Annotated in this window: 52 protein-coding genes and 2 pseudogenes (2 of these 54 running past the window's edge); 29 read left to right on the top strand and 25 right to left on the bottom strand. The window is 49.8% G+C overall.

Annotated elements, in window-relative coordinates; translation table 11 throughout:
* Together ACTJKB_RS14850 and ACTJKB_RS14845 are read left to right on the top strand one after the other, a co-directional pair.
* Positions 1-612, top strand: partial view of a serine hydrolase domain-containing protein gene (locus ACTJKB_RS14850; RefSeq protein ID WP_440834957.1) — the 3' portion only. Its footprint begins 1,566 nt before the window's first position; only the last 612 of its 2,178 coding nucleotides appear in the window; its start codon lies beyond the left edge, outside the window; the stop codon is at positions 610-612.
* Between the two features lie 299 nt (positions 613-911).
* Entirely contained in the window at positions 912-1,358 is a 447-nt protein-coding gene (locus ACTJKB_RS14845; RefSeq protein ID WP_440834955.1) for a GNAT family N-acetyltransferase, read from the top strand.
* A gap of 146 nt (positions 1,359-1,504) precedes the next feature.
* On the opposite strand, the pseudogene ACTJKB_RS14840 reads toward ACTJKB_RS14845, so the two are convergent.
* Both ACTJKB_RS14840 and ACTJKB_RS14835 read right to left on the bottom strand, forming a co-directional pair.
* Positions 1,505-1,831, bottom strand: a pseudogene (locus ACTJKB_RS14840) (transposase); the annotation flags it as partial.
* A gap of 1 nt (position 1,832) precedes the next feature.
* A pseudogene (locus ACTJKB_RS14835) lies at positions 1,833-2,179 on the bottom strand (transposase); the annotation flags it as partial.
* Positions 2,180-2,565: 386 nt separating this feature from the next.
* Here ACTJKB_RS14835 and ACTJKB_RS14830 point away from each other — a divergent pair.
* From ACTJKB_RS14830 to ACTJKB_RS14810, 5 genes are all read left to right on the top strand, one after another.
* Entirely contained in the window at positions 2,566-3,015 is a 450-nt protein-coding gene (locus ACTJKB_RS14830) for a DUF1569 domain-containing protein (protein ID WP_440834953.1), read from the top strand.
* 296 nt (positions 3,016-3,311) lie between these two features.
* A complete protein-coding gene (locus tag ACTJKB_RS14825; RefSeq protein ID WP_440834952.1) occupies positions 3,312-3,815 on the top strand; it encodes a sigma-70 family RNA polymerase sigma factor in 504 nt (167 codons plus the stop codon).
* Complete coding sequence (locus ACTJKB_RS14820; RefSeq protein WP_440834951.1) at positions 3,808-5,001, top strand: anti-sigma factor; 1,194 nt, start codon at positions 3,808-3,810, stop codon at positions 4,999-5,001. Before ACTJKB_RS14825 ends, ACTJKB_RS14820 begins: the two co-directional genes overlap by 8 nt.
* Before the next feature lie 126 nt (positions 5,002-5,127).
* Positions 5,128-5,634: a metallophosphoesterase family protein gene (locus ACTJKB_RS14815; protein ID WP_440834950.1), complete on the top strand. Its 507-nt coding sequence runs from the start codon at positions 5,128-5,130 to the stop codon at positions 5,632-5,634.
* A gap of 34 nt (positions 5,635-5,668) precedes the next feature.
* A complete protein-coding gene (locus ACTJKB_RS14810; protein WP_440834949.1) occupies positions 5,669-6,382 on the top strand; it encodes an HAD family hydrolase in 714 nt (237 codons plus the stop codon).
* A 199-nt stretch (positions 6,383-6,581) separates the two neighbouring features.
* Here ACTJKB_RS14810 and ACTJKB_RS14805 read toward each other — a convergent pair whose 3' ends face one another.
* Positions 6,582-7,694, bottom strand: coding sequence for an FAD:protein FMN transferase (locus tag ACTJKB_RS14805; protein ID WP_440834947.1), 1,113 nt, complete (start codon positions 7,692-7,694; stop codon positions 6,582-6,584).
* Between the two features lie 247 nt (positions 7,695-7,941).
* Here ACTJKB_RS14805 and ACTJKB_RS14800 point away from each other — a divergent pair, with 247 nt between their 5' ends.
* Positions 7,942-8,514, top strand: coding sequence for a TetR/AcrR family transcriptional regulator (locus ACTJKB_RS14800; protein ID WP_440834945.1), 573 nt, complete (start codon positions 7,942-7,944; stop codon positions 8,512-8,514).
* Between the two features lie 168 nt (positions 8,515-8,682).
* Here the strand turns inward: ACTJKB_RS14800 and ACTJKB_RS14795 are convergent, their stop codons facing one another.
* Positions 8,683-9,615, bottom strand: coding sequence for a glycosyltransferase family 2 protein (locus ACTJKB_RS14795; protein WP_440834944.1), 933 nt, complete (start codon positions 9,613-9,615; stop codon positions 8,683-8,685).
* Positions 9,616-9,965: 350 nt separating this feature from the next.
* On the opposite strand from ACTJKB_RS14795, the gene ACTJKB_RS14790 reads away from it, so the two are divergent.
* A complete protein-coding gene (locus ACTJKB_RS14790) occupies positions 9,966-11,252 on the top strand; it encodes a glycosyltransferase family 4 protein (RefSeq protein WP_440834943.1) in 1,287 nt (428 codons plus the stop codon).
* 310 nt (positions 11,253-11,562) lie between these two features.
* On the top strand, positions 11,563-12,285 hold the full coding sequence (locus tag ACTJKB_RS14785; protein WP_074085874.1) for a DsbA family oxidoreductase: 723 nt from the start codon (positions 11,563-11,565) through the stop codon (positions 12,283-12,285).
* Positions 12,286-12,439: 154 nt separating this feature from the next.
* Here the strand turns inward: ACTJKB_RS14785 and ACTJKB_RS14780 are convergent, their stop codons facing one another.
* From ACTJKB_RS14780 to ACTJKB_RS14740, 9 genes are all read right to left on the bottom strand, one after another.
* Positions 12,440-14,020 carry an oleate hydratase gene (locus ACTJKB_RS14780; protein ID WP_440834941.1) on the bottom strand — a complete coding sequence of 527 codons (1,581 nt, stop codon included), beginning with the start codon at positions 14,018-14,020 and terminating at the stop codon, positions 12,440-12,442.
* 150 nt (positions 14,021-14,170) lie between these two features.
* Positions 14,171-14,752, bottom strand: a complete 582-nt coding sequence (gene dhaS, locus ACTJKB_RS14775; protein WP_440834940.1) for a dihydroxyacetone kinase transcriptional activator DhaS — start codon at positions 14,750-14,752, stop codon at positions 14,171-14,173.
* A gap of 59 nt (positions 14,753-14,811) precedes the next feature.
* A complete protein-coding gene (locus tag ACTJKB_RS14770; RefSeq protein WP_440834939.1) occupies positions 14,812-15,207 on the bottom strand; it encodes a hypothetical protein in 396 nt (131 codons plus the stop codon).
* Between the two features lie 28 nt (positions 15,208-15,235).
* The gene (locus ACTJKB_RS14765; RefSeq protein WP_440834937.1) at positions 15,236-15,751 is read right to left on the bottom strand and encodes a hypothetical protein; all 516 of its coding nucleotides are present in this window, start codon (positions 15,749-15,751) and stop codon (positions 15,236-15,238) included.
* Positions 15,752-15,938: 187 nt separating this feature from the next.
* Positions 15,939-16,964 carry an RluA family pseudouridine synthase gene (locus tag ACTJKB_RS14760; RefSeq protein WP_440834936.1) on the bottom strand — a complete coding sequence of 342 codons (1,026 nt, stop codon included), beginning with the start codon at positions 16,962-16,964 and terminating at the stop codon, positions 15,939-15,941.
* Between the two features lie 106 nt (positions 16,965-17,070).
* The gene (locus ACTJKB_RS14755) at positions 17,071-17,256 is read right to left on the bottom strand and encodes a CLC_0170 family protein (protein WP_074108365.1); all 186 of its coding nucleotides are present in this window, start codon (positions 17,254-17,256) and stop codon (positions 17,071-17,073) included.
* Positions 17,257-17,273: 17 nt separating this feature from the next.
* On the bottom strand, positions 17,274-18,494 hold the full coding sequence (locus tag ACTJKB_RS14750; RefSeq protein WP_440834934.1) for a Ger(x)C family spore germination protein: 1,221 nt from the start codon (positions 18,492-18,494) through the stop codon (positions 17,274-17,276).
* Positions 18,491-19,588, bottom strand: coding sequence for a GerAB/ArcD/ProY family transporter (locus ACTJKB_RS14745; protein ID WP_440834932.1), 1,098 nt, complete (start codon positions 19,586-19,588; stop codon positions 18,491-18,493). The genes ACTJKB_RS14750 and ACTJKB_RS14745 overlap by 4 nt, the downstream gene beginning before the upstream one ends.
* Positions 19,536-21,191 (bottom strand): spore germination protein, encoded by a 1,656-nt coding sequence (locus ACTJKB_RS14740; protein ID WP_440834931.1) that lies wholly within the window; start codon positions 21,189-21,191, stop codon positions 19,536-19,538. The genes ACTJKB_RS14745 and ACTJKB_RS14740 overlap by 53 nt, the downstream gene beginning before the upstream one ends.
* Positions 21,192-21,301: 110 nt before the next feature.
* Here ACTJKB_RS14740 and recQ point away from each other — a divergent pair, with 110 nt between their 5' ends.
* The 3 genes from recQ to ACTJKB_RS14725 are packed head-to-tail and all read left to right on the top strand — an operon-like array spanning position 21,302 to position 26,250.
* Positions 21,302-23,137: a DNA helicase RecQ gene (gene recQ, locus ACTJKB_RS14735; RefSeq protein WP_440834929.1), complete on the top strand. Its 1,836-nt coding sequence runs from the start codon at positions 21,302-21,304 to the stop codon at positions 23,135-23,137.
* Between the two features lie 15 nt (positions 23,138-23,152).
* A complete protein-coding gene (locus ACTJKB_RS14730; protein ID WP_440834927.1) occupies positions 23,153-25,108 on the top strand; it encodes a B12-binding domain-containing radical SAM protein in 1,956 nt (651 codons plus the stop codon).
* A gap of 38 nt (positions 25,109-25,146) precedes the next feature.
* A complete protein-coding gene (locus ACTJKB_RS14725) occupies positions 25,147-26,250 on the top strand; it encodes a nucleotidyltransferase family protein (protein WP_440834925.1) in 1,104 nt (367 codons plus the stop codon).
* Positions 26,251-26,469: 219 nt separating this feature from the next.
* Here ACTJKB_RS14725 and ACTJKB_RS14720 read toward each other — a convergent pair whose 3' ends face one another.
* The 6 genes from ACTJKB_RS14720 to ACTJKB_RS14695 all read right to left on the bottom strand — a co-directional run bounded on the left by ACTJKB_RS14720 (position 26,470) and on the right by ACTJKB_RS14695 (position 30,844).
* A complete protein-coding gene (locus tag ACTJKB_RS14720) occupies positions 26,470-26,553 on the bottom strand; it encodes a putative holin-like toxin (RefSeq protein WP_256701671.1) in 84 nt (27 codons plus the stop codon).
* Positions 26,554-26,723: 170 nt separating this feature from the next.
* Positions 26,724-27,686: an alpha/beta fold hydrolase gene (locus tag ACTJKB_RS14715; RefSeq protein WP_440834923.1), complete on the bottom strand. Its 963-nt coding sequence runs from the start codon at positions 27,684-27,686 to the stop codon at positions 26,724-26,726.
* Positions 27,687-27,875: 189 nt separating this feature from the next.
* A complete protein-coding gene (locus tag ACTJKB_RS14710) occupies positions 27,876-28,844 on the bottom strand; it encodes a type I phosphomannose isomerase catalytic subunit (RefSeq protein WP_074108370.1) in 969 nt (322 codons plus the stop codon).
* A gap of 45 nt (positions 28,845-28,889) precedes the next feature.
* Positions 28,890-29,282: a VOC family protein gene (locus ACTJKB_RS14705; protein WP_440834921.1), complete on the bottom strand. Its 393-nt coding sequence runs from the start codon at positions 29,280-29,282 to the stop codon at positions 28,890-28,892.
* A complete protein-coding gene (locus tag ACTJKB_RS14700) occupies positions 29,283-29,888 on the bottom strand; it encodes a class I SAM-dependent methyltransferase (protein WP_440834919.1) in 606 nt (201 codons plus the stop codon).
* Entirely contained in the window at positions 29,888-30,844 is a 957-nt protein-coding gene (locus ACTJKB_RS14695) for a TIGR01212 family radical SAM protein (RefSeq protein WP_440834917.1), read from the bottom strand. Before ACTJKB_RS14695 ends, ACTJKB_RS14700 begins: the two co-directional genes overlap by 1 nt.
* 313 nt (positions 30,845-31,157) lie before the next feature.
* On the opposite strand from ACTJKB_RS14695, the gene ACTJKB_RS14690 reads away from it, so the two are divergent.
* The gene (locus tag ACTJKB_RS14690) at positions 31,158-31,340 is read left to right on the top strand and encodes a hypothetical protein (protein ID WP_440834915.1); all 183 of its coding nucleotides are present in this window, start codon (positions 31,158-31,160) and stop codon (positions 31,338-31,340) included.
* 246 nt (positions 31,341-31,586) lie between these two features.
* The gene (trmB, locus tag ACTJKB_RS14685) at positions 31,587-32,303 is read left to right on the top strand and encodes a tRNA (guanosine(46)-N7)-methyltransferase TrmB (RefSeq protein ID WP_074085858.1); all 717 of its coding nucleotides are present in this window, start codon (positions 31,587-31,589) and stop codon (positions 32,301-32,303) included.
* 138 nt (positions 32,304-32,441) lie between these two features.
* Here the strand turns inward: trmB and ACTJKB_RS14680 are convergent, their stop codons facing one another.
* Together ACTJKB_RS14680 and ACTJKB_RS14675 are read right to left on the bottom strand one after the other, a co-directional pair.
* Complete coding sequence (locus tag ACTJKB_RS14680) at positions 32,442-33,557, bottom strand: MGDG synthase family glycosyltransferase (protein ID WP_440834914.1); 1,116 nt, start codon at positions 33,555-33,557, stop codon at positions 32,442-32,444.
* A gap of 57 nt (positions 33,558-33,614) precedes the next feature.
* Complete coding sequence (locus tag ACTJKB_RS14675; RefSeq protein ID WP_440834913.1) at positions 33,615-34,142, bottom strand: phosphatase PAP2 family protein; 528 nt, start codon at positions 34,140-34,142, stop codon at positions 33,615-33,617.
* Between the two features lie 406 nt (positions 34,143-34,548).
* On the opposite strand from ACTJKB_RS14675, the gene ACTJKB_RS14670 reads away from it, so the two are divergent.
* The 4 genes from ACTJKB_RS14670 to rplT all read left to right on the top strand — a co-directional run bounded on the left by ACTJKB_RS14670 (position 34,549) and on the right by rplT (position 37,225).
* On the top strand, positions 34,549-35,790 hold the full coding sequence (locus ACTJKB_RS14670) for a glycosyltransferase family 2 protein (RefSeq protein WP_440834912.1): 1,242 nt from the start codon (positions 34,549-34,551) through the stop codon (positions 35,788-35,790).
* A 287-nt stretch (positions 35,791-36,077) separates the two neighbouring features.
* On the top strand, positions 36,078-36,575 hold the full coding sequence (infC, locus tag ACTJKB_RS14665; protein WP_020427376.1) for a translation initiation factor IF-3: 498 nt from the start codon (positions 36,078-36,080) through the stop codon (positions 36,573-36,575).
* A gap of 57 nt (positions 36,576-36,632) precedes the next feature.
* Positions 36,633-36,833, top strand: a complete 201-nt coding sequence (rpmI, locus tag ACTJKB_RS14660; protein ID WP_036696104.1) for a 50S ribosomal protein L35 — start codon at positions 36,633-36,635, stop codon at positions 36,831-36,833.
* A 32-nt stretch (positions 36,834-36,865) separates the two neighbouring features.
* The gene (gene rplT / locus ACTJKB_RS14655; protein WP_038587257.1) at positions 36,866-37,225 is read left to right on the top strand and encodes a 50S ribosomal protein L20; all 360 of its coding nucleotides are present in this window, start codon (positions 36,866-36,868) and stop codon (positions 37,223-37,225) included.
* A gap of 153 nt (positions 37,226-37,378) precedes the next feature.
* Here the strand turns inward: rplT and ACTJKB_RS14650 are convergent, their stop codons facing one another.
* Positions 37,379-37,921, bottom strand: coding sequence for an acyl-CoA thioesterase (locus ACTJKB_RS14650; protein ID WP_074112352.1), 543 nt, complete (start codon positions 37,919-37,921; stop codon positions 37,379-37,381).
* A 302-nt stretch (positions 37,922-38,223) separates the two neighbouring features.
* On the opposite strand from ACTJKB_RS14650, the gene ACTJKB_RS14645 reads away from it, so the two are divergent.
* From ACTJKB_RS14645 to ACTJKB_RS14625, 5 genes are all read left to right on the top strand, one after another.
* The gene (locus ACTJKB_RS14645; RefSeq protein WP_440834910.1) at positions 38,224-39,303 is read left to right on the top strand and encodes a BMP family lipoprotein; all 1,080 of its coding nucleotides are present in this window, start codon (positions 38,224-38,226) and stop codon (positions 39,301-39,303) included.
* A gap of 184 nt (positions 39,304-39,487) precedes the next feature.
* Positions 39,488-41,026, top strand: coding sequence for an ABC transporter ATP-binding protein (locus tag ACTJKB_RS14640; protein ID WP_440834909.1), 1,539 nt, complete (start codon positions 39,488-39,490; stop codon positions 41,024-41,026).
* The gene (locus tag ACTJKB_RS14635; RefSeq protein WP_440834908.1) at positions 41,019-42,095 is read left to right on the top strand and encodes an ABC transporter permease; all 1,077 of its coding nucleotides are present in this window, start codon (positions 41,019-41,021) and stop codon (positions 42,093-42,095) included. Before ACTJKB_RS14640 ends, ACTJKB_RS14635 begins: the two co-directional genes overlap by 8 nt.
* Complete coding sequence (locus ACTJKB_RS14630; protein WP_440834907.1) at positions 42,096-43,046, top strand: ABC transporter permease; 951 nt, start codon at positions 42,096-42,098, stop codon at positions 43,044-43,046. It abuts the gene before it with no gap.
* A gap of 275 nt (positions 43,047-43,321) precedes the next feature.
* Positions 43,322-43,666 carry a hypothetical protein gene (locus ACTJKB_RS14625; protein WP_440834905.1) on the top strand — a complete coding sequence of 115 codons (345 nt, stop codon included), beginning with the start codon at positions 43,322-43,324 and terminating at the stop codon, positions 43,664-43,666.
* Here the strand turns inward: ACTJKB_RS14625 and ACTJKB_RS14620 are convergent.
* Positions 43,663-44,124: a GNAT family N-acetyltransferase gene (locus ACTJKB_RS14620; RefSeq protein ID WP_440834903.1), complete on the bottom strand. Its 462-nt coding sequence runs from the start codon at positions 44,122-44,124 to the stop codon at positions 43,663-43,665. The genes ACTJKB_RS14625 and ACTJKB_RS14620 overlap by 4 nt on opposite strands.
* 586 nt (positions 44,125-44,710) lie before the next feature.
* Between ACTJKB_RS14620 and ilvB the strand changes: the two genes are divergently transcribed.
* The 5 genes from ilvB to ACTJKB_RS14595 all read left to right on the top strand — a co-directional run bounded on the left by ilvB (position 44,711) and on the right by ACTJKB_RS14595 (position 53,941).
* The gene (ilvB, locus tag ACTJKB_RS14615; RefSeq protein ID WP_440834901.1) at positions 44,711-46,459 is read left to right on the top strand and encodes a biosynthetic-type acetolactate synthase large subunit; all 1,749 of its coding nucleotides are present in this window, start codon (positions 44,711-44,713) and stop codon (positions 46,457-46,459) included.
* The gene (ilvN, locus tag ACTJKB_RS14610; RefSeq protein WP_074085845.1) at positions 46,456-46,944 is read left to right on the top strand and encodes an acetolactate synthase small subunit; all 489 of its coding nucleotides are present in this window, start codon (positions 46,456-46,458) and stop codon (positions 46,942-46,944) included. The genes ilvB and ilvN overlap by 4 nt, the downstream gene beginning before the upstream one ends.
* Positions 46,945-47,126: 182 nt before the next feature.
* Positions 47,127-48,119: a ketol-acid reductoisomerase gene (ilvC, locus tag ACTJKB_RS14605; protein ID WP_440834899.1), complete on the top strand. Its 993-nt coding sequence runs from the start codon at positions 47,127-47,129 to the stop codon at positions 48,117-48,119.
* Between the two features lie 114 nt (positions 48,120-48,233).
* Entirely contained in the window at positions 48,234-49,775 is a 1,542-nt protein-coding gene (locus ACTJKB_RS14600; protein WP_440834897.1) for a 2-isopropylmalate synthase, read from the top strand.
* Positions 49,776-50,128: 353 nt separating this feature from the next.
* On the top strand, positions 50,129-53,941 hold the full coding sequence (locus tag ACTJKB_RS14595; RefSeq protein WP_440834896.1) for a collagen binding domain-containing protein: 3,813 nt from the start codon (positions 50,129-50,131) through the stop codon (positions 53,939-53,941).
* Positions 53,942-54,062: 121 nt separating this feature from the next.
* On the opposite strand, the gene ACTJKB_RS14590 is transcribed toward ACTJKB_RS14595, so the two are convergent.
* Positions 54,063-55,193 (bottom strand): response regulator, encoded by a 1,131-nt coding sequence (locus ACTJKB_RS14590; protein WP_440834894.1) that lies wholly within the window; start codon positions 55,191-55,193, stop codon positions 54,063-54,065.
* 19 nt (positions 55,194-55,212) lie between these two features.
* A protein-coding gene (locus ACTJKB_RS14585) for a hybrid sensor histidine kinase/response regulator (RefSeq protein ID WP_440834892.1) crosses the window boundary here: on the bottom strand, positions 55,213-57,671 show its 3' portion. The gene runs 646 nt beyond the window's last position; 2,459 of the gene's 3,105 nt are visible here — the last part of the coding sequence; its start codon lies beyond the right edge, outside the window; its stop codon occupies positions 55,213-55,215.

The following is a 57,671-nucleotide window of genomic DNA, read 5'->3' as shown; positions in this document are numbered from 1 at the left end:
GGGCAGGTGGCTATATCCATGTACAACACCGAGAGGCTCCAGCCCCAAGATCTTCCGGCAGAGACCAAGGAAGCATGGATTCAGCGCGACGGAAAGAAGTATTATCTGCTGACTGAGAAGTATTCGTCGATTTCTTATTTGACAAAGGTAACCACCAACTTGAATCTGTCGAAACAATTGCCGGGGTACGTGTTGGATAAGCGAATAACCGGCCCGAATACGGCCGTCTCTGAATTGCAAATTTCTGGATCGAACGGGCGGGATCTCTCAGGTCTTACGTTCTTTACACAAGACGGGGTTGAGTACCTGAATATGCGTGGAACCCTCTTAGTGAACGAAGACGCCGTGAAGCCTTTTAACTTTGCTAAGAAGTCAATCGTTACGATTCCGCCCAGCGGATATGCCAGGTGGTACACGATAAGCGACAAAGACGGGGGCAAGGTCGTTAAGGTGAGCATGTCCCCGAACGCCTCCTTTGCTGTTTATGAGGCGAAGGGAACATGCATCTACTTCAGTGTCATCGGAGGCAAAGATAAGGTCGAACTGCCCGCAGGAGGATCCATAGTTTTCGCTGGAGATGCCGGGACGAAGTTCGAGATTTCCGCTCAGTAACTTCGCAATAAGCAGTAATAGCTGGCCAAGATATAGTCCTGCGTATAAGAAAGAAGATTCCTCAAGAAAAGTTGGATGAACTAAAAACATCTATAAAAGTGCCTTGATTCATTCTAATAGGTGAACATTCCTCGAATGGGAAACGATCGCGGAATTGAGCAGATTGCCTTGGCAGTCTGCTTTTTTCATTGAAGTAACGGGCAGTAGAGTTTGATTAAAGACGTTATTTATTGTCCGTGCTTAATTGTGTTCTGTTAGAATGCCATTAGTTACTAATGTGGCATAAAGGAGGAATAAAGTTGAGGATCGTTTTTGCAACTGACTCAGACTATGAATACATACGGAACCGTGACCCTCATATTTATGAGAGCTTAATACTGTCAAAAATAAAGGAAAATGAGATATACATTCTTCGTAATCAGGATGAAAGTAATATCGGATGGATGAGGTATGGATACTTTTGGGACAACACCCCTTTCATGAACATGATTTGGGTTGATGAACAATATCGAGACAAGGGGGCAGGAAAGCAAGTTGTCCTCTTCTGGGAAGAACAAATGATACAAAAAGGCTTCAATCTAGTTATGACGTCCACTCAGGCTGATGAAGGAGCCCAACATTTTTATAGAAAACTAGGCTACAAAGATGCAGGATGCTTAATACTTGATGCACAACCATTGGAAATACTCCTCACAAAAAACTTAAGCTCACTCGAAATGATTCAGTTTCCTCACTCAGACTCATGAATTCGCAGGATTTCATCCTGTAGGTAAAGTGAAGAAGAGGCTGATGAAGGAGCCGGTAGCTGGGAGATGGAGAATTGGGTTTGCGTAAATAAAGGGTGAATAAGGATTACCCATATTGTTCCATTATGGATGAGGATTGATTGGTTTTATGCTGCTTGCGGGAATACCTTGATCGGTTCGTAAAGGGTACTGCTCTTAGCCAATGCGACTCGCGATACTTTACCGATTAATTTCATAATGGATTTCATCTTCTTCAGTTTCTTTTCCTCTACATTATAACGATGTGCCGCTCGTATTTCTGGATTTATCATAACCATACTCATTGTCATGAGATAAAGAAAATGCCGTAAACGCGGCCGGCCTCGTTTGCTGAGCACCATCTTTCCCCGCCATTTTCCGGAGCTAGCTTCAGCTAGATTTAACCCAGCATGCCGCAGTAAAGCATTTCCATGCGTATATCCGCTTCGACTGCCTGGAACCACGTTTCGTGATTCGATTTCGAGTCGCTGTGACCTTGCCAGAAGCAAAGACACTCGGGTCAATGCCTGCGAAGGCGACAAGCTTTTTAGGATGATCAAATCGGTCGACTTCTCCAATTTCAGATAAAATTATTGCAGCTATTTTATGCCAATACCGGGAATCGACTGAATGTATTCATATTCTTCAAATTCTTCAGCGATTGCATCTATGTTCTGTTCCAATTTAGTAAGATGCTCTTGGTACTGAAGAATGAGGGTAATAAGGACTTTCAAATTGATTAGCTGGCTTGCATACTCTACTCCTTTGAACGACTCATGTTTACCGGCATCCCTAAGGTTCTTCTTGTCGCTTAATAGCGTCGCTTGACATACGGGATCTTACGTCCCAACGAGCCTCAATCATGGTCATGACAAGTAGGGGTGAACACTATAGCGCTTGGGATCAAGTCCCACAGGCAGGTACGTTCGACCAGGCTACCTTAATCCTTTATGCAAATAAAAAAAGGATCAACCAGTGAAAGCTGGCTGACCCATAATACGAACGGGCAGTTTAGCGAAATTTTCCAACACGTGGAAGCGTTTTGCAAAATATTGATATTAACCGAGGAGACGGACTGTAAAAAAAATCAGCAATCCCGAAGAAACCGAGTATGCGAATATTAGGTAAAATTAACTTGGTAACTGTCAAGCCATACAATCTTCAGCCATTAAATTAAAAGGAGTCTGTTATGAAGAACATCTTTAATCAAACGGACACAGTGGAGATCTTGAACCGAATAGACAAATTGAGTCCAAATTTACGCCCTCAATGGGGTACGATGGATGTCGCCCAAATGCTAGCTCATTGCTCATCGTTCCACGACATTGCAATGGGAAATGCCTCTCCCCCAAGAGGTTGGTTAGGCGTATTAATTGGAACGTTTGTGAAACCCATTTTTTTTAATGACAAGCCGCTTACCCGCAACATGTCCACTATTCCTACAATTTTGATTGTAGAAGAAAAAGAATTTGAAACAGAAAAAGAAAAACTAAAACAAAAAATTATAACATTCCAGAACAATGGCCCGGAAAAATGCACGTCTCATCCACATCCCTTTTTTGGGAAACTGACTTCTGAGCAATGGGGAAAAGGATTATTTAAGCACCTAGACCATCACTTAAATCAGTTTGGTGTTTAGTCACTAACTGAAGCATAAAGGTCTACCAAGAGAGCAACCCTTTGCTAAGCGAGACATGTTAATTCAATAAAACAGCGACAGTCCAGGGCTTTTTTCCAGTCCAAGACTGCCGCTGTTTTTTATTAGAAGCCAGTCTAATCCTATCCGTATTATCCGAGCCCGACAGTTTAGACATCTGCATAGGATCAACAACTTCGGTCATCACCTCGTTAGTCTTTAGGATGATTTTTCCTGAAATGGAGGCGAAGGTGTAACTTTCGGCGAATTTATACGTGGATGGGGTAAGGGGGGAGGGAATGGAGCCGAATTCGCTGGATGAGCTGTATCAGATCTATGTTCAGGATATATACATCTATTTGCGCTCCCTTTGCCATGATCATCACCTTGCCGAGGATCTGATGCAGGAGACCTTTTACCGTGCCTATCTGTACCTGGAGAACTGCCCGGAAGACAAGTTAAAGCCCTGGCTGTTCCGTGTTGCATACAATGCTTTTGTGGATGATACGCGTAAAGCGAAGAGGAGCATCATCACAGATGCGGATTATTTTAACAAGCTGGCTCACCCGGATACTACGGAGGAAACGCTGCTTCGTCAGGAACGTTTGGAGGAGGTAGCATTGTTTGTAGACCAGCTTCCGGAGAAGCAGCGTCATGCGCTTTTGCTGCATGAAGTGCATGGAATGTCTTATCTTGAAGCGGCAGAGATCATGGCGATCGGACTGTCCCAATACAAAATACTCGTATTCCGCGCCAGACAAAAGCTGCGTGAAGTGGAGTGGAGGAGGAACGGCGATGAGTGAGGAGTTCAAGGAGAAGCTGCGGAAATACAGTGAAGGCAAGCTGCCGGAAGCAGAACGTAAAGAAATGGAGCAGGAGCTGGGGAAGCTGGAGGCATACCAGGTCTATCTGGAGGAGCAGATGGAGCATGAGGATCAGCCACCCGGGTGGCGAAAAGAAACCCTTTCCCCTCAGTCAGCTCCGCCGCCAGGCAAGGCCAAAAAAATAATCCGCCGGGGCAAATGGAAGGCGCGGATTGTAAATACATTTACCGTGCTCGCGGCACTTCTGGCTTTTATGATCATTAGTACCATAATTACTGCACTATTCTATAGCACAGGTAACCGGACGGACATCTACCGTGATGTTGTGACCTCCGCCATAGCCGTCTCCCGGCCCAATACGATAGTAAATCTAAGTGCAAACGTCAAGACCCTTTTTAGAATGGAGTTAACTGGAAGACTGCAGAAGCAAATCGGCGGGGAGCAGGTGGATGCCGGGGAATATACACAGAATTATCTTTTCGGGTTGTCCGGTCCAGGTATGATGAATTGGACGGATATGAGGAACGCCGGGAACTATTATTTCTATTACCCGGATAATGCAGCGGGCTCCGGCGGGGGAGTGGATGACCGTGCAGAGTGGACGAAGCTGCAAAAGCTTCCCGAAGGTACAGTGGCCGAAGCCTACTTGTCATTCGATCAATTGTCCGCAACAGATACACTGCTGAAAAAGCTTGAACCGCTGAATCTGCTGCCTGTGTGGTTTGCCGCCGATATCGGACCAGTGTCGTCCGGAAGCACGGTTGCCACTGCTCCACTCGGGTTCCCTTACATGCCCATGTGGCATGAGTCTGATGCGAAGGTTCTGCAGGAATCCAAGGAAAAGACAGGCTGGTTCAGCAGCGTGAGCTCCAGAAGTATAGCGTATCCGTCCGTTGAATCCTACGGGGATGGCAAACTGCGGGACGAAAACTTCATCAAGACGCTGCAGCTTCTGCAGCAGCATAAAACACTAGCCCGTAATGCTGCCCCATTCCTCCAATTGGACGGAGCGCTCAGCTATTTGCAGAAGCACGGAGTTCAGCTCTATGGAGCTGTTGTCACCGGACCGGTAAAGGAACTGCTGAAGCTGAAAGAAGAACCCTGGGTCAGCCATATCCGGATTGGGGAAGTGCGGCTGTGGAACTGGCGGGACCGGGGGAAATGAACAGGTGATATAAGTCGGCTCAGCGCTTTGTGATGACCTCCCCTGTAACTGCTGCACTTGCTTCTCACCCCTGCAGATCGTACAATTATCTGAAAATTAGTTTTCGCAGATTAGGAGTTGAAGCAGATGAAGGTAGGAGTAGTATCGGATACGCATCTCTCAAGCAGAGCCAAAGGGCTGCCATCCGTGCTTATGGAGGAATTCAGTAAGGTGGATATCATTCTCCATCTGGGCGATTGGGTGTCGTTGGAGATTTATGATCTTCTGACAGAGCTGGCCCCGGTGGAGGGGATTGCCGGCAATAACGACGGAGGAGAGATTATCAAGCGGTTCGGGGAGCGCAAGATCGTTACGCTCGAAGGCAAGCGGATCGGAATGATTCATGGACATGCACCCTATTCGCGCAAGGGAACCGACGGCAATGCACTGCTTGCTTTTGAAGGCGAGCAGGTGGACTGCATTCTCTTCGGCCATTCGCACCAGCCGCTGCTGCGGCAGGAGGGCGATATTCTGCTGTTCAATCCCGGCTCTCCTACGGACAAGCGGCGGGAGAAACAATACTCTTTTGGTTTGATTGATATTGAAGAAGGCAAGATCAGCGCACGCCATATTTTCTACGATTCCAAGGAGTAAGTACATTTGTGAAAAGAAAGTTAGGAGCGTTAACGTGGATAACAGCAATGGAAAGCTAGCCATATTTTTTGATCTGGATGATACACTGTACGACCATCTGGTGCCTTTCCGGGAAGCGGTGCGCGAGGTGCTGCAGCCGGACGAGACCCGTTTGATCTATGCGGATCTCTTCTACAAGGTTAGGCATCACAGTGATTTGCTCTGGCCGAAGTATCTGCGGGGCGAGCTTGCATTAGAAGAAACACGGGTGCGGCGGCTGGAGCTGGCTTTTGCGGAATATGGCATAGAACTGGAACGCGAACAGGCGGTGAAAATACAGGCAGCATATATCGGCCGACAGTACAGCATTAAGATGATTGAGGGCGCGGCTGAGCAGCTTCAGCGGTTCATCTCCCTCGGCCACAAAGTAGGCATCATTACGAACGGCCCGCAGGACCATCAGATGAGCAAGCTGCGCGGACTCGGCGTAGACAAGCTGATCCCTGAGAATATGATCTTTATCTCGGATGCGGTTGGACTGGCCAAGCCGGACCCGGCAATCTTTGCCCATGTGAACCGGGTAACAGGGACAACGGCCGAGCAGTCACTCTACGTAGGAGATACGTGGGATAATGATGTGGTCGGTGCGCTTGCGGCAGGCTGGAAGGTGTGCTGGTACAATCCCCGCGGCCGTCAGCCGGGAACGGAGCATAAGCCAAGCCATATTTTCACCAGTTACCGGGAATTTAGCGAGCTTCCTTTGATTTGAATCCCTATCCCTGTCCTTATACTATACGCAGCAAAAAGAAAGCGGCGGAGCCCAGGCTCTGCCGCTTTTGATATTATCTGCTAATTCTAATAACAGGTGATATTTAAAAATATAAGGATTTATATGTTTCACGCTACAAATCATCCTTCTATTTCTCGCTGAAACGGTACCGTCCTTTTAAAGGACGGCGTAGCCGTTTCTACTTGTTGGCAAAAGTGTACGTAGGATCAGTCAGCTGCAATCGATCCCGCAGTCCCGAGGTCGCGTAAATCTTGTTGTCGTCCGTGATGAAGAAGGCATCAACCTTCTCCGGCAGCGATTCAAGATATTTCATGCCGTCCTCCAGACCCATGAGGAACACCCCGGTGGACAGGGCATCCGCATCCGTTGCATTGGGGCTCATAATCGTAATACTTTTCAGCCCGTTCTGGGATGGGAAGCCAGTTCGCGGATCTAGAATGTGATGATAACGCACACCATCCTGCATGAAGAAACGTTCGTATACACCAGAAGCGTCGATGACTTCGTCGGAAATTTTAATGGTTCCCAGCTGCGTACCCCGGCTCTGGTCAGGGTCCTGCAGGCCAATGTTCCATGGGGTGCCGTTAGGCTTGTTGCCCAGGGCAATAATGCTGCTGCCCCCAAGGTTGATCATCGCGCTGTCCAGACCCTGCTCCTTCAAATAATCTGCAATCCGGTCGGCTGCATACCCTTTGCCGATCCCGCCCATATCCAGCACCATGCCTTCTTTGGCCAGTTTGACCGTCTTCGCGGCATCGTCCACAATCACATCTTTATAGTTGGTCAAGGCTTTGGCTTTGTCGATATCCGCCTGAGGTGGAACCGATTCTCCACCGCTGCCGATATTCCAGAGATCTACAAGCGGACCGATGGTCGGATCGAACAGCCCGTTCATTTCCTCGGCATATTTCAGCGACTGCTTGACAATATCCAGCGTCTCATCGGAGACAACAACGGCTTCTTTGCCGGCAGCCTTATTCACGGCATATAATTCTCCGTCTTCTTTAGTCCGGCTGAACTCTTTATCCATGCGCTCCAGCATTTGCTGGATGTCATCCATATTTTTCTGTTTTGCCTTGTCGCCGAACACCTTGATATTCACGACGGTATCATAAATATAAAACGTCTGCTCCAGGGATTTCGTTCCCCCATCCGTAGTAACCTTTGCACCGCCGGAGGTTTCTTCGGGACTACTGTTCTTGTCCTTTTTGTTGCTGCAGGCTGAGACAGCAAGAGCCATGACAATGACGAGAGCGAGCAGGACAAGTGCCGATTTTTTGTTCTTAAACATATTCCACCATCCATAAAGTTAGTTTCTTGATTACATCTTTTTTATCATACCCCAGATATGGAGGCAAAGGATACTTATTTCATAACATTTTGGGCATAAGAAATAGATGAGATTCATACACCAGATGGAATTTAATTAAAATTGTTGTCATAAGGGCGCAGACATGTTAAATTGTTTTATGACCGACTGACCATAAGTTAAAATTAGTCAAAATCCAGCTGATTCGTTTAGAAAAGGAGCTTGAACCATGTCCATCGACCGCAAAGCATTAATCCTGCAGGCAGCGACAAAGTCCTTTGTGCAGTTTGGCTATAAAGCCACTACTATGGATCAAGTGTCCAAGATCGCGAATGTAGGCAAGGGTACGATTTATACATTTTACAAAACCAAGGAAGAGCTGTTCGAAGAAATTCTGGACAAGGCCTCCCAGGAGCTGACCTCGGTCATGAACCGTTTGGCTTCGGAAGATCACACGTTTACTGAGAAGCTGCTCAATCTGCTCGATTCCATTCTGGATTTTCGCTCCGACCATGAGCTGTTCGTCAAGCTGGCGCAGGAGGTACGCGATATCGGAACCGTCCAGGCACTCGAAGGGGTCAAACGGATGGAGGAATATGCGCTTGATTTTCTGCGGCAGCAGATAGAGCGGGCGATCGAGCGGGAAGAAGTGAAGCCTTGCGACCCAAGTGTGGCGGCGTTTATGATTCTGCGCTTATACCTGGCTCTGACCACCGAATGGAACAGAGGGCATGAGCCCCTGGATAAAAACCGGATTAAGGAGCATATGATTTTGTTTATTTCGAAGGGTATTCTCATGTAGGTGTACTTTTTCCCACTAGAGAACACTGGGTAGTCCGGGAACTCTAATTATTTGGCAAGGCAGCATAAAGTTAGTATACAGTACAAAAACTCCCGCACCCCTGAAGGGGCAAACGGGAGTTTTTGTATTTTAGAATAACAGGGATATATACGCCGTTAAAGCTCAAGATCAGTCCAGCATATATTCGCGGTACTTATCCTTACGGGGATTTAGTACAAAGAGGATGCCGCTGACATAGCCTGATACTGCATTGAAGTTGCGCTTCAGCGTAAACTTGCCGGTCAGGTAGGTCAATGTCCACAACAGGGCAGCGTAATTTTTCACCGGAGCTTTGCGCAGGTTCAGCAGATAATAGTGATTGACCGCTGTCGCCCGTGCCACACGTCCCGCCTTGTCGCGGGAGCTTGGAGACTCGTGGTGGGTGATTTTCATATCTGGGTTGATTACAAGCTTCCCGTATTTGCTGGCCAGATGGCACATATAAATATCGTCAGCCACAGCATAGCTGGTCATCCAAGGATATGGCTTCATGTCTTTAAGGGCCGAAGCACGGAATGACATATTGCAGCCATGGAAAAAATCCGTTTCAAAGGTGTCCTGGGTTTCTCCCCAGAGCAGCAGGGAGCCGGCAAGGGTGCTGGCAGATAATCTGCCTGGCGAAGCCGACATTTGGCAGGTCAGCATGCCGAGCAGTTTGCCGGATCTGCTGCTGGACATGCCTTTGGCTATGCCGCCGACGCCGACAATCGACTTGTCCGCCGCGTAGGTATCCAGCATCCGGCGGATGTACAGCGGATCATCCAGTTCGGCATCGTCGTCGAAGCTGAGCAGAATATCTCCGTTAATGAGTCCGAGTGCCTCATAACGGGACAGCCAGACGCCGGGTTTGTTTTTGCGGTAATAGCGCAGCTCTGTCTGAGGCATCCGGTTCAGTACTTTGCGGAAATACTCCAGGACAGACTCTTCAATATCACCATCGTCAACAATCAGCAGCTCTATCGAGACATCTTCGAGTTCGGTCTGCCTGCCGATGGACTCAATGCACAGCGTAAGATCTTTGATCCGGTTGCGCGTGGGAATTACTATAGAAACATCATGCATGCCGCTGACTCCTTCCGGGACGCCTTAAGCGTCCGCTTAACGAGAATATAATGCACCGAAAGTTCTTGTTGCTCTAAGTTTACCCCCCTTCAGGTAGGCCGTATATACCACTTTCGTTTACTTTTTTTTATAGCGTTTGCGATTATAATTATTAGGAAATTAGTTGCATTTGATTTTAAGTAATATGAACTATGCTTACAAAACTTTAAGCCTATGCTTCCGAAGTCAGTTTTTTTACGAAGCTGATACAGGAAGTGAACGCTAAAAAACTTAAGCCTATACTTCCGAAGTCAGTTTTGCGAAGCTGATTCAGAAGGCTTATGCTATCAAAACTTTAAGGAGGAGACGTTATGCATGTCGGAATCTTTATGCATACTAATTACTTTGAAGATTTCTTCGTAAAGGGCCTGGGTCTCAGTGAAGAGGAATATGTAAGCTCGTATCATAACGATTTTTCATTCGATTATGCGCGTCTCTTGCACACCAAAGGCATCCGTACCACTATTTATAACTTCACCCGTGTCGGTGATGAGGTCAGAACTTACCAGCACGGCATGGTGGATTGCACGGTTAAATTTATCCCTGTAGGGAGACTTTATAAATCGTACTGTCTGATCCCGCACTCGCACCGGACGCCCATTGGTAAATTTATCTCCCAATATATATCCACCATTCAAAAGGATCTGGCCGGGATTCTGCGAGGGGATGGGATCAATCTGATCTATGCCCAGGAATATGCTTCCGGACGTTTTGAACGGCTGGCTTCAACGGCCAAGCAGCTGAACATTCCAATCATAGCCGCGTACCATGGAGGAAGCATTCATAAATGGATATTGCCAATCAAAAAACATACGCTTCATAAGGCCTCCTTTCTGACCACACTTAATGAGGATGAGCAAAAAAGCATGGTTGGTCATTTCCCGCATATCGCGGACCGGATACGGCTGCTGCCGAACTTTGTGAATTCAGCGATCTTTTACAAGCGGGACAAGGAAGAGGCGCTGACGGCGCTGGGCCTGGACCCGGACAGCAGATATATTATCACCGTAGGGCGTTTGTTCGAGCATCAAAAAGGACATTCTCTGCTGGTTCAGGCCATGGAGCAGTTACAGTCCATTCCGGGCCTAAAGGTACTGATCGCCGGCGGCGGGCCGGATGAGCAGAGCCTGAAGGCGCTGATTGCTGAAAAAGGTCTTGAGGACCGCATGATTCTCCTCGGTACGATCCGCAACAAGGATGTCCTGGCCAGCTACTACAGTATTTCCGAGCTTTTCGTACTGCCTTCACGGTATGAAGGGCTGCCACTGGTCATTCTGGAAGCCGGTGCCTGCGGGCTGCCGACGGTTGCCTTTAATGTAATGGGGGTACGCGGGCTGGTGCAGCATGGGGTGAACGGCCTGCTTGCTGAAGGGCTGAGCCCGTCCGCACTCGCCGCCTCACTGGATACGTTGCTTGCAAATCCGGAGCTGCGTGCAGAAATGGGGGAAGCCGCCTTGCAGATCGTCCGCTCTGACTATTCTGAGGAGATCATCGGTGCCCGGCTGTACAATCTGCTGCAGGAAAGCCTGGGACTTGACCCTTCGGCGGCCCAATTTGGCGGTGACGGATTCGCACCGGAGCTGAGCACTCCCGTCTAAACAGCCCGAGTGTGTGGCAACGTGTATAGAACCAAACATAAACCGATTCTATAGCGCTCTATCGCTCCGCAAAAAAAGCCGGGGGTTCACTTCAACAGAGAGCCATCCGCGCGTACCTGTCAGATTCCGAATCCGCTTAGCAGGATAAGATGAGGCAGGCTGTTTGCGGAGTGAGGCGCTTTTTTGCGGATTCGGTGCATTTTTGGCGAAGATAAGGCTGAAGGGATGAAATATACTTGTAATTTTCGGTTTTTAACTATACAATTGTAAGTGACAAATATTTAGTTACTTAACTTTAGGAGGAATCCCTATGAGAATAGATGTATGGTCCGATAATGCCTGCCCGTTCTGTTATATCGGCAAAAGACGACTGGAGAACGCATTGAGCCAGTTCGAAGGCCAAGACAAGGTAGAGGTAGTCTTCCGCAGCTTTCAGCTCGATCCGAATGCTCCGGTTCAGGCAACCATGGATATTTATGATATGCTGGCTGCCAAATATGGCATGACCCGTGAGAAAGCGATAGCGACGAACGTTCAACTCGCAGAACAAGCCAAAGGGGTTGGTCTGGATTTCAACTTTGATATCGTGCAGAATACAAACACGTTTGACAGCCACCGTTTAGGCCACTATGCTGCCGCCAAAGGCAAAGGTCCCGAGATGTCCGAGCGGCTGCTGGCGGCTTATTTTACCAATGGGCATAATTTGGCAGACCGTCAGGAGCTGGCTTCCCTGGCTGCCGAGGTTGGACTGGATGCTGCAGATGTAGCGGCTATGCTGGAGACAGACGCTTATGCAGATGCGGTGAACACTGATATTGCGGAAGGACAACGGCTGAATATCACAGGCGTGCCTTTCTTTGTCTTCAATAATAAATATGCCGTTTCGGGCGCTCAGCCGGGGCCGGTATTCTCCGAAGTATTGGATACAGTCTGGGCTGAAGAGAAAAACACACCTGAGCTTCAGGTTGTCGGTAAGCCCCAGTCCAAAGCAGCAGATGCCGAGGGCTGTGACGACGGCTCCTGCAGTATCTGATTTTGAATACCCGACCGAAACCAGGGCATCCTGTCTTGGAGCGGATGAATGAATAGTGCTTACATGAAGCTGCACAAAAGCCCCCTCCCGTTAGAAATGGCTAACGGTGAGGGGGCTTTTGGATGAAGGGAAAAGCAACGGCTACGCTCAGCAGTTATCTGAACGAAGTCACAAAGCTCGTAAACAACGTCCGCACATCATAGTGATGCTGCTTGATCGGTTCCACAGGGCGGTTCACACCCATCAGCGTGTACACGGCAATTCTGGCGGCCCGGACGGAGTATTCCTCGGTGAATACCACGTCGTCCGGGATCTCGCAGTATTGGCCGACAAAGGCGAGGTTGGTTGACCCCGCTGGAACGACCTGCGGTCGGTCGCTGTTCAGCCGCGGCATGAACTGGGAGGTAATGTATGGCATCATGCAAGGGATACAGCTCACGGTAGCCATGATCTCTTCCTTGTGCGCTTCGAAATGAAGGTGGCCGATCAGCTCCTGCATAATTTCTTCCCCGGTACAGTCGCACATTCTCTTTTTTACGAAATCGCCGACCTTGTCCGGATACAGCCCGTAGCCCCAGAATACCTTGACATGCTCTGGTTGATTGCGGAAATGTGGCTGGAACGCCAGCACCACAGACATGAACCAGCTGGAATCCTTGAAGGTGACAAGAGCGCCTGTACCGGCCCGGTTGCGTGTGAACTTTTCCATCAGATCAAAGAATGCCGAGTCCTGGAATGTTACGGTGAACGATTCCCATTTCGAGCCGTCCACATGATCGTCGAAAGGGGAGGGATTGCCGAGACCCGGTTTCTTGGCGGCGATGTTCTCCCATAGCTTCCAGGAGCTTCCCTTGCCGTTCAGGCGCGGAGCGGTTGTCATCGAACCGAGGCTGGAGCCTTCGGTCATGGAGCCGTTCGTAATGATCACGCGATCCTCTTCGCCAATCTCGATGACATCCGGAACGCCTTGGCGCAGCACATGCATTTTCGTAACTGTAATGCCTTCGCCGTCTTTGAAGTCCAGATCGGTGACTGTGCATTTCAGGGTGAAATCCACGCCGAAAGGCTCAAGGTACTTGTGCAGCGGCAGAATAATGGAATCATATTGGTTATAGGGAGTGCGGGTGACTCCTTCAAGCGTTTGAATACGCGGGAATTCATGCATGAAGCGGATCATGTATCTTTTGAATTCAACCGCACTATGCCAGGGCTGGAAGGCGAACGTCGTTGCCCACATGTACCAGAAATTGGTATGAAAAAAATGAGGGCCGAACCAGTCGTTGATCCGTGCCTTGCCCATTTTGTCTTCGGGAGTGATAATCAGCTTGCCCATAGCCAGACGGTCCGCCATGTCGAAGCCCATCGATAGTACATCCTCAACTTCACCTTCCCGGTTAATCAGGCGGGCATTGGAGTGTGTAGGGTTGGCATCATCGAATGCTGTAATTTCCTCCCGCAGCGATTGCCCCGGATGGTCGATCGAAGGAATGGTGCTCAGGAGCTCCCAGAGATTCTCGTAGGTTTCATCGTTCAGCATCCGGCCGCCCCGGATGACATAGCCTTGTTCGCCGCTGCCCGAGCCGTCATTGCTGCCGCCGAGGATTTTCATCTCTTCAATAATGTGAATGTTCTGTCCGGGAAAGTCGCAGTCTCTGACGAGGTAGGCCGCACCTGCAAGGGATGCAATACCGCCGCCGACAAAATAAACCTGGCTGTTACCGTACTCTTTTTTCACTGTGAGTCGCCTCCATAGGGTTGCTGTTTGCTGTTGCTGTCCCTAATGTAAACCAAGGCTGACGCGGAGGGTATGGTCAAAAGTCTGCGAGTGTATGAATTTTGGTCACTTGAGACAAAGTGTAAGGTTTTCCGACGGAAATCGCCTCTCTTAGAGGTCGGTAAGACCGTCTCCACTTGCATATTGATGCAGCGCTTTGGCAAAATTGCCCTCAATGAGCACACTGAGCTTATCGATGATCACCTTCGGCTCTTCCTTCATGCCGCCGCGCATCCACTGGATCACTAGTCCCGTAAAAGCCAGCGTATAAAAATTGGCAATAAACCGCTTGTCCTCACCGCTAACCTCTAGTTCACCCGCGAGCTCTTGAATAACCCCCATAATCAGGTCATTCGTCACTTCATACAGATACGCATCGAGATGTGTTCGGCCCAGAGAGTCCAGCGTATTACAGCAAAAGGCTTTATTGGCCCCAATATAGCAAAAGATCCGGTAAAACCCGTCCGTCCACGTGCTGTAGCTGCGGTACTTGGCGATGCTCTCCACAGCTTCTGTCTGATAAATCCAGCCCAGCAGCTCAAAAATATCCTGGAAATGATAATAGAACGTCTGACGGTTCAGCCCGCAATCGTCTACCAGATGCTTAACGGAGATTTTGTTCAGCGGGACATGCTCCATCAGGGCTTTCAGTGAATGGGCGAGGGCTTTTTTGGTTAGAAGGGAATTGGACATGGGCTACCCCCTTATCGTGTGGTCCTGATGGTTAACAAAGCTTCGTTGTTCATAAGGAATTATGCGCTTCGCCTGCGTCTGACCAGCCAATAAATTCCCTCCGTGAGCAGGCCGGCCGCAAAGCCTCCAAGCGTGAACATGGCAAACGTGAGAAAGCCCGCCAGATCCTCCCATCCAGACATTTCCCGGTAGGTGTAGACGATCATGAGCCCCAGCCCGATCAGAATCCCTGCCGTGGTAATCAGCCACACCAGCCTTGCGCCGAGCCAGCCGGAGCCGTTCACGATGATGGACATGCCGAGCGCAAGCACGGCATAACGGCCGAGCAGGAGAACACTGAATTCCTTGTCCAGCAGGACAAAACGGTGCAGAATCAGCAGCAGCCACAGAAGAAGGGCATAGACGGGAAACCAGATGTACCAGCGGTTGCTTTTGGCGGTTGGCAGGAAACTCATGAACTCTCCACCTCGTTTATAGGAATATTTAGATGTCCGCCAGCTCCTCGGCGCTTTGCAAAAGGAACTTTAGAAGATTGGGGATATCCTCCATTTGATCTTCGGTAATTTGTCTCTTGAACTGCAATTCGATGCAGTTGTTGTACGTATCGCCATCCTGTCCGTAAAGGTAACTCAGGGATTGGGCAGGCTGGAAATCAGGTCCCCAGATCGCAGTGAGGACATTCTCAATCGCCGGACACTGGACGTTAACATCCTCAATTTCCATATAGAAGCGCAAAAGAAGGCCGCAGCCGGGATCGCTGCCCGGAGTTTCCAGAATTTCGTCGCTGAGCTCCTTCACAGATGAGAGCAGCACCACCTCGGAGGTCACATTTCTGCCTTCGGTCAGCTTGAAGGACAGGCTGAACTCCCGGGACATCAACGCGAGGTTCAGTAGATCGGTCCGGTCTGTTATCACTAGAATACCGTCCAGATTATCATAGTCGTAGAGCTGGTTTTCAAAAGCAATTTTAATATTGTCAAAGACAGTAGGATGGAACATGAATGGCACCTTCTTATGTTTCTCTATATTGTATCATGACGCTAATTGCTGCGAAAATGTTGCTGGACCGGAGGCACTCCCTATGCCGAATGAAAGGGGTGCTTATCCCACTGATCAGCCGGATAAGCACCCCTTTAAGGATGAATGGAAGCATTTAATCCTGTCCATTTGCGGTTCGTAATAAACTTTAGTTCGTTGGTGCAGGTGCAGAGTATTTCAGGAACGTCTTCGGGATGGCGCTCTCAAAAGTGAGTAATTCTCCCGTGGTCGGATGTACAAAGGAGAGCACGCGGGCATGCAGTCCAAGCCGGCCCACAGCTTTGGTCTCTGCACCGTATTTCTTGTCACCGGCAATCGGATGTCCGATATCGGACATGTGCACACGGATCTGATTCTTGCGTCCGGTCTCCAGGTGTACCTCCAGCAAAGAGAAGTGGCGGTTGGCCTGAATAAGCTTATAGTGGGTCACGGCGTGCAGGCCATCCCCTTCATGGGGGCTGGAATACATTTTGAGCGTCGAGGTTTCCTTCAGCCAGGAGCTGATGGTTCCTTCCGGTTTTTTGACAACACCTTCGACAAGAGCTACATAGGAGCGTTCCTTCACCGTGTCTTTCCACGTATTCTGCAGCATTTGCTGAAGCGGTTCACTCTTGGCAAACATCATTACCCCGGAAGTGTCGCGGTCCAGCCTGTGTACCACAAAGACCCGGTTTTGGGGGTTGCTTAGGCGAACATGCTCCATCAGTTGACGGTAGGCGGTCAGTTCATTGTCTTCGCCGGTGGCGATGGACAGCAGACCCGCATCCTTTTGAATGACAATCAGATCGTCATCCTCATGCACAATCGTCAGTCCGATCATTTCCTTCACCTGGACCGGCTTTTCCTGGTCAATGGTAATGGTCTGGCCGGGGTGCAGCTGGAAATTATGTTTGGTCACAGCCTTGCCGTTCACAGACACCTGCCCCCGGGAGAGCATGGATTTGATGGAATTTCTTCCACGGCCTGTGACGGTCTTCAGCAGAAAAGCCAACAGCTCGGCAGGTTCGGCCACTGTATACGATTTAACTGGCGCGGGTGTCTTGGCTGTGGCCCCCGGCTTGCCGCCCGTTTTGCTATTAGCGCTTCTTGTGCCGGACTTAGGCTGAACTTTTGCGTTCATTCCCGGCTTCGCACCGCGTTTGGAACTATCTTTGGGATTTCGTCTTGTATTCATGAAAGCATTCTCCGTCCTCTAATAATGTACTCCTCAATATACCATGAGCAGTTAAGAAATACTACGGAGCGCCGGGAGTGGGATTCATCAGGCTGCTGTAGGCCGGCTATATCATCATAATCCGCCAGGCGACAACGATTAAGGCAATACCGGCAAAGCACCATCCCAGTGCGGAGGCGTATTTTTTTTCCCTTACCCATCCGCTGGATTTGTAGATATTCCGGTCTACAGTCAGCAGCATCAGTGCGGAGAACATCGCAATGGCGGCGGAACTGGAAAATAGACTGACCATAAGCATCTCCCCGTTTCCTAAGTCTTTTTAAGTCCGACTCTCCGCAGGTGCAGCGTGAGGTTGAAGTCGACGGTAATGCTGCCGTAGAGCTCTTCCCAGTCACTTTTGTTATGAATGTGCTGTCTCCAATACGCAGGGTGGTGGGCGCGGATAATCTCTCCCATTCCAAAAATATCGGCATGATCCTTCTGGGTCTGCCGAATCAGCCTTCGGATTACACCCTTCGCATTCCTTTCGAATTCACCCTCAATCTCATGCAGTCTTGCAGAGGAATCGGCAGGCTTCTTGCCGTTATAGTGCTCATCCAGATCCCCTTCAAAGTTAATATCAAAGGATAGAACCGGCTTGCCGTCCCGGATGAAGCTGCGGGCCTTGGTGTTGCGCTCATTAATTTTGGTCATGACCATACCGAGCTCTTTCGTTTTGAAAAGGGTGGAGTAGCCGCCCGGGTCCATTCCCTCGACGGCCATGAAAGCGCCGATTTCAAGCGGCTGTGTAGTGTTGATCATTTTACCCTGGCTGAAATAAGCCAGACCGTTAATCAGAATATTCTCTTTGTTGCGGAGCGCCACATAAGGAAGATAGGCGCTTTGTCCCCATTTGGAATCTGCCGACCAGTAGGTGCCGATATAGTCCGGGGGGAATTTGCCTGAGGTTACCGCTTTCTCCATCATCGAGAGCACATAGAGCGTAGGCACGCGCTGCAGCGGAGGCTTGACATCCATGAACTGCGAGGCACGTCCTTCGGATACCAGCAGCCAGGTTCTGCGCCGGACTTCAGGATTGCGCCGGAGATAGTCATCCAGATCGTCCATTCTTCCCCGGGCGATATCTTGGCTGATGACGATCACACGCAAATGCACGAGATACCGGGGGTCTGCGATCTGCTGCTGCAGATTGTTCATGGCATCATCAAGCGAATGTCCAAGCACCGTAACCACCCACACCGGGCTTGTCTTTCCGTCTTGGCTTCCGCCGCTGCCCGGGCCCAGCGGGACTCGCCCTGGAACAGCAATCTGTGCTGTGATACTGATCATTTCCTTCGGCATTTCAGTATCCTTAAGATGGGTGACCTGTTCTTCCTCAGCTGCCTTTTCGGGCGGGGCGGTATCAATGGATAAGCCCAGCACCAATGCCCGGTCCTCAATTTCAACCTGATCCCAGCAGCCGGCAAGGAAGAGACTTATAACGGCAGCCGGCAATAATACCGAGCCTATTTTTCGCAGCAAATTATTCATGACAGGCCCCTCTTTCCGGAGCAGCGGAGCCAATAGACCGCCCATAGCAGCATGGAGTAGCCAAGCAAGAGGAGCATGGAGACATTCCCCAGCGCCAGTGACCAGGTATAGGTCTCAAAGACATTCTCCGGAAGCATGGCGATCACAAAAAGGAAAGGAAGCACGGCGCTTGAGGTCATCCGCTGATCTCTCAGACCCAGCAGATTCTGCAGGAGATAGGATGCCAAGTAATAGGTAGTGTAAATGGTGGTGTAGACTGAAATTACCCATATGACAATAAATAGGGCATCCAGCCGTTCCAAAAACCCTTCGCCTATTGCTGCTGATCTGGCGGTTTCCAGCGTGGGGTAAATCAGCAGCTTGGTTTCTTCTGCGCCGAACAAGCCTATGCATGCTAGGGCAATCAGCAAATAGACCGCCCCCGATACAAAAATACCAATGGCCCCTGCACGTACCGCCTGCTTCGGCACCTTCATCAAAGGGATCAGCAGCGTGATCACAAAGGAGCTTTGGAACAGGTAGCTGGCTTCACGAGCGCCTTTCCAAAATGAGGCTGTAGGAGCCGTCAGAACAGGCTGCAGGTTCAGCAGATCAACATTCCTCAAGGAAATCAGAATGGTTACCAGAACAGATCCGATAATCAGCGGCAGGTAGAAGAAATGAATGTAGGAAAACTTGATGATATTCCTTCTGGCTGACAGCTGACAGATTAGCAGCATCAAAAAAATGGTTGCTTCGATCGGTGTTTTATTGAATAAAACACTGGTAGCGACATCTCCAAACTGGCGGGCGGTAAGACCGGTAAGCGTCATGAATATGAGCCATATGACCAAAGTGAAGAACATGGCCAGCGGGCGGCCAATTAATCGGCGGCTGAATACAAACAACGATTCTGTGGGGAAACGGCGGCATAAGGAGGCGAGCAGCCAAAAGCTGAAGAAGGAAATCAGGATGCCGGTGAGCGCCACAAAAGGCCCGGCACTATTTCCGGCAACGGCCATGTAGCGGGGAAAGCTAAGTAACCCTACACCAATGATTGTGCTACTGATTACGGCTGCCGCGCGCAGGGTCGTGATCTGACGGGAATACTTCACCGGTCTCCCCTCCTTGCTGAAGAATCTGGTCTATATAGGTTCCAGGCACAGAGTCCGGAAGTTTGGTGCTGTCCTGGGTATACAAAAAACTGGGCCGCCGGCGCATCCACCACAAAGGCGCCCTCACCAGCGTATCCTTCCAATCCCGCCATTTGCCGGGGATGTACGGTGACATAAACGGGACACCGAAGGATTCGAGGAATAACAGATGATTGATGATCAGGATCGTACCGATCATTACACCATAGAGTCCGAACATTCCCGCGAGAAAGATCAGGGGAAACCTTAGCATTCGCAGAGCAATTGCGGCATTATAAGCCGGGGTGGCAAAAGAACCGATAGTGGTCAGCGCGACAATGACCACAGTGATCGGACTCGCCAGTCCGGCCGATACCGCAGCCTGGCCGATCACGAGCACGCCCACAATGGAGAGGGCCCCGCCAATCATCTGCGGGAGGCGGATCGTGGCCTCCCGCAGCACCTCCATGGATACCTCCATGATCAGCACCTCAAGCACTGCCGGGAAGGGAACGCCGGCCCGGCCGCCGGAGATGGCTACTGCGAAATCTGTAGGCATCAGCTCTGGATTAAAGGAGATTACGGACACGTACAGAGCCGGGAAAAACAGGGAGAAAGCAAGTGCGATCAGACGGATCATCCGGATAAGACTGCCCATAATAAAACGTTCCGTATAGTCATCAACCGTTTGGAAGAATTGGTTGAACAAAGCCGGAACAATGAGTGCAAAAGGGGAGCCGTCCACTAGGATAGCCACCCGGCCTTCGAGCAAAGAAGCTACTGTTTTGTCCGGCCTCTCCGTGCTCTGAACCTGCGGGAAGGGGGATAACGGCTGGTCTTCGATAAATTGTTCAATGTAGCCCGCATCGATAATACCATCGGTATGAATAATTGAAATTCTGCGCATCACCTCGGCTACGAGCTTCGGGTCAGCCAAGCTGTCCAGATAGCACAAGGCCACCCTGGATTGGGTTCGGGTCCCGAGCGGACTGATTTCAATCCGGAAGTCCGTACTCTGCAGCCGGTAGCGCAGGAGCGAGAGGTTATTCTCGAGCTTCTCCACATATCCTTCCCGCGGGCCCCGGATCACTTGTTCTGTCTGGGGCTGTTCTACACTTCGGATGTCGATCTGCCGCATATCCAGCATTAGAGCTTCGCTTGAACCTTCTATCAGCAGAATCAGCTGGCCCTTGACGATTGCGGGAGGCAATGCGGACAGGTCTTGTTCTGTGGTTCCTTGTGTGACTTGTACCGCTACATTCCAGATATAATGGGACATATCAGCAAGCTTGTCCGGCATTCCGGGATGACCGGCAGAACGGTCCATGAGCGGTTTAAGAATGTATTCCTGAATCTGCTCCTGATTGACCAGAGAGGAGAAGAAAATAAGCGCCGCCTCATATCTGCCGAACAGCAGAAAATCGCGCACGACAAGATCTCCGCTTTGGCCGAGCCGGGTAAGCAGATCTTCCTTATTGTCTTTCAGGCTGAGGCTTATCTTGTCATTGCCGGGAACAGGAGGTGCAGGGGAGGGCTGATTTTGCTTCTGCATATATGAAGCGTATTTCTCTTTCCAAGCTTGCATTCGGCCGCCTCCTTTGGGCTGACAGTTTGGAGGATCACTATAAAGTGTTGGTTAGTAGAGGGTTTTTTATGTAAACTAAAGATAGAATGTCTTAAGGAGTTATGATAGAGATGAAGATGCAAGCACCTACCATGGAACAGGCGCAGGCTGAACTGCAAAAATATTACGGCTATCCCGACTTCCGGGAAGGCCAGAAGAAAATTGTCATGAATTTGCTGGAAGGCCGCGATACGCTGGGAATTATGCCGACGGGCGGGGGGAAATCGATCTGCTATCAGGTTCCCGCACTGCTGCTGCCGGGTCTTACCCTGGTTATTTCCCCGTTAATCTCGCTCATGAAGGATCAGGTGGATGCGCTAACCACAGCAGGAATTCCAGCCGCATATATCAACAGCACACTCAGCGGCAAAGAAGTAAATGATCGCATTCGCGCTGCACGCCGGGGCGAGCTGAAGCTCCTCTATGTGGCTCCTGAGCGGCTGGAGCTGGACTGGTTCCGCCTGGAAATGGCCGGACTGTCCATCTCTTGTGTTGCAGTGGATGAAGCACACTGTGTCTCCCAGTGGGGACATGATTTCCGTACCAGTTATCTTGCGGTCTCCCCGTTCGTGGAGGAGTTGCCGGAGCGGCCGATTCTTGCGGCTTTTACCGCAACAGCTACACCTGAGGTGATGGAGGATATGGTCCGGCTGCTGCGGCTTCGCCAGCCCGGGGTCTTCATGACCGGGCTGGGCCGTGACAATCTGGCGATGTCTGTGCTGCGCGGGGAGAACAAACGCGAGTTCGTGATGGACTATACCGCGCGGCACTCTAATGAGCCGGGAATCGTGTATGCCGCTACGCGCAAAGAGGTCGATGATCTCTATCAGCGGCTGCAGGCGTCCGGTGTCGCCGCCGGGCGTTATCATGCGGGAATGAATGATCAGGAACGGGCAGAGAGCCAGGAAGGGTTCCTCTACGACGATATCCGCGTCATGGTCGCTACCAATGCCTTTGGGATGGGTATCGACAAGTCTAATGTGCGTTACGTCATCCATTACAATATGCCAAAGAATATGGAAGCCTATGTGCAGGAGGCGGGCCGTGCCGGACGGGACGGAGAGCCCAGCCAGTGCATTCTGCTCTTCAGCGCCCAGGACATTATGACGCAGAAATTCCTGATTGAGCAGAATCCGCAGGACACGGACCGCAAAGCCAATGAATACCGCAAGCTTCAGCAGATGATCGATTACTGCTATACCACCCGTTGTCTGCGCAGTGCCCAGCTGGATTATTTCGGCGAGGAGCACGGGGACAAGCCGTGCGGAATCTGCAGCTCTTGTACGGATGAACGGGAATTGGTAGATATGACAGTGGATGCCCAGAAGATTTTCTCCTGTATCCACCGCATGCGCGAGCGTTACGGCGTGGCCCTGGTATCCTCTGTACTGAAAGGCTCACGTAACCAAAAGGTGCTGCAGTACGGCTTCGAGAATCTGCCCACCCACGGGGCGATGTCCAGCCGTACGGAGAAGGAAATTACAGAGACCATCAATGTAATGATCTCAGAAGGTTATCTGGCATTGTCGGAGGGACAGTATCCTGTTGTACGGCTTCAGCCCCTGGCTGCTGAAGTGCTGCGCGGCCAGCGGCAGGTACTGCAGCGGGTGGCTCGTCCACTCCGTACCGGAGGTGCATCCGGTTCGCGGGACCGCAGCCGTGTCCGCGATCTGTCGCCGTCGGCTGTCAATGAGACGGTATTCGAGCAGCTGCGCTTGATCCGCCGCGAGCTGGCAGGGCGCGAGCATGTGCCGTCCTACATTATTTTCAATGATGCGACCCTTCGCGAGATGAGTGTGGTTTGCCCGCAGACCGAAGCCGAAATGCTGAGAGTCAAAGGGGTCGGCGAAGTGAAATACCGGAAGTACGGCAAGCCATTCCTGGAATTTTTTCAAAATGAAATGTAAAGAAGGTTATGAGGCATGAAAATCATCCTGGCCACATTAAATGCCAAATATATTCACACCTCGCTGGCGATCCGTCTCTTGAAGGCATACAGCGAGCATGAGTTTCAAGATATTCATTTGGCAGAATACACCATCAAAGATCCCGTGATGAATATCGTGTCGGACCTATTCCAGAAGAAACCGGATGTGATCGGTTTTTCCTGTTATATATGGAACATCGAGGAGACCGTCAAGCTGATCGGGATTCTTAAGCAAGTGATGCCGGAGGTCAAGATAGTGCTGGGCGGGCCGGAAGTATCGTATGAGCCGCTATACTGGATGCAGCGCGAGGCCGGGATTGATTTTGTAGTGAACGGAGACGGGGAAGAGACCTTCCATCATTTGCTGCAGGAATTGCGGGATGATCACAAGTTCCATTTTGTCTACGGGGCTGCCTACCGCAAGGGCGAAGAGCTGATCGTCAATCCGCCGCGTCCCAAAAGCGATCTGAACACCCTGCCGACGCCGCACCGGTTCCCGGATGATCTGCCGGATCTCGGCAAGCGGATCGTTTATTTTGAGACTAGCCGGGGCTGTCCGTTCAACTGCCAGTTCTGCTTGTCCAGCATCGAGGTGGGGGTGCGGTACTACGATATTGAACGGGTAAAATCCGATCTGCTCTATCTGATTGAGAATGGTGCAAAAGTCATCAAATTTCTCGACCGCACCTTTAACATCAACCGCAATTATGCCATGGAAATGTTCCAGTTCCTCATCGACAACCATCAAGGTTGTGTATTCCAGTTCGAGATTACAGCCGATATTATGCGTCCAGAGGTACTGGACTTCCTGGCGGAGAACGCGCCTCCGGGCATCTTCCGGTTCGAGATTGGCGTGCAGTCCACCAATGACGAGACGAATGAGCTGGTCAAACGCCGTCAGAACTTCACCAAGCTATCCCGCACTGTCATGAAAATCAAGGCCAGCGGCAACATCGATCAGCATCTCGATTTGATAGCCGGTCTGCCGCAGGAGAATTACTCCACCTTCCGCAAAACCTTCAACGATGTATTTGCCATGGAGCCGGAAGAGCTGCAGCTCGGATTCCTCAAAATGCTGCGCGGCACTGGCCTGCGTGCCCAGGCGGCCAAATACGATTATACGTATATGGAGCACGCCCCTTACGAAATACTCAGCAGCCACGTGATGCCTTTCTCTGACATCATCCGGCTCAAACGGCTGGAGGATGTGCTGGAGAAATATTGGAACAGCCACCGGCTGGATCATTCGGTCAAGTACCTGATCCGGCATGTGTTCTCATCTCCGTTCGATTTCTTCCAGGAGTTCGGCGATTATTGGGAGGAGCGGGGCTGGCAAAAGATCGGGCACCAGCTGGAGGATCTGTTCACCCGGCTGCATGCCTTTCTGACGGACCGCAGAACGGATTCCATGGAAATAATCACCGGGCTGATGAAGCTGGATTATTTCCTGGGCCACAAATATAAGCCACGTAAAATCTGGTGGGATATCACGCTGGACAAATCCGACTGGTCCCGTTATATGAAGGAAATCACCAGTCATCCGGAGCGCCTGTCCGCCAAGCTGGCAGAGGCGGGATTCAGCGAGCGGGAGCTGCAGAAGTTCACAGTGCTCGAAGTACTGCCATTCCGGCTGGATGCCGTGCTGGATTCGATTAGCGGACTGCGCTTTGATCCCGTTGCCGATGAAGCTGAAGGGGCCGAGAAAATAGATGATAGTACGCTGGGGAACCCCATTGTAACGGGTGGCGAACAGACAGGCACGGCAGCTGCTGCAGTTCAGACAAAGCCAGCGGATCTGGCAATGGATACTACGCCGCCGCTTGCTGCTGCAGACAAGAGTTCCGTTGCTCTGGCGGAACCCCTGGCGCATACCGCCGGAAGCACGCTGCTGATCGTCATGTACCAGCAGGACGAGAGTCAGCGGGCGCAGTACTATTCACTGCCTGTGTAGACAGTCTATCTCTTGATTGCCAGGGAAGGAGACACAGAATGAATACCAAAGGGCCGATCTCATTGTGTTTCTATGAAGAAAAGTACAAGGAGGACCTGCTTGCTTTTGAGCTTCCCCCGGAGCAGGCGGAGTTTACCGGATTGCCGGGAGAGACCTTGTCGGAAGCTTTAGCCAATCCCGGCAAGACTGCGGTTGTCATTGCAGAGGGGGGACGGGCTTTAGGGTTTTTCATCCTGCACCGCGGAGAGGGCATTGCGGACTTCTACCGGGATACCACCCGGGCAATACTCCTGCGCGCATTTCTGATCAACTATGCCAGTCAAGGCCAAGGGGTTGCCAAAGCCGCGCTGGCGCAGCTCCCCGGTTTCCTGAGGACTCATTTTCCTTCGGTCCGTGAAATTGTTCTTGCTGTTAATGAAAAGAATATCTCTGCCGGTAATCTTTACTCCGGGGCGGGGTTTCTTGATCAGGGTCTGCGCCGCAGCGGCCATAAGGGATCACAAAAAGTGCTGCATTATGCATTAGGCGAATCCTGGGCGGAGACTGGGGAGTTGGTGCAAAGCGAGGAAGCTTTGCAGGAACGGCTAATTGGGGTTTTTAAGCGCAGCCCGCTGCTGGTGGAGGTGTTCGAGCGTGCGCAGGGCCTGGAGCCTTATCCGTATTTCGTTGGTGCAGGCTGCCTGGTGCAGACGGTCTGGAATGAGCTTACGGGACGCTCGCCCGGGTATGGGATCAGTGATATAGACATCATTTATTATGATGCGGATGATTTGAGCTATGCCACAGAGGATGAGATGATTGCGAAGGTACGGGTGCTTTTTGAAGGGATCGCGATTCCGGTAGACCTGAAGAACCAGGCCCGGGTGCATCTCTGGTACCCCGAGAAGTTTGGTCTGCAGATTAAGCCTTACGAATCACTTGAGGCCGCAATCGACTGCTGGCCGACTACAGTGACTTCGCTTGGGGCCAGACTTGCAGCGGATGGTGAATGGCAGATTTACGCTCCTTTTGGCCTACGGGATTTATTTCATATGACCCTTAGGCCGAACAAGGCGCTGATTGGTGAGGAAGTCTATATGGCTAAGACTCAGAAGTGGAAGAACAAATGGCCTGAGCTTGCGGTTCTCCCATGGGGGTCATAATGTTCCATACCTCAGCGTCAGGGATGGGGAATGTTCGGAAAGGGATGTTAGCCGGAGAGATTGCTTTGCAGTCCTTTATGTAATAAAATGGATTGTGCTTTAATAAAGTAAAAAAGGAGCTGTGTCATCAGCACAGCCCTGGTGTACAACCACTGCTGTAGAGCAGCCGGTCGTCTCATCTTTTGTGGTTTGGAGTAGACCGTTACCTTCAAGGGCGGTCTATTTCTTTTTAATGTAGCCTAGCAAAGCCAATAGGAACATACCGAACATGAACATCAGGGTAATAGCATCTTTTACGTCCATTACCGTCACCTCCTCTATAGGAGAGCGCGCCTACTGCTCATGAACAATGTTGTACAAGAAAATCATATCACATTCCGTGTGTTAAAAAATGGATCATTAGTAGATTTATAGCGGAAAAATACAAAGACAGGCTTTCCGGAACTGACGGAAAGCCTGTCTTTTATAGTATGCTAATGAGCAGCGGGTTGAAGCAGGAGCGATTCTGCCGGAAGGTGGCGTACAAGCCAATCCAGCACATCGGCAGTCACCTCATCCCGGTTCACTTCGTTGAGCATTTCATGCCTGCCTTCGGGATACAGCCTGTACTCCACATCGGATATCCCATGCTCCCGGTAGATTTCAGCCAGGTGGAGCACGCCTTGGCCGTTCATACCTACAGGGTCTTTGGCTCCCGCAAATAAGTATACGGGCTTATCCTTGCAAAGGGTAAGGAGCGTTTCCCGGTTATGGATCTCCCGCAGCAGCCGGAAGAAATCGCGGAAGAAGCGGGTGGTGCAGACCGCTCCACAGAATGGATCGGCTATGAAGCGATCCACCTCTTGCGAATCACTGCTCAGCCAGTCAAAAGCTGTTCTAACCGGAGAGAAGGAACGGTTATAAGGGCCGAAAACAATCCCGTTCATTAGAACACTGCGGTGGCGCATCCCCTGCAGCCTGGACTGCAGTCCGGCAAGCGACTCTCCAAGCCGAAGCATGCTGCGTGGCCCGTTCGTACCACTCAGAATAAAGCCGGTATAGATGTCGTGGCCTTCCTCGCACATCAGCTTCTGCGCCAGAAAGGAGCCCATGCTGTGGGCCAGGAGGAAGATCGGCAGGCCCTCATGCCGGGAAGAGGCGATGCCGGCAAGCTGAAGCATATTGCGCCGCATCCAGTAAAAACCATCCTCACCGGTGTCGCCGAGCAAATCGATCCGGCCTGCGGTTTGCCCATGGCCCCGGTGGTCATTGGCATATACCGCATAACCTGCTCCGGTGAGCGCCGCTGCAAACCGTGCATAGCGGGCAGCCGTTTCACACATGCCGTGGGCAATCTGGACAACCCCCCTCACCGGAGCCTCCGGCTCCGGCAGCCATTCATAAACATGAATGGCTACCCCTAGCGGATCAGTCATCTTAAAGCTGTTCTCCCTCATACCGTTCCTCCTAAAAGTTTTGTGAGCAATACTTCTTGGAGATGCCACATACAAAACTCACTTCGTAAGCATAGGCCTAAGTTTTGTGAGCAATACTTCTTGGAGATGCCACATACAAAACTCACTTCGTAAGCATAGGCCTTAGTTTTGGGACCTTCTGCCTTAATTATATGCCGTTCCAGGCATGGCTTATGGCAGATACGAACGGAGCACAGTGGAGTGGCCTTCAATTCCGTAGGCACCCAGAGTGGACGGAAGGAGGTAGCATTCTCCCGCGGAATAAGGCTGGGAGCCGCCCTCCCAGGTCAGATGTCCGCTGCCTTCGCAGACCACGAGGATTGTGAAGCTGTCCGGAGTGGTAGAGAGGTTCCACTCTCCGTTAACGACACCTTTTTCTACAATAAAATAAGGGGAGGCGGCAATCTGCAGCCACTCTCCGGCTACAGCCCCATCGGTCTTCATGGAAGTGGCACCAGCGCCTTCATATGCGGTCACGTTAAGCGAATCCTCAATATGAAGCTCACGCGGCTTGCCGTCCAGACCCGGACGGTCGTAGTCGTAAATCCGGTATGTAGTGTCGGAGTTTTGTTGAATTTCCGCTACAACCACACCGGCGCACAATGCGTGAACGGTTCCTGCAGGGATGTAGAAAGCGTCCCCGGCCGAGACGGTGATTTCCTGCATGCTGTCCATCACTTTGCCGCTTTCCAGCGCCTCGCGCAGACTTTCGCGGGTTACCCCGTCTTTGAGGCCGTAGATGATTTTGGCGCCTGGTTTGGCATCCAGTACGTACCACATTTCTGTTTTACCCAATTCTCCCTTTGGCAATCCTTCATACTCATCCGTTGGATGCACCTGCACCGACAAATTGTCGTTACAGTCCAGGAGCTTGATCAGGAGCGGAAAACGTCCGCCTTCCTTCGGGCTGCCCTTGCTTCCGAACCATTCCTGACCGAATTGCTCGCGAATCTGATCCAGTCCTTGTCCGGCAAGCTCACCATTTAGCACAGATGAAGTGCCATTCGGATGGTCGGCAATCATCCAGCCTTCGCCAATGTGCCCTTCCGGCAGCTCGAGACCGAATTTCTCCAGCGCCCGGCCCCCCCACACACGTTCTTTGAACTCCGGTTGAAATTTTAAAGGATAAGGCTTAGTCATTTCTTCATCTTCCTTTCCAAGTTATAGAATAATGTCCTGCTTGGTTTACCTGGTTCGTGTGGATTCAAAAAACTCCAGCTTTTCTTCGTCTGGCCCGTCAAAAAAGAAATAGCGGCAGCCGTTCGCAAGTGTCGAAATGCCGGTCAGAGCGGGTATGCCGAGTCCGGTAATTCTACTGTGTTCTTGCTCAATATCATCCACCGTAAAGGCGACATGACTGACTCTGCCCTCCTGCGGGAGGCCTTCAAATGCCCGTTCAATCAATTCTATCTCCACACTGGACTGGCCAGGGAAGCTTAGAAAAGCAAGACGGACCTCGTCTCCCGGCTCTCCCAGAATGTTCTGAAGGGTTAAACCGATGACCTCCTGGTAAAATTGCAGTGAACGCTCCAGGTGATTCACTTTAATACCAATGTGCTCGACTTTGGTTACGGCCACTTACAGATCAGCTCCTTTTTTCTTCTCGACTGCCAGCGTGTAGGGGGCGGTTACCCGCTGCAGCTGGCGGTAGACAATTGCTTGTGCCTGCTGGGACGGAAGGGCCGCTGCCCAGGCTTCCACCGCGGCGGCTTCATGTTGGCCGCCTTCATGGCCTGGGTAGAGCACCGCTGTGATGATACCGCCCGGCCGCAGCAGCGCAAGGGCGGCATCCAGCGCGGCCAGCGTGCTCACAGGCTCGGTGATGATCGTCTTATCGGCATCGCCCGAGGGCAGATAGCCGAGATTGAACATCACCGCCGAGACCGTTCCGCGCCAGTCCGGCGGAACGGCTTCTACCATAGCTGCATGGCTGTGCAGCAGCAGCGTTACGGGAGACAGCGCCGCCTGCGCTTCCTCCCGGGCCAGCCGCAGGCGCTCTTCGGCAAGAGCCAGCGCCGCAGGCTGGATGTCGAAGCCGCACACCCCGCCACGCGGACCGGCCGTTTTGGCGAGGAACAGCGTGTCGGCACCCGTGCCGACGGTAGCATCAATGGCCCGGCCGCCTGGCTGCAGGCGTTCCTCGGTTAATTTATGAGCAAAGCTAAGGACCGACATAAAGCCCATTAGCTCTTCCTCCAGTATTTACCCTGCCAGGTATCGCGCGCACTCAATTCATCGTCAATCGCGTTCAACACTTCCCATTTCTTCAGGCTCCACATGGGTCCGACCAGCAGGTCGCGCGGAGCATCGCCGGTCAGCCGGTGCACAATCATCTCCGGCGGCAGGATTTCCAGAGAATCAGCGATTAGCTTCACATACTCGTCCTGCTCCAGAAAACGCAGCAGTCCGGCTTCATATTGCTTAACCATTGGCGTCTTGCGCATTAGATGCAGCAGATGGATCTTAATGCCCTGCACATCCATGTTCGCAACAGCTGACACCGTCTCCAGCATCATTTCATGGGTTTCCTGCGGAAGACCGTGAATAATGTGGGTACAGACGCGGATCCCATGACGGCGCAGCTTCTGGACAGCTTCGATATAACACTGGGTATCATGTGCCCTGTTAATTAACTCCGAGGTGGAATCATGAATGGTCTGCAGGCCCATTTCTACCCAGAGATAGGTGCGCTGGTTCAGCTCCGCCAGATATTCGACCACATCATCCGGAAGGCAGTCGGGACGCGTTGCGATGGAGAGGCCGACTACGCCGGGCTGCTGCAGAATCACTTCATAATATTCTCTAAGTTCCTCAACTGGAGCGTAGGTGTTCGTATAGGCCTGGAAGTAACCGATATACTGGGCATTCGGCCATTTCAAGTGCTGCCTGTCCCTTACATTATTGAACTGGGTGACCAGATCGTCGCGGCGGCTGCCGGCGAAATCCCCGGACCCTCTCGCGCTGCAGAAGGTGCAGCCTCCTTTGGCGATGGAACCGTCGCGGTTCGGGCAGGTAAACCCGGCATCGAGCATTACCTTGAATACCTTGGCGTCCAGTTGCTCGCGCATTTCGTAATTCCAGGTATGGAAACGTTTATCCCCCCACAATAGTGGTGAGGAGGTTTGTAGAAGGTTAGACATGGGGTACTCCTTTCTTTACAACATAAGGATTTATATATTTCACACCATCCATCATCCTTATATTCCTAGCTGAGATGGCACCGTTTCAATTTAACCTTTCTATTGTATCAAAAATCGGCGGTGAACGTAACATTCAGGCCTCTATAAATACAGCGGAAAATAGGCCGGGATAACAGCGCTTTCATCTTGATATTGCTTACACATTATGTTATATTTAGGGTGTAAAAACACCGCTGCAGCAACCATAATCTCTATTTCTTGAATTCATAATTTCGTGTCGCAAGGTCCATAATAAAACCAAGAGGTGATCACGATGAATTCTCAAACGGTTTATGCCGAAGGAAAAGGCTCCATTGACGTGCAGCTGACTCCCGACGAAGCGCTTGCGCTCACGGGTGTTGAATTTAATGGCAATCACAAGATCAAGACCGAAGCACAACGCAAGATCCGCAGTGCCTTTGAGAAGAGATTTGATTTTCAATCTCCTGCAAGGTAGACTATTAGCTGCATGAAAACTGGACCCCAATTCCAAATATATCAAAAAGGAATTCTCTGTCCGGCCGTATCCAGGCCAGCGGAGAGTTCCTTTTTGTTTGAAGCTTGAGGATGTTTGAGCTTCGCGTTGTTCACTATTCTCCGGTTTTTGCCTGCTTTCTTGTTAAAATCCCTTTACTTTTGCGGGTAAGTTCGGCACAATATTGCAAGTAACAGTGTTTGTATCAGAGAAAGCGGAGGAAAACTTATGCGTTTACGCGGAAGAAAAGGAATACGTGAAAGTCTGGAAGGACAGACCGATCTGGTCATCCTGGATCCACGCAGCCTGAAGGGGCGGTGGTCTGAACTGTTCGGCAACGATCATCCTATTCATGTAGAGTTTGGCATGGGCAAGGGACAGTTCATCAGCCAGATGAGCTTCAAATATCCGGATATAAATTTTATCGGCGTTGATATGTATGATGAGCTGATCCGCCGTGCGGCCGAGAAGGCCCGTGCGGTCTGGGAGCCGGCAGGGCAGGAGACACCACCTAACCTCAGAGTGGCGCTTGCCAATATTAACTATGCGGAGGAAGTGTTTGCCCCTGGAGAGCTCGAGCGCATCTATTTGAACTTTAGCGATCCGTGGCCCAAGGGCAAGCATGCGCGCCGCCGGCTGACCCATCCGCGTTTTCTCGACAAATACCGCGGTCTGCTCAGTCCGCTTGGCGAGATCCATCTGAAGACGGATTCGCGCAGCCTGTTTGAGTTCTCTCTGAATGCCTTTGCCGACTATGGTCTGCAGATGAAGAACATCTCTCTCGATCTGCATCCGGACGGAGTGATGAACGAAGAGCAGGTTATGACGGAGTACGAAACCAAATTTTTTGGCCGGGGTGTCAATATTCACCGCTGTGAGGCGATTGTCGGTGCAGAAGCACTGGAACGCTATCAAGCCTCGCGATTGGACAAATACCGCCTGTAATCGGATCTCAGCGGCGAAGAAGTTCGACTTCATGAGCCGGTGTGTACACAAAAAGGCGGTCCAGTAAACAAATACCTGGACCGCCCTTTTGTGCTTCATGAACGGTATGATTGCCATAGATTCGGGTTCTTGCCCTGGCTATTCCAGCATATCAATAATGCTCTGGGCGCTTTGCATGGGATGGAAGCGGTCGATCTCCTTGAGCAGGCTTTGACGCTTGGCTTGCACCTCGTCATAGCTGTACAGCAGCCGTTCCATCCATCCGTCGACCACCTGAAGTGAAGAAATGGGTTCGCCCAGACCAGCTGCCGTGAAATAACGGCAGTTTTCTTCTTCCTGCCCGGGGAGCGGATCATAAAACAGCATGGGAATTCCCTTGGCCAGACCCTCGCTGCAGGTCATTCCACCCGGCTTCGTAACCAGCAGATCGGAGATTTCCATCAGCTTGTCAATTTCACGTGTGAAGCCGATCAGCGAAACGTTGGGGTGACTGTACAGTGGATTCTCCCGCATCGCATGAAGCAGCTTCTCGTTTTTGCCCAGGCAAAAAATAATCTGCACTTTGTCCCGCCAGCCGGCTAAAGCTTCGTTAATGACCTCGTCGTTCATCATTCCCCAGCCGCCGCCCATAACCAGAACGGTTGGCATGTCCTGAAGAGTGAACTGCTTCAGAATATCCGCTCTGCCCGGATGCTCCCAGAAGCTTGGATGAACCGGCATGCCGGTCACTTGGATTTTGGCTGCAGTGACGCTTCGGCCGCGCAGCTTGGCTTTGACCTCTGGAGTAGAGACCAGATACCGGTCAACTTCAGGACTGATCCAAGTCGCATGGGCGTCGTAATCGGTTATGACGGTGATCAGGGGAGCCTTGAAGGCCGGATCGAGCCGCTTGAGGCGGGAAACGACGGCACTGGGAATGAAATGAGTACAGACGATAATGTCGGGCCTCAGCTGCTTCACAATATTTTGTGTATGTGTATAAAATATGCGGTGCAGGGCAAGTGTGGTAAGACGATTGAATGATTTCTGGTGACGGTACACATATCCCATCAGCCTGGGTTGGGAGATTACGGTCTTACGGTATGCCGACACAATCAGAGGCGCCATTTTGGGATTCAGAAAGCTTCCAAGCTCAAGCACCTTTGTTTGCAGATTAGGCGACAATTTGCGCAGGCTGCTTGACAGCGCGTAAGCTGCTTGCGTATGCCCTGCGCCAAAACCTTCAGACAGCAATAGTACTCTCTTTTTACGCAATGTATAATCCACCTGTTTTCGTGAATGGTATTCGCCGGTTTAAGATGATCTCGCACTTTAGAACCATAAGACAACTGTACCTGCAGCGACTCCAGAACCAATTACCGCACCTGCAAAGACGTCTGACGGATAGTGAAGTCCGAGATAAATTCGGGAAAATCCGACAATGCAGGCCAAAGGCAGCAGTATGGCGGTCAGGGCAGGAAAGGCCATCATATAAGGCACTGTAGAAGCGAAGATGGCAGTCGTATGGCCTGAAGGAAAAGAATGATCCTTAAGCGGATTGTGAAACGTATTGGTGCCCGGGAGCGCCAGATACGGCCGCATACGCGGATAGAGCTTCTTGGCCACAGCAACAGGCAGATGGCTGATAGCCAGGGCAGTCAGAGCCTTAAGCCCCGTAGTTCTCAAAGGCTCAGGGGACAGCGCCCAGATCAGCAGGTTAATGCCAATGGCGCTTGTGGCTCCACCCAGATGGGTCAAATAAAAAAGCCAGAAGTTCAGGAAAGGGTGATGCAATCGTCCGTTAATCCACTTGAACAGGCGCTGCTCCAAGAGATGCATTTTCATGAACAGATGTCTCATATCTTGTCCCTCCGATAGTCCGGCTGATAATCATAGTCGCAGCTGCAGCAATCCGGTCTATGCCATAAAGCTGTCTTTATCATACTTTTTTAAGGTAGTCCATTTCAAGGAAAAGCTCGGGTTCGCTCGGAAATTGCCAGTTTTGACTTCATCACCACTTACGCCTTACAATGATTCAAGCAGGCGGAACGCGTTTATAAGGTAACAGAGAAAAAGAGGAGCCGAAGACAGAGGCATCCGGACCTTATCTTTTAACGTGATACACATACAGGCAAGTCTGCCTTAGCAAAAAGGGAAGCACTTGGTCTTACTGTAAGGGATGCAACAAAAGGGTCAGCAAGAACGTTAGCAATGCCAGAGAGAGAAAAAAAAGAACATCAAGATTGAAAAGGGGGCATCAAAGGTCATGGCAGACGCACTGTTTGTTACGCTCCAAGTGATCTTGGCGGCTATTGCAGTCTATCAGTTTACGTTTTCGTTATTCGGACTGCACAAGAAAAGGAATAAGGCGAATTTCGCTCCGCAAAAATCATTTGCTGTACTGGTTGCCGCACATAACGAGGAAGAAGTCGTCGGCGCGCTGATGGAGAATTTGAAACAGCTTAATTATCCCCAGGAACTGTACGATGTATTTGTCATCTGCGACAACTGTACGGATGGTACAGCAAAGATTGTAAGGGAACACGGCATGAATGCCTGCGTCCGCACCAACAACAACCTGCGGGGCAAGGGCTATGCCATTGAATGGATGCTCAAGGAACTGTGGGCCATGCCGCGGCAATATGATGCGGTTGTAATGTTCGATGCCGACAACTTGGCTCACACAGAATTTCTGATGGAGATGAACAATGATCTCTGCACAGGCGCACGCGTTATTCAAGGCTACATCGATACGAAGAATCCGGAGGATTCCTGGATCACTGCCGCTTATGGTGTATCCTACTGGTATATCAACCGGCTCTGGCAGCTGTCGCGTCACAATCTCAACATGGCGAACTTCCTTGGTGGAACAGGTATGTGCTTCGAGACCAATCTGCTGAAGGAAATGGGCTGGGGAGCGACAAGCCTTGTAGAGGATTTGGAATTTACTATGCGGAGTGCCTCCAAGGGCGTCTATCCAAGATTTAATTACGACGCCAAGGTGTTCGACGAGAAGCCACTGACATTCAAAGCTTCCTCAAGACAGCGGCTGCGCTGGATGCAGGGTCACTTTACGGTGGCTCGCCGTTATTTCTTTCCTTTGCTGTGGCAAAGCATTAAAGAACGGAGTCTTACGAAATTTGACCTGGCTCTATACGGTGCCAATGTCTACATCGTACTGCTGACGTTCTTGATGACTGCTGTCATGTTTATCGACAATTCCATGTTTGGAGGCCCGCACATAGCCAACATCTATGGCAAGCTGCCATTGTGGCTCAGTTACTTTGCGGTTGGTGCCAATATTCTAACCTTCCTGCTCGCGATGGCGCTGGAGAAGGTCAAGTTCAAGAAGGTATATCTGTACTTGCTGGTCTTCCCGATCTACCTGATCTCATGGTACCCCATCACGTTCTATGCATTCTTTACGCAGAATAACAAGCAGTGGAGCCATACCAAGCATACGCGTGTCGTACGGCTTGAGGAAGTGCAGAGCAAGCAGGTTTCTTAACGAAGGTTGTTCCTGAAAAAAAGATATTGTAACTGTTGACACAATGTGCACAGTGTTGTATAGTATTCAAGTATGCAAAACATAGGGATTGCAAGCAGAAGCACCGGCTTCTCACCTGACTGGCTATAAGCCAGCTGGTTTTGATCTCAATGCTTTATGGATGTTATAATTCATGAACGTTGATCAAACGGGGTGTCGGGAGTTACCGGCACCCCTTTTTTATGGAGAACCGCAGAAGTGATTTTTCCAAGTAGATCCGGAGGTGGAGTATTATCAGTAAGGAACATATGATCAATGATGAAATTCGGGCCAAAGAGGTTCGGTTGGTTGGAGCGGAAGGCGAGCAAATCGGTATCAAACCGATCCGCGAAGCGTTGCAGATGGCGATTGATCTTAATCTGGATTTAGTCAACGTAGCACCGCAGGCGAAACCGCCAGTATGCCGCATCATGGATTACGGCAAGTTCCGTTATGAAACGCAGAAGAAAGAGAAGGAAGCACGCAAGAACCAGAAGATCGTGGACATCAAGGAAGTTTGGTTCCGTGCCAACATCGAGGAGCATGATTATCAGACTAAGTTCCGCAACGTTATCAAGTTTCTGGGTGAAGGCGACAAAGTGAAATGCTCCGTACGTTTCCGCGGACGTGAGATTACACACGCCAGCATCGGTCAGAAGATTTTGGAACGTGTAAAGAGCGAAGTTGAAGATATATCTGTTGTAGAACGCCAGCCTAAGCTGGAAGGCCGCAGCATGATTATGATCTTGGCTCCCAAAGCCCAATAAATTTGGAGTCACTTGCACAGCAATTTGGCGCCGCATAATATTCAAGGAGGAAACACCATGCCTAAAATGAAAACTCACAGCAGTCTGAAAGGCCGTTTCAAGATCACCGGAACTGGCAAAGTACTGCGTTACAAAGCTCACAAGAACCACTTGCTTTCCCACAAATCCAAACGCGCAAAACGCGTATTGAACGGCAATCCGGTTATGGCCCCTGGGGATGTAAGACGCTTGAAACAAGGACTCGCTAACTTGAAATAGTTTTATCACACATTTTTGGGAGGTTTATTAATATGGCAAGAGTTAAAGGCGGATTTGTAGTTCGTCGTAGACATAAAAAAGTATTGAAGCTGGCAAAAGGTTATTTCGGTTCCAAGCACCGCATTTTCAAAACTGCTAACGAGCAGGTAATGAAATCGATGGTTTACGCATACCGTGACCGTCGTCAGACGAAACGTAACTTCCGCAGACTGTGGATCGTGCGTATCAATGCAGCAGCCCGTTTGAACGGCCTGTCTTACAGCAAGCTTGTATTCGGCCTGAAATTGGCTGGAGTAGAAGTGAACCGCAAGATGCTGGCTGACCTGGCAGTAAACGACCTTAACGCATTCAACTCCCTGGCTGTAGTAGCCAAAGAGAAGATCAACGCGTAATTACTTAGAAGTAACCGAAAAGCACCGCCTGCGGGACATCCCGTGTGACGGTGCTTTTTTTTGGGCCTTGCAAAGGGTTTACAGTCACTAGAAGAAAGGGTCAAGACTTCAATGTGTGGTATTGGCTCAGAGATGGTTAGTCCCCTGCAATGCTCACTCCCAGTACTTGGTTGTGCTCAGCTGGGATGCCAGCAGTTTGCTGCTGGTTCTTCTGACCTTGCGCAGTTCGGAACGTTGATCTGCTGAGGCGCTGATGAGCTTTTCCTCATCGGTTTCGGCAATGATTGCGGGAACCAGTGCCGGCGTGCCGTCTTCATGGACGGCCACAAAGGTAAGGAAAGATGTAGCAGCAACAGCGCGTTCGCCGGTATACAGGTTCTCTGAAATGATTTTGACGAATACCTCTATACTGGTTCTGCCTGTCCATGAGACAAAGGACTCGAAGCATACTGAATCTGTGGGCCTAATAGGCAGGAGGAAGTCTACAGAGTCCGCAGAGGCGGTAACTACATTAGTGCGGCAGTGACGCATTGCAGAGATGGATGCGACTTCATCAATCGTGCTCATTAACTTGCCTCCGAACAGCGTCTTGTGATTGTTGACATCATTCGGGAATACACGGCCTGTTTTGAACACGCGGGATTCTCGGCAGTATTTGAAATCCGGTGCAGCTTGGGGTTGGTTTTGATCATCCATTTTTCAGTACTCCCTTTTTATACAATATGTAAACATTCATGATAATAGAAAACACATATCCGTGCAATAATATTTATAATGTGCTGAAGACAAACAAGCAATTCGAGTGTTTCTGACATGGTTTGAATGTTTTGTTGACACACAATGTAACAGTAAACGGTTTCTTGTGAAAAAATGCAAATTATTATTGACCTGAGGTCATTAATAGACTGGATTTTAGGGTTTTTACCAGTTATAATTTGATCTAATGGTATGTCCAAGAACACAGAAGACATCCAATTTCTTAAGGGGGATCACACTCAATGAAAAAGGTTTACCAACTATCTCTTGTTATGTTGCTTGCGTTCACTGTCATTCTGGCAGGCTGCGGAAAGAACAATAACAACTCCGGCAATGCAGCAAGCAACGCTGGAACTGCAACTAACGCACCAGCTGAAGCAACAGCAGCACCAACGGATGCTCCTAAAACTGACGTCAAAGTCGGTCTGGTTACTGACGTAGGTGGCGTAAACGACAAATCGTTTAACCAATCTGCTTGGGAAGCTCTGCAGGCTCTTGAAAAAGAATCCGGTATTGAAATCAAATATCTGCAAAGTAAATCCAATGCAGACTACGAGCCAAACCTCAACCAGTTTGTTAAAGGCGGCTACAACCTGACTTGGGGTATTGGTTTTGACCTGGGCGATGCTGTTAAGAAAGTTGCAACCGAGAATCCGAATGCAAATCTTGCGATCATCGACAGTGTGGTAGATGCTCCTAACGTAGAATCCGTTACTTTCTCCGAAAATGAAGGTTCCTTCCTGGTTGGTGTAGTTGCAGGTCTGACTACAAAAACCAACAAAGTAGGTTTCATCGGCGGTATGGAAAGCCCAGTAATCAAACGCTTTGAAGTAGGTTTCGTTGCTGGTGTAAAAGCTGTTAACCCTAATGCAACAGTAAAAGTTACTTATGCAGGTGCTTATGACAAGCCGGATGTTGGTAAATCTTTGGCTGCTACCCTGTACAATGACGGCAATGACATCATCTTCCCTGCTGCCGGCGCAACTGGCAACGGCGTATTCAACGAAGCTAAATCCCGTAACAAAGCAGGCGGTGCTAAAGTATGGGTAATCGGCGTAGATAAAGACCAATCCCTGGAATTTGGTGATGATGTAACTCTGACTTCCATGATCAAACGTGTTGACGAAGCGGTTAAGAAAGTTTCCCAGCAGGTTGTTGACGGAACATTCAAAGGCGGCACTACAACTGTACTGGGTCTGAAAGACAACGGTGTAGGCCTTCCTGAAACTTCCAAGGCTAACGTATCGGCTGAAATTCTTGCCAAAGTTGATGAATACAGCAAACAAATCATTGATGGAACAATCAAAGTTCCTACCGAGTAAGACTGACTTGATGTTTCTTGCCTTACAATAATGAACAAGGAACAAGGCCGGTTATTGAGCTGGCCTTGTTCCTTGTTAGTGGAATGTAACATGCAATAACTTAGACAGAGCTGTACCGTCCTTCATAGGACGGTACAGCCGTGTCTACAAGGAAATATATATATTCTGTGATGAGGGTGATTCCATGAGTGCTGCGGCTCCTGTCGTAGAGTTGAAGCAAATCACAAAACGCTTTCCCGGTATCGTTGCGAACGACTCCATCAGTCTTACGCTCGAAAAAGGAGAAATTCATGCACTGCTAGGTGAAAACGGAGCAGGCAAATCCACCTTGATGAACATTGTCTTCGGATTGTATCAACCCGATGAAGGCAGCATCGAAATCGACGGGAATCCGGTTATTATCGATAACCCCAATAAAGCGATTGAGCTTGGCATTGGAATGGTTCACCAGCATTTCAAGCTTGTAGAGCCTTTTACGGTAACTGAGAACATTGTTCTTGGTATGGAACCGAAAAAAGGTCTTAAAATCGACTATAAATCCGCTGCGGAGCAGGTTCGCAAGCTATCGGAGCAGTACGGTCTTCAAGTCAATCCCAATGCCAAGATTTACGACATTTCGGTTGGTATGCAGCAAAGGGTAGAAATTATGAAGACCCTGTACCGTGGTGCGGATATACTTATATTCGACGAGCCTACCGCTGTGCTTACGCCACAGGAAATTACCGAACTGATGGCGATTATGAAGCGGCTCGTTGCAGAAGGCAAATCCATCATTTTGATTACACATAAGCTTAAGGAAATCATGCAAATTTCTGACCGGGTTACCATCATCCGCCGGGGGAAAGTCATTGATACCGTGAAGACTGCTGATACGAATCCGAATGAGCTGGCTGAAAAAATGGTAGGACGCGGTGTAACCTTCAAGGTAGACAAGCAGCCTCCGCATATTGGCGGAAGTGTACTCAAGCTGACGAATGTCAGCAGCAAGAGTAAAGATGGCGTATCGGTACTGGACGGCCTCAGTTTTGAAGTGAAGGCTGGCGAAATCCTCGGTATTGCAGGAGTGGACGGTAACGGACAAAGTGAGCTGATCCAGGCCATAACAGGCCTGCGTAAGATTGACTCCGGTTCTATTACCGTATCCGGCAAGGAGATTGCCAATCTGAGTCCACGCAAAATTTCTGAAATGAATGTTTCCCATATTCCGGAGGACCGTCATAAGCATGGGCTAGTGCTGGACTTTACAGTCAGCGAGAATATGGTGCTGGAGACGTACTATAAGAGCCCGTATAATCAGAATGGATTCTTGAACAAAGAAGTCATCGATAAGCATGCCGAGGATCTGGTCAAGCAGTTTGACGTGCGAACCCCTTCTATTGAAAACAAGGCTCGCTCTTTGTCAGGCGGTAATCAACAGAAAGCGATTATTGCGCGGGAAATAGACAAAAATCCGACACTGCTGATTGCGGCCCAGCCTACTCGCGGCCTCGATGTCGGTGCGATCGAATTTGTGCAGAAGCAACTGATTGCTCAGCGCGACCAAGGCAAAGCAGTACTGCTGATCTCTTTTGAACTCGATGAAATTATGAATGTGTCCGACAGAATTGCCGTAATCTATGAAGGCCAGATTGTCGGTGAAGTATTCCCGCAGGATACCAATGATCAGGAACTGGGTCTGATGATGGCGGGAAGCTTGAAGCGGGGAGGCCATGCGGATGTATAGACTCAAAAAAATATTTGCGACAGACAACTACATCGTTCCATTGGTCGCAATCGTGATGGGCTTCCTGGTAGGTGCTGTAGTTATGCTGATCGGCGGATACGACCCTATAGCCGCATACTCAGCGCTGTTCAAACGCGTATTTGGCAGTCCTTATGACTTTGGTGAGGCCATCCGCGAGATGACACCACTGATGTTCACAGGACTTGCAGTAGCCTTCGCCTTCCGTTCGGGGATGTTCAATATCGGTGCGGACGGACAAGTGCTTATTGGAATGACAGCAGCTTCTGTTGTTGGCATTAAGCTGGCCGGAACCTTGCCGAATTTCTTGCTGGTTCCGCTAGCAGTTATCATTGCTGGAGTCTGTGGCGGTCTTTGGGCAGGCATTGCAGGATATCTCAAGGCAAAACGCGGAATCAACGAAGTTATTACAACTATTATGTTGAACTGGATTGCACTGTTCCTGTCCAACTATATTGTCAGAACGTTCTTGCTGCTTCAGGGGCAGAACCGTTCTGAGGATATTTCGGCCTCGCTGTCCATGACATTTTTAAACTCAATGTTTGATAATGCACGGATTCACTGGGGGACTGCAATCGCACTAGCAGCAGCAGTGTTCTTCTATGTCTATCTGTGGAAAACCAAACAGGGATACGAAATGCGTGCCGTAGGCTTGAACCCGCATGCTGCAGAATACGCAGGTATGAATGTTGGCCGCAATGTCATCAAAGCCATGTTCATCAGCGGTGTTTTTGCCGGACTGGCAGGTGCAGGAGAAGTGCTTGGTGTATTCCATTACCAATCTGTATTTGCGGCTTCTCCAGGTTATGGTTTTGACGGGATTGCCGTTGCGCTGCTTGGTCTGACCCATCCACTTGGAGTGATTTTGGCTGCTATTCTTTATGGTAGTTTGACTTATGGATCTGCAGGTATGAGCTTTGGAGCGGATGTTCCTCCTGAACTCATCCGAATCGTAATCGGTTCAATTATTTTCTTCATTGCGGCACAAGGAATTGTGCGCTGGGTGCTTAAACCGTTCTACTTCAAGCGCAAGAAAGAGAAGGTGTTATAGATGGAAGTATTAGGCCAATTGCTCAATACAACGCTCGTTTTTTCCACAGCGCTGATTTTTGCCGCCCTCGGTGGCATCTTCTCTGAACGCTCCGGTGTCGTGAACATTGGACTTGAAGGCTTGATGATGTTTGGTGCCTTTGCTGCAGCTGTAGGCGGATATTATGCACAGGATGCAGGTATGGGTGAATGGGCTCCATGGGTCGGTGTAATCTGCGCTATGGTGGTCGGGGTGCTTGGTTCACTTATTCATGCAGTAGCATCGATTACGTTCAAGGCAGATCAGACCATCAGTGGTACAGTCATAAACTTTCTGGCTGCCGGGAGTACGCTTTATGTAGTTAAACTGATTTTTGACGGAGCTGGCGAAACACCGCTGCTGGACGGATTTAGTAAAGTGGCTATCCCTGGGCTCTCCAAGATTCCGATTATCGGCGAGGGGATTTTTAATTCCTATCCGACGACTTATCTTGCGATTATCCTGGTTATTGTCATTTATTTTGTACTCTTCAAGACTCCATTTGGTCTCCGCCTGCGTGCAGTCGGTGAACATCCAAGTGCGGCGGATACGCTTGGTGTCAACGTAAACCGCATGAGATATATCGGCGTAATGCTGAGTGGGCTCTTGGCAGGGATTGGCGGAGCCACCATCACACTTACGACAACAGGCACCTTTGCGCACAACACGGTTTCCGGTCAGGGCTTTATCGCTATCGCGGCGATGATCTTCGGGAAGTGGAACCCGCTTGGCGCGTTCGGCGCTGCCGTATTCTTCGGGTTATCTCAAGCGATCCGCAACTATGTGCAATTGTTCGAGTGGTCCAAGGACATCCCGCAGGAATTTATCTTCATGATTCCTTATGTGTTAACGATTATTGTTCTAGTCAGTGCGGTTGGCCGTTCTTCGGCCCCCAAGGCATTGGGTGAACCATACGACCCGAGCAAACGTTAATCTTAATGTAGTACTTGCTGCATAGATCAAAAAAACGCATTTCCGGTATGATCCGGAAATGCGTTTTTTTTGTTGAAATTCCACGTAAAGTCGACAGGGACAGGTGTACAGGCGAAGTACGCTAGGCTCGAATAGACTGTTGTGAAGAAAGCGAGTTTTGTACGGAGCCAATCAGGAAGCCTATACTTACAAAACTTGAGTTTATGCTTTCGAAGCTAATTTTGTACAAAGTGAATTCTGAAAGCCTATGCTTACAAACTTTTAGGAGGGATAATATGGCACAGCCGGTTACAAAGAGACAGGTGATGAAGCTGGTAGGCAAAAATATTGTCGCAGTGAAAAAGGATGGCACGAAAGTAACGGGCAAGCTGCTCCGAGTTTCGGGTAGTCGTCTGGTACTGCAACGGAACACCGGTAAAAAAGTGCAAACCAAAGCCTTGATTCCGCTGGTGCTGTTTGATTTGCTGGCCATCGGTACAGCACCCTATGCTTATGGCGGAGGTTATGGTTATGGTGGTGGGGTTCCCGGACCTTACGGAGGACCTGGAGCCGGACCTTATGGCGGCTACGGACCTGGCTACGGACCTGGTTACGGTGTCCCGCCGATTGGTTTCTTCTAAGCTCTGAGCCTGCCGGCTAAAGGTTTTTCGAATTCGTAGCAGAAGTTTTGCGGCTGATAACGGGCTACGCTGTAGCCCAATTTTTGATAAAAGGAAATGCCTGGCACATTGCCAATATCTACAGAAACTTTGGCCCTCTGACACCCGCGTGATAGTGCAAACCGTTCTGCTCTATCCATGAGCATATTCCCCCAACGTTTGCGTCTCGCGGCAGGGGCTATAGCCAGCATGTCGATATAGAGTAAATCTCCATGCAACATGAAATGAACGAAGCCCAGTGGATCACTTTCGTAATCCGGACAAGCGACAAGAGTAACCCCTTGACCCAGACGCCGGGGCAGATCTTTTCGAACCTGGTTGATTACCGTCTGCGGAAGATGCGATAATGGAACCAGCTGTTTCTCAATCAAGTCAAGAATGACGGTGTCATCCTGCTTGGGTCTGCGGTAACGAATCATAAAGCGCCCCCTTCACGCATTGTCGTACATCATATGCCCAGAGGGGTGTGGGCGTTCCGGCAAGAATAGAACAACGATTTATGACGATTGCAGAAAAGATGGGTATTGACTAACCGTGTGAGGAATCATATAATGTGTCTAAACATTTAACGAACATACATGCATCGGCAATGATGAGGACGAAGTTTTAAGGGCTCTTTTGCTCAGAGAGTGAGAGGAATTGCTGCAACCTCCACCAGAATCCCTTATATACGAGCTCACCTCGGAGCTGTTTCCCTGAAAGGCCCATCGGCAAGAGTGGTGGAATTATTAGGGGGAATCGTTTGGTCCGCGTTAGGGACTTCAGGTTACAAAGATTTGGGCCCTGCCTACATCGATGGATTTTTGTATCCTGATAAGGTGTTGCATCGTGAGATGCAATGCAAACATGGGTGGTACCACGGAAGATCAACCTTTCGTCCCTCACGCGCTGTCTTCTGCGCGTGGGCGGCGAAAGGTTTTTTTGTTGCCAGGAACATTATCGGTCGTATATAAGACGTTCTGTCATTTGCATAATGAATGTTAACTATCGAAGGGAGGAATACTGATGAGCGCGCAAATACCGGAAGTACAGTCTATAGAGCAGTTACGTGAGAAATGGAAAAATCCCGAGGTGATTACGGGTTCCGAAGTGCTGCTGCGCAGTCTTGTATTGGAAGGGGTAGATACCGTATTCGGATATCCGGGCGGTGCCGTATTGTACATCTACGATGCCCTTCATGGCTTCACCGATTTCAACCATATCCTGACACGGCATGAGCAAGGCGCGATTCACGCGGCGGACGGCTATGCCAGAGCCAGCGGTAAGGCGGGTGTGTGTATAGCAACCTCTGGTCCAGGAGCAACCAATCTGGTAACAGGTATCGCCACCGCTTTTATGGACTCCGTTCCACTGGTAGTAATCACAGGTAATGTCTTTTCCAGCCTGATTGGAACGGACGCTTTTCAGGAAGCCGATATTACAGGCATAACCATGCCGATTACAAAACACAGCTATTTGGTACGTGATGTTGAGGATCTTCCGCGCATCATTCATGAAGCATTCCATATCGCAAACACCGGCCGCAAAGGTCCGGTACTGATTGATATTCCTAAGGATGTATCGGCTGCCAAGACACTGTTTGCCCCGGCCAAACAGCAGGGAGTCAATCTTCGTGGCTACAATCCGCGCACGGTTCCGAACAAGCTTCAATTGGATAAGCTGGTCCGCGCAATTTCATCGGCAGAACGTCCAATCATCATTGCCGGTGGTGGTGTCATATACTCCGGAGCTCATGAGGCCATGTACGAATTCGTAACGCGGACAGAAATTCCTATCACCACAACATTGCTGGGTCTGGGCTGTTATCCGAGTGCAGAAGAGCTGTGGATGGGAATGCCGGGTATGCATGGTACTTACACGGCTAACAATGCCATTCAGCAATGCGATCTGCTGATAAATATCGGTGCCCGGTTCGATGACCGTGTGACGGGCAAGCTGGACGGTTTCGCACCAAAAGCGAAAATTGTTCATATCGACATTGATCCGGCTGAAATCGGTAAAAACGTATCGCCGGACATTCCAATTGTCGGTGATGTGAAGACGGTACTGGAGATGCTGATTCCTGAAGTAAGCCGTGCGGCCAATGCCGATGCGTGGAGAACTCAGATTGCCCAGTGGAAGCTGGATTATCCGCTCCGCTACAACGATTCTGATACTGAACTCAAACCTCAGTGGGTCATTGAGATGATTAATGACACCACTAAAGGGGAAGCCATCGTAACTACAGACGTAGGCCAGCATCAGATGTGGGCAGCTCAGTATTATAAGTTCAATCATCCGCGTTCCTGGATCACTTCCGGCGGGCTTGGAACAATGGGATTCGGATTTCCGTCGGCAATCGGAGCACAAATGGCGCATCCGGACCGGCTGGTAGTCTCCATTAACGGTGACGGCGGCATGCAAATGTGTTCACAGGAGCTTGCAATCTGCGCGATCAATAAGATTCCGGTTAAAATTGTAGTGATCAACAACCAGGTTCTGGGGATGGTCCGTCAGTGGCAGAACCTCATCTATGAGAAGCGTTACAGCTATACCGACCTCGCAGGCAGCCCGGATTTTGTAAAACTGGCAGAAGCATACGGGGTAAAAGGATTACGGGCAACAAACAAGGAAGAAGCAGGCGCTGCGTGGAAAGAAGCACTCGAAACGCCGGGACCCGTTCTGGTAGAATTCGTTGTTCCCAAGGACGAGAATGTCTACCCGATGGTAACTCAAGGTTCAACCATCGATCAAATGCTGATGGGGGATGAATGACAGTGATGAAACATACGATTGCTGTGCTTGTGAATGACCAGCCGGGTGTGCTGCAGCGGGTGTCAGGCCTGTTCGGCCGCCGGGGCTTCAATATTGAGAGCATCACCGTCGGGCAATCTGAAGAAGTAGGCCTGTCCCGGATGGTGATTGTTACACTGGGTGACCAGCACACCCTTGAGCAGATCGAGAAGCAACTCTACAAGCTGATTGATGTAATCAAGGTAGTGGATCTAGGCTCTAAACCAATGGTAGCCCGCGAGCTCGCGTTGATCAAAGTCAAAGCAGAACCGGCCGAACGTCCGGAAATCATGGGTGTTGTTGAGACTTTCCGCGCTTCTGTGGTGGATATTGGTACAACCAGCTTACTCGTCCAGGTGGTTGGAGATACCCAGAAGATTGATGCAATGATTGAACTGCTCAAGCCTTATGGCATCAAAGAGCTGTCCCGCACTGGAGTTACGGCAATGATTCGGGGAAATGCCTGATCGTTATATTTTACGGCTTTAACGGATTACTGCTTGTTTGCATTAATTTGATAAGATAAGGGTAAGGCAATTCCCGCGAAAGAGCGGGGGCTTGAAGAGCAGCCTATCCAACCCTAAGGACTGAAGGCTCTTGAAGCACCCGCTCTTTACGATGGGTCCCAAATTAAAGGAGGATATTGACAATGGCAGTGACAACGTACTATGAACAGGATGCAGAACTTAGTGTACTAAAAGGGAAGATAATTGCAGTAATCGGGTACGGCAGCCAAGGGCATGCCCAGGCACAGAACCTGCGTGACAGTGGTCTTCAGGTTGTCATCGGCCTGCGCGAAGGCAAATCGTTCGAAACCGCCAAAAATGACGGCTTTGAAGTATTGCCGGTAGCTGAAGCAGTATCCCGTGCAGATGTAGTACAAATTCTTATGCCAGACGAAACACAGGCATCCGTATATAAAAATGAGATCGAACCAAACCTCAAAAACGGTGCGGCTCTGATGTTCTCCCACGGCTTCAACGTGCATTTTGGTCAAATCGTAGCTCCTAAGGATGCGGATGTGCTGCTGGTAGCTCCTAAATCCCCGGGTCACATGGTTCGCCGTACTTATGTTGAAGGCTTCGGCGTTCCCGGCCTGATTGCAATTGAACAGGATGCAACCGGCAATGCTCAGGCAATCGGCTTGGCATATGCCAAAGGCATCGGCTGTACACGTGCAGGGGTTATCGAAACTTCGTTCCGTGAAGAAACCGAAACTGATCTGTTCGGTGAGCAGGCCGTTCTGTGCGGTGGCGTATCCGCGTTGATCAAAGCAGGTTTCGAGACACTTACCGAAGCAGGCTATGCTCCTGAAATGGCGTATTTCGAATGTCTGCATGAAATGAAGCTGATCGTTGACCTTGTGTATGAAGGCGGACTTGCAACTATGCGCGATTCTATCAGTAACACTGCCGAGTACGGTGATTATGTAACAGGTCCTCGCATCATTACAGATGAAACCAAAAAAGCTATGAAAGAAGTGCTCAGCGATATCCAACAAGGTAAATTCGCCCGCGACTTTATTCTTGAAAATCAATCCGGCCGTGCCTTCCTGACCGCCACCCGCCGCAACGAAGCTGCTCATCCGGTAGAAGTAGTCGGCAGCCAGCTGCGTGAAATGATGCACTGGATTAAGAAATAGTCTCATATACTTCAAATGAAGAACGTAATATAGTGTGATTCTCAGATGCGGCCGTGTTTTTTGCGGGCCGCATTTGAGGGTTTAAGCACAATCTTTTTCAGGAGGTGCTCAGCTTTGCGGAAAATATATGTGTTCGATACGACGTTGCGTGACGGAGAGCAGTCGCCGGGCGTCAATCTCAATACACGTGAAAAGGTAGAGATTGCGTACCAGCTGGAGAAGCTGGGGATTGACCGGATGGAGGCAGGATTTCCTGCAGCGTCACCCGGAGACCTGGCTGCGGTAAACGCAGTAGCGCGAGCCGTGAAGAATGTAACTTTGATAGGCCTCTCTCGTTCCAGAGAGAGCGACATCGATGCAGTTAAAGAAGCGCTTCAAGGAGCGCAGGACCCCTGCATTCATCTTTTCCTGGCGACATCACCGATTCACCGGCAGCATAAGCTCCGAATGGAAAAGGCACAGGTTCTGGAGACTGCACAGGCTGCCATCCGTTATGCCAAGAAATATTTCTCCAAGCTGGAATTCTCACTGGAGGATGCCGGCCGCACCGAACGCGACTTCATGGCTGAAATGGTGGCGATGGCGATTCGTGAAGGTGCGAATGTGGTCAATATTCCCGATACTGTCGGGTATCTGAACCCCTCGGAATATGGTGCAATCTTCAAGTTTCTTAAGGACACCGTGCCGGATATTGAAAAAGTTCAACTTAGTGCCCATTGTCATAATGACTTGGGAATGGCTACGGCGAATACGCTGGCTGCGATTCAGAACGGTGCGGATCAGATCGAAGGCACCATCAACGGCATCGGCGAACGCGCCGGGAATACAGCTATTGAAGAGGTAGCGCTGGCGCTGGAGACACGCAGTGAGTTTTTTGATGCCAAGACATCGCTTGTACTTTCTGAGATTGCCCGTACCAGCCGTCTGGTCAGCAAGCTGACAGGCATGGTTGTTCCAGGCAACAAGGCGATTGTCGGGGCCAATGCCTTCGCCCATGAATCCGGGATACATCAGGACGGCATGCTGAAGGAGAAAACCACTTACGAAATCATGACACCTGAAACCATCGGACTCAAAGAGAGCAAGCTGGTACTGGGCAAACATTCCGGTCGTCATGCATTCCGCGACAAGCTCAGTGATCTGGGCTATGAGCTTTTGGAGGATGAACTGAATACTGCGTTTGCCAAATTCAAGGATCTGGCAGATAAGAAGAAGGAAGTATCCGATGAGGACATTCTGGCATTGCTGGAAGAAAAACTGATCGATACGCCGGAAGTTTTTAGCCTGCAGACAATTTATGTAACTTACGGCAATGAAGCCACACCTACAGCCAAGGTAGTCATTAACGGACCAGACCCGCAACCGATTATTGCAACGGCTGAAGGCAACGGGTCAGTAGATGCGATCTATAATGCTATTGATCAAGCGACAGGGGAGGAAGTTACGCTTGGTGACTACTCCATCAAGGCCGTAAGCCGGGGCAAGGACGCGCAGGGTGAAGTGCATGTTGTATTGTCACAGGGTGAGGTTGCCGCACAAGGCCGAGGACTCAGCACAGATATTCTGGAGGCGAGCGCCAGAGCTTATCTGAATGCCTTGAACAAGCTGCTAGAGAAACGTAAGACGTATACACAGCGTGATCATGCGCAGTTGTAACCCTTAAGACTTTTGTTTATTTTGTGTAATTTTCGAAGCCATTCCTTCAGTGGAGTCCCCTCTGCTGACCGGATGGCTTTTTTTGTGCTGCAGTAATTTGAAGGATGTTTCAGATAGCTCAGTTGCCCATAGAGTTTGTTGGAAGCTATCAGTGTTTTATCAGTGACTTTCGATACTAAATAGAATGTTATCAGTGATATTAACTCTGGATTTTTTGTCGTTTTTGTGAAAAAACAATCGGAAATAGAAGAAATATATCGGTATGTACATAGGCTGTTCAGAAATTGTTCATTCGTGAAGATTACAGTTAAGGCTGATCTATTACTCGGGGAGAAAAAAGGAGACAACTGGCAATGAATAAAAAAAGAATGGCGGTCATACTTAGTTTGCTTATCATTTTCATACAAGGGGCATACAGTTATGGCTTCAACACAAAGGTCAGCGCAGCGGAAATCACCGACAATATTATCACCAGTGTAACGATGTCCGTGTATGACAACGGGGTTCCGGTAACAGACGTTGTCTATAAGCAGGGTGCTGAAGTTAAGCTTACCTATAATTGGGAGCTTCCGGATTCAACCTATAAGGGTGGTGATACATATAGCTTTGAGATGCCTGACAAGTTTATGCTTGCAAGTGACATTAGCGGAATCCCCCTGATGTTTGACGGCGTTCAGCTAGGTCATATTAATGTCCTGAAGGGCAGTCCAAACAAAGTTATTATGACCTTTAACGATGACATTGAAAGTTACTTCGGTGTACACGGCTCCTTTACCATTAGCACGAAATTCGATAAAACCAAATTTACGGAAACGACTGTCCAGCAGATAGTCTTCCCGATCAACGGGGGCAACCAGACGGTAACGCTAACGTTTATTCCGGATGTCACCTCTACTATCGCCAAGAGCGGAGTCTCAACCGGCTCCAACAAGGATAACCTGAACGCCAAGCAGATTATATGGACTGTGGACGTGAACAAAGTGCTGTCGGGTGTCCAAGGAGCGACGGTTACCGATACGATTCCTGCCGGCCTGGCGCTGGTGGATCCGCTGGACGTCAAGGTATATAACCTTAATGTGAAGCTGGATGGTTCCGTAACGCAGGGAGCAGAGCTCAACGCTTCAAAATATGCTGTTACAACACCTGCCGGCAAGTTGAATGTTGCTTTTAAAGATTCAACGATCACAGGAGCATACCGTATCCAATTTACTACGGACATAACTGATGCTGCCAAAACGAGCTTTACGAATAGTGCAGTCTTTAGCGGTTCAAACCAGGCAGCGGCTACAGCATCAGCGACTGTGAACGTATCGCAGGGCACTTTTATAAAGAAGTCGTCTACTGATTATAATTCGGCAACACAGGTGACGGACTGGGAGATTGATTACAACTATAATGAGATGCAGCTTGCCCAGGCAAATGCTGTTCTGAAGGATTACTTTAACAACACGCAAGAGCTGGTGCCTGGTTCCCTGCAAGTGTTCCCGGTTAATTTCCTGACCAGTTCAAGCGGTACGGTAGGAACCACTGAAGCTACCAATTATACAATGAGCGCACCTTCGGTCCCGGTCAGTGGGCAAAACGGATTTGAACTTAAATTTACCAGTGATATCAGCAGCGCTTACAAAATTAAATATCAGACTAGAGCCATCAAACGTGTAGAAGATAATACAACAATCACTAATTCGGCTACTTCCGGAACTACCACTGTAACAGGCACCCGGGACATCGGTCAGGTAATCATCAGCAAAAAAGTAGCGGATTACAACTACCTTACTAAAACCGTCTCATGGTCTGTAACCTTAAATGCTGACAGCTATCCGATGAACGAGGTGGTGCTTAAGGATGTATTCACGTACAAAGGTCTAAAAATGGTACCCGGCTCGATTGTGGTCAAAAAAGGGTCGTCTGCGACTACCACAGGCTATACCATTCAGAACCTGAATGATTCTGCCGGATTTGACGTGGTATTCAGCTCACAGATTACAGGACCGTATACGATTACTTACGATACGTATTTTGATAACAACTGGCTTAGCTACAACTGGTTAAGTACAGCAGCCAAGTTCGAGAATAAGGCTACAGTGGACTGGAAAGATCCTGGTTCCACAACAGTAAAGACTAAGACGGTAACTGCAGCTTTTGATCCAAATGCATCGGAAAAAGCGAACGGCTTCAAAAGCGGTGCGTACAATGCGGTAAGTAAGGAAATCACTTGGACCTTAGGTGTTAACTACAACCGCAATCCGCTGGCAAATGCTCGTGTAACGGATGTACTGCAGAGTAATCAGCAATATGTGCCGGGTTCAGTGGAGGTCTATAATCTGAGTGTTGCCAAAAACGGCGACCCCTCCAAAGGTACGAAGCTTGTGCTGGGGGATGATTACACCGTGACCTATACAGAGAGCAGCAAGCTACTGCAGGTAGAATTCAAGAATAATATTAATTTGGCCTACTACATCATTTTCAAAACAAGCCTTCAGGGAAAACTAGTTGAGTCACCTACCATTGCCAATACCGCCAATCTGTACAGTGGCACAACGGCTGAATCCAAGGATTTGACCGCTTCACTGACGATTCCTAAGGCTGGAGAATATGTGGCCAAGAGCGGTATGCAGAGCAATACCAATATAAAATGGACTATTAATATCAACAACAGCCAGTCCTACATCGAAGATGCAGTACTTACGGATGATCCAAGTGACAATCAGATCCTGCTGCCGGATTCGTTCAAGCTGTACCCGACAACCGTTAATGCAAGCGGCGATATTACTAAAGTGACAACACCGCTGGTGCACGGAACAGATTATGAGCTGGTCATCCGCACGGATGAGAATACCGGAAAACAGCAATTTGTGCTTACGTTCAAAACAGATATTGAGAAGGCCTATATTCTTGAATATGAATCACTGATTGTGGCCAACAACAATGATAAAGTATCCAATAGTGTGCGGCTCAGCGGCAACAACTCGACCACAATCACCAAACAAAGCAGCAATGAGATAACAGTAGCTCTATCAAGCGCAGACGCAGTGGGAACAGGAACCCGTAAGACATTGAATGTTCTAAAAAAAGATGCGGCGGATCAGGCGCTTCTGAGCGGGGCAACCTTTGCCCTGTACCGCAAATCAGGTTCGACGGAAGTACTCTTTAATCAGCTGACGACAAATTCGAGCGGAGCCGTTGCCTTTAATAATCTGTGGCCCGGAACCTATGTACTTCAGGAGGTTGCCGCTCCAGCCGGGTACGATCTCAATCCGACTAAGTTTGCTGTAATCTTCAATTCAACAACAGAAACAACGATGACGGTGACTGACAATAAGACAGCGACGCCTACGGCAACACCGATAGCAACACCAACAGCATCACCAACAGCAACGCCAACGCCTACGCCTACGGCAACACCGACACCGACAGCAACGCCAACGCCAACACCGACAGCAACACCAACACCGACACCGACAGCAACAGCAACGCCAACAGCAACACCAACAGCAACACCAACAGCAACAGCAACAGCAACAGCAACAGCAACGGCTACAGCATCACCAACAGCGACAGCTACGGCAATGCCAACAGCAACGCCTGCGGAATCACCGACTTCGCTGCCGACACCTGCGGTTTCTACGATACCTGGAGTCATTGTTACAGCAACGCCTACGGCTTCTGCCACACCTGTACCGTCTGCCACGCCTGTGCAGGCATCGGCAACACCAGCAGCCACACCGGGCCAGCCTGTGGTAAGCAGCACGCCTGCTGCTCCACAAGCCACTCAGGCTACTACAATTGTTGATGTTCCAATTGAAGGAGAGATTCCGCTGGGCGGCATTCCAAGCATTGGAGACGAGCCGGATCATGGTACTGTTACTATAACTCCGGACGGTAAATGGACCTATACACCGGATTCCGGCTATATTGGAAAAGATAAATTTACGATTGTAGTAACTGATAAAGACGGCAATGAAGAAGAAGTTGTCATTGAGGTAGGGATCGATGATGTACCAAAAGGTACAGTAACCAATACAGCGGGTAAACCTGATGACGCACTGCCCGGAAAGCTTCCGCAGACCGGAGAGAACAGTCCGCTTCCGCTTTATCTGACAGGTGGAGCTCTGATTGTACTGGGAGTTCTTCTCGCCAGAAGATTCAAGACACACATTAAATAAGAGAAATAGTAAACGGCCGCTGATTGAGAGAATAGGTTGCAAAATTACACCAAAAACACCCGGAGCTTCCGGGTGTTTTTGGTGTTGTATATTAACAAAATGAATATAGGAAAAAGAGGTGTTATATGCTGAGATTAATATGCTTCCAGTTCTCGTACCAGCCTATGATATGGGGCGGCAGCTCAATGTTCAGTTCACGGTTCAGCAAGTCGCACAGCATGTTGTATTGCTGTTCTACCGCTTTTCGCTCACCCATGCTGTCATAGACTTTCATGAGGTCCAGATGGGCTTGCTCGAAATAGGGCTGGAGCAGAACAATCCGCTGATAGGTCGTAACGGCTGCAGAAAGCTTACCGTTGCTGACAAAAAATTCAGCCAGGCCGGTGGCATGATGCAGCCAGATGGTGCGTAGCCTCTGACGCTCGCTTTCGGCCCATACATAGCCATAATCCCCTAAATAATCACCGGTGTAGAAATCTAATAACTGTTGATGCTCCGTATAATTCTTTTCGTTAATTACAGGCAGTGACAGAATACTCTTCTCCCATTCTACAGTATCAATCAGCAGACCTCCTGTTTCGAGTACATAGCCTTCATTGGCACTGTTGATCTGGAGCTCAATACCCGCCTGCTTCAGGCATTGCCGCACCTGATAAATAGTGGTGTAGAGAAGAGTGGAGGCCTTTTTATAATCCAATTCCGGCCATAGCCATTCGATCAGATAATCCTTGCTGATAAAGCGGTTTCGGTTATGGAATAAATAGGCGAATACTTCTTGGGCCTTTAAGGTTCGCCAGCGAATGCTCTGTAACGGCTGCCCGCTAAGCTCAAAGCGGATCGACTGCATACAGCGGAGCATAATCTTGGCTGGATCTTCCAGCACTAGTTGAGCTTTGGCTGATTCCAGGCGCTGCACCGTCTTTTGCAAACGGTCACGCCGCACAGGCTTAAGCACGTAATCAAGGGCATTCAGCTCAAAAGCATCTACAGCATAATTATTATAGGCGGTTACAAACACAATGCTTGCCTTGGGACAAAGATTTTGCATAAGCTCGGCTACCTGCATACCGTTCATTTCCGGCATTTCTATATCAAGAAAGATTACATCTGGGTCTAGGCTTGGTGCGGTACTGAGGGCTTCTGCCGTGTCTGTAAAAGCACCGGTAACCGTAACTGTGCCCAGTTCTTCCAGCATCAGCTGCAATTTCATAAGCGCCAGCCGTTCATCATCTACCAGCAGGGCTTGAATCATAACGGATTCCACCACCTCATTAAGTATTCTTTGGCTTTGCTCCCGGAGAAGCTTCCGACTTGCTGAAAGGAATAATGAAGCTGACTACAGTACCCTTAAGGACTGTGCTTTCGATAGTCAGTCCACGGCCATACATTCGCATCAGCCGTTTGTGGGTGTTCTGCAGCCCGATTCCCCGTTCAGGTTCAGGGGGCCCGGTAAGCAACTCGGCTAGAAGTTCTGCACTTATCCCAATGCCGTTGTCGGCAATGGTAACTTCAGCGCCCTCTCCAAGCTGTCTGACGGAGATCTCTACCCGGCCGCCTTTGGCACGATTCAAAATTCCGTGTCTGACCGCATTCTCAACGAGAGGTTGAATCGTTAGCGGAGGAAGCAGGAAATGGAGATCCGGCTCCAGTGACCAGGCGATTTCCAGACGGTTCTCAAAGCGTTCCTTTTCGATATAGAGATAAGCCTCGACCAGCTCCAGCTCACGTTCAAACGGGACTAGCGGTTCGGCATTAAGAAAGTTAAAGCTTAACCGCAGGTAGGAGCTGAACGCATCAATTAATTCACTCATTCTTCCTGTATCAAAGGAGGCCAGCGCTGAAATGGAATTTAAGGTATTGAATAGAAAATGCGGCTGAATTTGCGCCTGCAGATAAGCGGCCTCTACGCGGAGCTGCCTGGAGACGGATTGTTTCATTTCAGATAAAAAACGAACCCTCATCCGCAGTTCCATGGCATTTACCGGTTTGCTTACATAGTCATTAGCTCCAGAGACGAACCCGGTATAGATATCCTGCGGCTGGTTGCGGGCTGTAAGAAGCAGAACCGGCAATTCTGTGACTAAGAAACGTTCACGTATCCGCCGGGTAAGCTCATATCCAGACATCACAGGCATCATTACATCCGAAATAACCAGATCCCATGACTCCTCATCCAGCAGCTGCAATGCTCCCTGTCCGGTGGTAACCGTTTTGACTTCATAATCATCGGCGAGAAGAGCGGTGAGTATCTTTAGATTGACAGGATCATCATCTACCGCGAGAACTCTGGACTTGGACATTCTATCAGAACGACCTTTGCTTTGATCCTGAACCTGGGCATATGGAACCGGCGCTGCTTCTCCAGCCTCGGGAAGGAAGACATCGTTATTAACAATCGTCCCTTCCGGCTCATCGGCCAATTGCAGAGTAAAGGTGAAGACCGAGCCTTCATGTGGGCTTGAGACTACGCTCAAGCTTCCCCCGTGCAGCTGAACAAGCTCTTTGCAGATGCTGAGTCCAAGACCGATACCCCCGCCCATGGCGGTCATACTGGAATCACCCTGCTCATAGGGATCAAACACTCTGCGCTGTGTTTCCTGATCCATTCCGATTCCAGTGTCCATAATATGAATACGGGCAGTTTGCTGGTGAATATCCGCATACACGCTGACAGTGCCCTTCTCTGTATATTTAACGGCATTTTGCAGAAGATTGAACAGAATTTGAATAATTCTTTTCTCATCTCCAATTACATTGGGAAAGTTTGGCGGAATATCCATCTTAAGCTCTATGGGTTTGTCCCCAGTCATAAAACGAAGCATGTCCAGTACTCCGGAAGCCGCAGATTGAATGTGGAGGCTTTCAAGCTTCAATTGGATATTGCTCTCGCGAAGCTGTGACAGATCGAGCAGATCGTTGAGCAGCAGGGACATGCGGCGGCCGACGGTGATAAGAAGTTTCAAATCCTCGGCATTCTGCTTATGCAGCGTGCTCTTTTCGCTGGACAGCACCGCTTCAGCTATATTTATAATGCCGTGAAGCGGATTTTGCAGCTCATGCGAGGTATTGGCCAGAAAGTCATCCTTTTGCTTGATTGACCGCTGGAGGCTTACGGCCAGCTTGGCTGTATGCTCCGCATTCCAGAAGAAGCGGCGGAACCAGAACGTGGCAAAAGCCAGAAAGGCAAAAATCAGATCAAAAGGATAGAAACTGAGCCCTAACTCGGTATTGTTTTTGACTGAACCCCATATGGTGCTGCTGATGATACTGGTTATGGCCAGGAGCAGGAAAATCGTCCCGTCCTCATTTCGTATAAAGGATTTGTAGATGATGATAAAAATGCCTATAGCCAGAGCTAGTAGCAGATGTCCGTATTGATGGCTCAGTACCGAAAAGAGAACACTGCTGCTGGGAACGGTAATCAACAAACCTGCGTAGAAAGAGGTAATAATGGTCAACACCCGCAGCCACTTTAAACGCTCATTCGGAAATAGCAGCTGTCTGGCCAGATGAAGCATGAAAAAAAACGTTCCTAAATAAGCCAGCCGCAATAGCTTGAGCGACCATCCGTTGCTGATTGGCAGCCAGAGCATTAACAATCTGTCGTCATCCGACAAAATGCTGACTGTTGCAAAGGTCACCATCAATGAAAAATACAACAATACCTTTTGACGCGGGATGATCATGTACAAAATAACGGCATAAGCGGCGTGAAGCAGCAGCACAATGC

Source organism: Paenibacillus sp. 22594, assembly GCF_052044425.1.
Classification (GTDB): domain Bacteria; phylum Bacillota; class Bacilli; order Paenibacillales; family Paenibacillaceae; genus Paenibacillus_AQ.
This window is presented reverse-complemented; position numbering and strand designations above follow the sequence as displayed.

Coding starts and splice junctions, on each gene's coding strand:
- ACTJKB_RS14830 (WP_440834953.1), top strand. CDS start 2,566: ATGAAGAACATCTTTAATCAAACGGACACAGTGGAGATCTTGAACCGA.
- ACTJKB_RS14825 (WP_440834952.1), top strand. CDS start 3,312: ATGGAGCCGAATTCGCTGGATGAGCTGTATCAGATCTATGTTCAGGAT.
- ACTJKB_RS14820 (WP_440834951.1), top strand. CDS start 3,808: ATGAGTGAGGAGTTCAAGGAGAAGCTGCGGAAATACAGTGAAGGCAAG.
- ACTJKB_RS14815 (WP_440834950.1), top strand. CDS start 5,128: ATGAAGGTAGGAGTAGTATCGGATACGCATCTCTCAAGCAGAGCCAAA.
- ACTJKB_RS14805 (WP_440834947.1), bottom strand. CDS start 7,694: ATGTTTAAGAACAAAAAATCGGCACTTGTCCTGCTCGCTCTCGTCATT.
- ACTJKB_RS14800 (WP_440834945.1), top strand. CDS start 7,942: ATGTCCATCGACCGCAAAGCATTAATCCTGCAGGCAGCGACAAAGTCC.
- ACTJKB_RS14795 (WP_440834944.1), bottom strand. CDS start 9,615: ATGCATGATGTTTCTATAGTAATTCCCACGCGCAACCGGATCAAAGAT.
- ACTJKB_RS14790 (WP_440834943.1), top strand. CDS start 9,966: ATGCATGTCGGAATCTTTATGCATACTAATTACTTTGAAGATTTCTTC.
- ACTJKB_RS14785 (WP_074085874.1), top strand. CDS start 11,563: ATGAGAATAGATGTATGGTCCGATAATGCCTGCCCGTTCTGTTATATC.
- dhaS (WP_440834940.1), bottom strand. CDS start 14,752: ATGTCCAATTCCCTTCTAACCAAAAAAGCCCTCGCCCATTCACTGAAA.
- ACTJKB_RS14770 (WP_440834939.1), bottom strand. CDS start 15,207: ATGAGTTTCCTGCCAACCGCCAAAAGCAACCGCTGGTACATCTGGTTT.
- ACTJKB_RS14765 (WP_440834937.1), bottom strand. CDS start 15,751: ATGTTCCATCCTACTGTCTTTGACAATATTAAAATTGCTTTTGAAAAC.
- ACTJKB_RS14760 (WP_440834936.1), bottom strand. CDS start 16,964: ATGAATACAAGACGAAATCCCAAAGATAGTTCCAAACGCGGTGCGAAG.
- ACTJKB_RS14755 (WP_074108365.1), bottom strand. CDS start 17,256: ATGGTCAGTCTATTTTCCAGTTCCGCCGCCATTGCGATGTTCTCCGCA.
- ACTJKB_RS14750 (WP_440834934.1), bottom strand. CDS start 18,494: ATGAATAATTTGCTGCGAAAAATAGGCTCGGTATTATTGCCGGCTGCC.
- ACTJKB_RS14740 (WP_440834931.1), bottom strand. CDS start 21,191: ATGCAAGCTTGGAAAGAGAAATACGCTTCATATATGCAGAAGCAAAAT.
- recQ (WP_440834929.1), top strand. CDS start 21,302: ATGAAGATGCAAGCACCTACCATGGAACAGGCGCAGGCTGAACTGCAA.
- ACTJKB_RS14730 (WP_440834927.1), top strand. CDS start 23,153: ATGAAAATCATCCTGGCCACATTAAATGCCAAATATATTCACACCTCG.
- ACTJKB_RS14725 (WP_440834925.1), top strand. CDS start 25,147: ATGAATACCAAAGGGCCGATCTCATTGTGTTTCTATGAAGAAAAGTAC.
- ACTJKB_RS14720 (WP_256701671.1), bottom strand. CDS start 26,553: ATGGACGTAAAAGATGCTATTACCCTGATGTTCATGTTCGGTATGTTC.
- ACTJKB_RS14715 (WP_440834923.1), bottom strand. CDS start 27,686: ATGAGGGAGAACAGCTTTAAGATGACTGATCCGCTAGGGGTAGCCATT.
- ACTJKB_RS14710 (WP_074108370.1), bottom strand. CDS start 28,844: ATGACTAAGCCTTATCCTTTAAAATTTCAACCGGAGTTCAAAGAACGT.
- ACTJKB_RS14700 (WP_440834919.1), bottom strand. CDS start 29,888: ATGGGCTTTATGTCGGTCCTTAGCTTTGCTCATAAATTAACCGAGGAA.
- ACTJKB_RS14695 (WP_440834917.1), bottom strand. CDS start 30,844: ATGTCTAACCTTCTACAAACCTCCTCACCACTATTGTGGGGGGATAAA.
- ACTJKB_RS14690 (WP_440834915.1), top strand. CDS start 31,158: ATGAATTCTCAAACGGTTTATGCCGAAGGAAAAGGCTCCATTGACGTG.
- trmB (WP_074085858.1), top strand. CDS start 31,587: ATGCGTTTACGCGGAAGAAAAGGAATACGTGAAAGTCTGGAAGGACAG.
- ACTJKB_RS14675 (WP_440834913.1), bottom strand. CDS start 34,142: ATGAGACATCTGTTCATGAAAATGCATCTCTTGGAGCAGCGCCTGTTC.
- ACTJKB_RS14670 (WP_440834912.1), top strand. CDS start 34,549: ATGGCAGACGCACTGTTTGTTACGCTCCAAGTGATCTTGGCGGCTATT.
- infC (WP_020427376.1), top strand. CDS start 36,078: ATGATCAATGATGAAATTCGGGCCAAAGAGGTTCGGTTGGTTGGAGCG.
- rpmI (WP_036696104.1), top strand. CDS start 36,633: ATGCCTAAAATGAAAACTCACAGCAGTCTGAAAGGCCGTTTCAAGATC.
- rplT (WP_038587257.1), top strand. CDS start 36,866: ATGGCAAGAGTTAAAGGCGGATTTGTAGTTCGTCGTAGACATAAAAAA.
- ACTJKB_RS14650 (WP_074112352.1), bottom strand. CDS start 37,921: ATGGATGATCAAAACCAACCCCAAGCTGCACCGGATTTCAAATACTGC.
- ACTJKB_RS14645 (WP_440834910.1), top strand. CDS start 38,224: ATGAAAAAGGTTTACCAACTATCTCTTGTTATGTTGCTTGCGTTCACT.
- ACTJKB_RS14640 (WP_440834909.1), top strand. CDS start 39,488: ATGAGTGCTGCGGCTCCTGTCGTAGAGTTGAAGCAAATCACAAAACGC.
- ACTJKB_RS14635 (WP_440834908.1), top strand. CDS start 41,019: ATGTATAGACTCAAAAAAATATTTGCGACAGACAACTACATCGTTCCA.
- ACTJKB_RS14630 (WP_440834907.1), top strand. CDS start 42,096: ATGGAAGTATTAGGCCAATTGCTCAATACAACGCTCGTTTTTTCCACA.
- ACTJKB_RS14625 (WP_440834905.1), top strand. CDS start 43,322: ATGGCACAGCCGGTTACAAAGAGACAGGTGATGAAGCTGGTAGGCAAA.
- ACTJKB_RS14620 (WP_440834903.1), bottom strand. CDS start 44,124: ATGATTCGTTACCGCAGACCCAAGCAGGATGACACCGTCATTCTTGAC.
- ilvB (WP_440834901.1), top strand. CDS start 44,711: ATGAGCGCGCAAATACCGGAAGTACAGTCTATAGAGCAGTTACGTGAG.
- ilvN (WP_074085845.1), top strand. CDS start 46,456: ATGACAGTGATGAAACATACGATTGCTGTGCTTGTGAATGACCAGCCG.
- ilvC (WP_440834899.1), top strand. CDS start 47,127: ATGGCAGTGACAACGTACTATGAACAGGATGCAGAACTTAGTGTACTA.
- ACTJKB_RS14595 (WP_440834896.1), top strand. CDS start 50,129: ATGAATAAAAAAAGAATGGCGGTCATACTTAGTTTGCTTATCATTTTC.
- ACTJKB_RS14590 (WP_440834894.1), bottom strand. CDS start 55,193: ATGATTCAAGCCCTGCTGGTAGATGATGAACGGCTGGCGCTTATGAAA.